Genomic DNA, 56,452 nt, shown 5'->3' on the forward strand with positions numbered 1-56,452 from the left:
CTTCCGTCATGGGATCTTGCTCGTGGGTCATCTATCGCCGGACCGGTTCATCGATTCTCGATGATCGACCCGCCGCTTTGCAAGGCAGATGCCGCTACGTCTCGGCCGGAGCGGTGATCGACGGCCCGGCGGCGGGGAGGAGCCCACTCGGCGCGAAGGGCGACCGCGGGACGCCGCGGCAGGCCGGCGCACGCGGCCGCAAGGCGTGCGCAGCGGCGCAGATTCCGCGCTGGCGGGCGCTCCCTGCGGCCGCTGTTCCCGCCGCGGCCCGTCTGCGCTAGGGAGCTGGCCAGGAGACGTCACGTGACCGCCCCGCGCGACACGCAGCCAGCCGCCGCCACGCTTGCGAGAGCAGGCCTGCCTCCGGCGAACCATCGTATCCGGCTGCCGGAGCTCGAGCTCGGCGTCGGCCGAGGGCGTGCCTTCCCGGCGTTATCGCGTCTACGAGCGCCCGCTCGGAACGAACAGGTGATATGACGACAGCTGCCCCGCACCAGAAGACGCCGTTCACGCCGTACCAGCGGCGGCTGTTCTGGTTCCTGAGCGTGGCCTCGTTCTTCGAGGGCTACGACTTCCTGGCGCTCACGCAGATATTGCCCAACTTCGGCGCGCAGATGGGCCTCTTGCCCCGCCACGAGGGGCTGCTCGTCGGGATCATCAACTCGGGCACGATGATCGCGTATCTGCTCGTGCGCAAGGCCGACCAGTGGGGGCGGCGGCGGGTGCTCTCGGTCACCATCGCGGGGTACACGATCTTCTCCGTGCTGACGGCGTTTGCCCCGAACGTCTATGTCTTTGCCGTCCTGCAGCTCCTCGCGCGCATCTTCCTCCTCGGGGAGTGGGCGGTCAGCACGGTGTATGCGGCCGAGGAGTACCCGAGCGATCGGCGCGGGATGGTGATCGGCGTCATCCAGGCCTTCTCGAGCCTGGGATCCATCGTGTGCGCGGGCGTCGTGCCGCTGCTCCTCGCGACGCCGTACGGGTGGCGCAGCGTGTACCTCGTCGGCGGCATCCCGCTCGTGCTCATCGCGGTCGCGCGGCGCGGCCTGCGCGAGACGGCCCGGTTCGAGCAGGCGGCGGCCGAGCGGGCGGGGGAGGGGACGCCGCCGTTCACGCGCATCCTGCGCTCGCCGTACCGCGGGCGGATGCTGCAGCTCGCCTTGATCTGGGGGCTCACGTACGTGTGCACCCAGAACGCGGTGACGTTCTGGAAGACGTTCGCGCTCCGGGAGCGCGGGCTCAGCGACGGCGAGGTGGGCGGCAGCATCACGTTCGCCGCGCTCGCCTCGATGCCGCTCATCTTCGTCTCGGGCAAGCTGCTCGACGTGGTGGGCCGCCGCAAGGGCGCGGTGATCATCTATGTGCTGGCGGCGGCCGGCGTGCTCGGCGCTTATTCGCTGGGCTCGCGCGGCGCTCTCACGGCCGCGCTGGTCTTCGCCATCTTCGGCGCGAGCGGGGTGCTCCCCGTGCTGAACGCCTACATGACCGAGCTCTTCCCCACGCACCTCCGGAGCGACGCGATCGCCTGGTCGAACAACCTGCTCGGCCGCATCGGCTACATGCTCTCTCCGATCGCCGTCGGCTTCGCCGCGGAGGAGATCGGCTGGGGACCGGCGGTGTCCGCGACGGCGCTCTTCCCGCTCGTCGCGCTCGCGCTCATCCTGTGGCTCCTGCCGGAGACGCGCGGCAAGGAGCTCGAGGAGACGGCGCGGATATAGCCTGGTTTCGTGTGTCGGAGATCCGGCCAAGGGTCGCCGGCACGCCACGAGACGCCAAGAAGAACACAAAAATATTGGCGTCTCGTGGCGCCTTGGCGGTTCCAGCATTCTGGCAGAGCGGGGTAGGTACCACACCACCGGGCGCTGAGGGCAAACGAGCTGCCTGAGACGTGGTTGGTGTCGGAGGCTCACAGGCTGCGGGCCGGCCCGGCTGGTGATCGTGTCATGACCGAGCCCGCCCGCGGGGCTCGAGCGGTCGCCGCGGCGCCCGAGCGGTTCCGCACCAAGCAGCAGTTTTGGAGTTCCTGCGGTCTGGAGCTCGTCATCCGTTAATTTGGTGGGAGCGCTGGGCTGGTCTAGATCCGCCCCGTCCGAACGATCCCGAACGGCCTGTACGGAAGAGCCTCACCAACGCGTCGTCGCACGTCTGCGTGCGAGCGGCCGAGGTGCGTCCGGAATGCAGACCGCCAAGCCATTCAGGTCGCCCGCGTCGCTCCTATCGACGTCGCGCGCGAGAAGTCAGCGAACATGCAACCTTTCACGCTGCCCGACTTCTACATGCCGCATCCGGCGCGCCTCAATCCGCACCTCGAAGGTGCGCGCGCGCATACCAAGGCCTGGTCTTACGAGATGGGTATCCTGGAGGAGAACCCGAAGGAAAAACCCATCTGGACCGAGAGCGACCTCGACGCGCACGACTACGCGCTGCTCTGCGCGTACACCCACCCCGACGCGCCCGCGCCCGAGCTCAATCTGATCACGGATTGGTATGTCTGGGTGTTCTTCTTCGACGACCATTTCCTCGAGATTTACAAGCGCACCAAGGACATGCGCGGCGCCAAGGCGTACCTCGACCGCCTGCCGCTCTTCATGCCCGTCGTGCCCACGGGGACGCCGCCGGAGCCGACGAACGTGGTCGAGCGCGCGCTCGCGGACCTCTGGGCGCGGACCGTCCCGCTCACCTCGGTGCACTGGCGCGAGCGCTTCCTCGAGGCGACGAAGAACCTGATGCTCGAATGCATGTGGGAGCTCGCCAATATCCAGGAGAACCGCGTCGCGAACCCGGTCGAATACATCGAGATGCGCCGCAAGGTCGGCGGCGCGCCCTGGTCCGCGGGCCTCGTCGAGATCGCCGTGGGCGCCGAGGTCCCGGCCGCCGTCGCCGCGACGCGCCCCCTCGAGGTCCTGCGCGACACGTTCTCGGACGGCGTCCACCTGCGCAATGACCTGTTCTCGTACCAGCGGGAGGTCGAGGTCGAAGGGGAGAACGCCAACTGCGTGCTCGTCCTCGAGCGTTTCCTCGGCGTCCCCACGCAAAAGGCGGCCGATCTCACGAACGAGATCCTGACGTCGCGGCTCCAGCAATTCGAGAACACGGCGCTCGTCGAGGTGCCGGCGCTCTGCGTCGAGTACGGGCTGACGCCGGCGCAGGCCCTCGACGTCGCCAGGTACGTGAAGGGGCTGCAGGATTGGCAGTCTGGCGGCCACGAATGGCACATGCGGTCGAGCCGCTACATGAACGAAAACGCCGACAAATCCGCGGACGTCCCCGATTTCCCCGGGACGCCGACGGGGCTCGGCACCTCGGCGTTCCGGATCAGGCTCACGCCCGCCGCCCTCGGTTTGCAGCGGATCAAGACCCTCACCCACCCCCCGTTCCAGCCTGTGGGCAGGATGCCGCTCCCGAAGATCTCCATGCCGTTCAAGCTCCGCTTGAGCCCGCATCTGTCCGCGGCGCGCCGGAGCACCCTCGAGTGGGCCCGGAGGTTCGCGATGCTCGACGTGGTGCCGGGCGTCTTCGGGTCCGGGATCTGGGACGAGCGCAGGTTCATCGGCTTCGATTTCCCCATCTGCGCCGCGGGCATTCACCCGGACGCGTCCCCGCACGAGCTCGACCTGAGCTCGGCCTGGCTGACGTGGGGGACGTACGGAGACGATTATTTCCCGCGCGTGTTCGGCGCGACGCGGGACATGGCGGGCGCGAAGCGGTTCAACGCCCGGCTCTCGATGTTCATGCCCCTCGACTGCGCGGGCGCCCCGGTGCCCGAGAACCCGGTGGAGAGCGGCCTCTTGGATCTCTGGATCCGCACGGCCTCCCCCATGTCGATGAGCTCGCGGCAATCGCTCCGCCGCAGCGTCGAGACCATGACCGGGAGCTGGCTCTGGGAGCTCCTGAACCAGACCCAGAACCGGATCCCGGATCCGGTCGATTACGTCGAGATGCGCCGCAAGACGTTCGGCGCCGATCTCACGATGAGCCTGTCCAAGCTCACGCTGGGCGATGTGGTCCCGGCCCCCATCTTCCGCACGCGGACGATGCGAGGGCTCGACAACACAACGGCCGACGTGGGCGGGTGGATCAACGATCTCTATTCGTACCGCAAGGAGATCGAGTTCGAGGGCGAGCTCAGCAATTTCGTGCTGGTCGCCGAGCGGTTCCTCGAATGCGACGCGCAGCGGGCCAAGGAGGTCGTCAATGACCTGATCACGGCGCGCGTGCTGGAGTTCGAGCACATCGTCGCGACCGAGCTGCCCCGCATCCTCGACGAATTCGAGCTCGACAAGGCGGCCCGCGAGGCCGTGCTCGGGTACGTCGAGAAGCAGCGATTGTACATGGCTGGCGTCCTCCACTGGCACGTCGTGACGAGCCGGTACGTGGACGCGGAGCTCGAGCGCCAGCCGATCGAACGGGCGATCGACGGCGCGCGTGGGTTTGGCGCCTCTGCGGCGCGTATCAGCAGCTTCTTCGGCGCCGGAAGAGCCGGCGCCGGGGCTCCTGCTGCGAAGGCGGATCTTTCAATGGGTACGGCGCGGTCCGTGCCGGTGAAGCAGGGGCGGTCCTAGCCGTCCGGGAGAGAGGGACTCATGTCTATCACAGGGAATCTGGGTTCGATCGATCAGCACCAGACCAGCCTCGCGACGGCGGCCGCGCGGCAGCTCGCGACGACGACCAAGTCGGCGCCGCAGATGCAGGGCATCTCGTCGCGGTGGCTGGTCAAGCTCCTGCCGTGGGTGCACGTCAACGGCGTGTACCGCGTGAACCGCCGCCTGAGCTATGCGGTGGGCGACGGGCGGGTGACGTTCACGAACACCGGCGCGAAGATCCATGTCATCCCGCAGGAGCTCTGCGAGCTGCCGCTCCTCCGCGGTTACGAGGACGTCGAGGTCCTCACCGCGCTGGCGAACCGCTTCGTGCAGCGTGAATACAAGCCCGGCGACGTCATCACCGAGCGCGGCAAGGAGGCCGATCACATCTGCCTCATCGCGCACGGCAAGGTCAACAAGATCGGCGCGGGCAAGTACGGCGATGAGACGGTGCTCGCGGTCCTCGCGGACGGCGACCATTACAGCTACCAGGCGCTCCTGGAGACGCAGGATTACTGGACGTTCACGGCCAAGGCCGTCACGGCGGTCACGGTGCTGACGCTCCAGCAGAACGTCTTCGATGAGCTCGTCGCCCAGCACCCGTCGCTGAAGAAGCACCTCGAGAGCTTCAAGGCGCTCGCCGCGAAGAAGCAGGACAACACGGGCGAGGCGGCGATCGAGATCGCGGCGGGCCACTCCGGCGAGCCCGTCCTCCCCGGCACGTTCGTCGATTACGAGACCTCGCCCCGCGAGTACGAGCTCAGCGTGGCGCAGACCGTGCTCCACATCCACACGCGCGTCGCGGATCTGTTCAACGAGCCGATGAACCAGACGGAGCAGCAGCTGCGCCTGACCATCGAGGCCCTGAAGGAGACCCAGGAGCACGAGCTCATCAACAACCGCGAGTTCGGCCTCCTGCACAACGCCGACCTGAAGCAGCGCATCCACACCCACAGCGGCCCGCCGACGCCGGACGACATGGACGAGCTCCTCGCCACGGTCTGGAGGGAGCCGTCGTTCTTCCTCGCGCCCCCGCGGGCCATCGCGGCGTTCGGGCAGGAGTGCAGCCGCGTCGGCGTCTATCCGCAGAGCATCGAGGTGAACGGCCACCGCGTCCCGGCGTGGCGCGGCGTGCCGATCTTCCCCTGCAACAAGATCCCGGTCTCGGAGACGCGGACGACCTCGATCCTGCTCGTGCGCGCGGGCGAGAAGAACCAGGGCGTCATCGGCCTGCACCACGCCGGCATTCCGGACGAGGTCGAGCCGAGCCTCAACGTGCGCTTCATGGGGATCAACGACAAGGCCATCATGTCGTACCTCGTCAGCCTCTATTACTCGACGGCCGTGCTGGTCCCCGACGCGCTCGGCGTCCTGGAGAGCGTCGAGATCGGACGCGCCCACGAATGAGCCGCGAGCGGTAGGCGCTCCGCGTGTGCCCCGTGCAAACGCGGGGGATACGCGGAGCGCTCTGCTCTCCGAAGCCCGCAGAAGGAAAGGTACATCATGGCAAACGCCGAAAACCCTGGGATCGGGAACGATGGTGAGCGTTCGAGCCTCGGGACGCTGGGGGCGCGAAAGCTCGCGACGACGACCAAGTCGCATCCGCAGATGCAGGGGATCACGTCCCGGTGGCTCCTGCGGGTCTTGCCCTGGATCGAGGTCACGGGCGGCACGTATCGCGTGAACCGCCGCCTGAGTTATGCCGTCGGCGACGGGCGGTTGAGCTTCGGCAACGTCGGGGCGAAGGTGCAGGTGATCCCGCAGGAGCTCCGCGAATTGCCCCTCTTGCAAGGCTTCTCGGACGACGCCGTGCTCGACACCCTGGCGAGCCGGTTCATCCAGCGGGAGTACAAGCCCGGCGCGCTGATCGCCGAGCGAGGAAAGCCAGCGGAGACGATCTTCCTGCTCGCGCACGGAAAGGCCCAGAAGCTCGGCGCAGGCAAGTACGGCGCCGACACGATCCTCGACGTCCTCGCGGATGGGGACCATTTCGGGGATCAGTCCGTCATCGAATCGAACGACGCATGGACCTATTCGGTCAGGGCCGTCACGCCGTGCATCGTGCTCGAGCTCCCGCAGCGCGCCTTCGAGGAGCTGATCTCGCGATCCCCGGCGCTGCACGCGCACGTCGAGTCGCTCAAGGAGCGGCTGAAGAAGCCGCAGGACAAGCTCGGACAGGCGGCGATCGCCCTCACCGCCGGTCACAAGGGCGAGCACACGCTCCCGAGGACGTTCGTCGATTACGAGACCGCGCCGCGTGAATACGAGCTCAGCGTCGCGCAGACGGTCCTCCGGCTCCACACGCGCGTCTCGGATCTCTTCAACGATCCGATGGATCAGCTCCAGGAGCAGCTCCGCCTGACCATTCAGGCCCTGCGTGAGCGGCAGGAGTACGAGCTCATCAACAACCGTGACTTCGGCCTCCTGCACAACGCCGACCTGAAGCAGCGCCTCCATCCCCGGAGCGGCCCCCCGACGCCCGACGACATGGACGAGATCCTCTGCCGGCGACGCAAGTCGCAGTTCTTCCTGGCGCACCCGCGCACGATCGCCGCCTTCCACCGGGAGTGCAGTCGCCGCGGCATCTACCCGACCAGCGTCGAGCTCTCCGGCACGCAGGTCGCGGCGTGGCGCGGCGTCCCGATCCTGCCTTGCGACAAGATCCCGATCAACGAGGACAAGACGAGCTCCATCCTCGTCATGCGCACGGGGCAGGAGCATCAGGGCGTCATCGGCCTCCACCGCACGGGCCTCCCCGAGGAGATCGAGCCCGGCGTCTCGGCCCGCAGGATGGAGACCGACGGAAAGGCCATTACCTCGTACCTCGTGAGCACCTATTACTCCGCCGCAGTGCTGGTGCCCGACGCGCTCGGCGTCCTTGAGAACGTCCAGATCGGGCGGTAGTCTCCACGGCGCCGATGACTCTGCATCTCGACCTGCTCCTCCACAACCTCGTCGCGCTGTGCATCGCGATCGTGGTTCTCCTGCTCCTCTCGGAGCTCGTGGTCAGGCTGATCCATCGGGGCTACGCCTTCGTCTTGCGCTCGCCGACGCTGGAGCACGTCACGGCCGACGAGCGCAAGTCGTTCCGGCGTCGCGTCCGTCGCCGCGCGCTCGTCTGGGTCGCGCTCGTCGGCGCCCTGCTCATGGGCGGCGCGGCGTTCGCCGTGGTTCGCGGGATTCGCGCCCTCGACGTGGTGAAGAGCGCGCTCGTCGGGCTCGCAGGGGACGATCCCGCGATCGCCAGGATGCGGTTGCTCACCGCGCTCGGGATCGCCGTCGGCGCGCTCTTCGTCGACGCCCTCGCCCGGGGGCTCGCCGACGCGCTGGGAAGGGCGGTCGCGCGCTCGGACTGGCTGGAGAAGCGGCGCGAGCCGGTCTCAGAGGTCACGATACGCCTGCGCAAGGCGCTCCGCGTGGTCGTGCTCGGCGCCGCCGCGGTCCTCCTCACCGAGAAGCTCGCGCTCGCGCCGGGGACCCAGCGCGCCGTATTGCTCGCCAGCTACACGCTGGGCGCGTTTTACGTGAGCCGCCTCGCGACGGGGATCGGATACCTCCTCCTCGATGTCCTCTTCGACAACTCCACGAGGCTCGCCCGTCTCGAGAGCCCGCTCAGGTACCTCGGGAACCTGTCGCACCTGCTCGGGATCACGAAGCGCGTCGTCGATTATTGCGTGTACATCACGGCGGCGACGTGGGTCGCCGACGCGCTCACGCCCGACACGTGGCTCTCGCAGGCGGGGCGGGTCGGGCTCCGGATCATCGCGATCATCTATGCGAGCCGGGTCCTCGTCGAGATCTGCGTGCTCCTCATCAACGACCTCTTCCTCGGGAAGGTGGCGGAGGAGAACCCCCAGACGCTCCAGCAACGAAAGACCCTGGTCCCCGTGGCCATGGGCTTCGTGCGGTACGCCATCTACTTCTCGGCTCTGGTGCTGGGTCTGCGCGAGGCTTCCATCGATCCCACGCCGCTGCTCGCCGGCGCCGGCGTCATCGGCGTGGCCATCGGCTTCGGCGCGCAGACGTTCGTGGGGGACATCGTGGCCGGCTTCTTCATCCTCTTCGAGAACCTGCTCCTCGTCGGGGATCTCGTGGAGATCGGCGGCATCCAGGGGCGCGTGGAGGAGATCGGCGTTCGTATCACGAAGATCCGCGACGAGATCGGCGTGCTCCATTCGATCCCGAATGGCGAGGTGCGCAAGGTCGCGAACCATTCGCGATCCTACGTGAACGCGGTGGTCGACGTGCACGTGCCTTACGAGGAGGACGTGCAGCGGGTGCGTGAGCTCCTCGCGAGGGTCGCCGAAAAGGAGGTCGAGCTGCAGACGGGCGCCCCGGGGCAGGTGGACGTCGGCGTGGAGGAGCTCAACGAGGGATCGATCGTCCTGCGTATCAGCGCGCGCGTGCCACCCGGCAAGAACAAGGAAGTGAACGATGCGCTGCGCGGCCGCGTCGTCGAGGAGCTTTGCAAAGCGCAGGTTGGCGCGCCGCGCCCGCGTCGGGCCGTCCTCATCGACAGCCAGCTCTCCGTCAAGAACCCGCCCAGGCGAGAGATCGAGGAATCCGCGCCCGTCATGCCTTTCTCGCCCACGAACGACGACTGACGAGCGGCTCGCCTCGCGGCCGTGCTCAGGCCCCGACAGCGCGAGGTGCGCCGTGTCCTCGATCTCGTCTCTCCGTGCCAGGAGCACGAAACCGGCGGGAAGCGGGGCCAATCAACGGAGGTCCACGGCGTCCCTTGCTCCATCGAGGTGTTCGAATGGTCCTTGCCAGATCCCTTGTCCGCCCGGGAACGTGGCTCGCAGCCGTCTTCCTGGCGTCGTGCGTTGCTGCCTGCTCGGGCGCCGAGCCCACCGCTCCAGGGCAATCGCCGCCCGACGACACGGAGCTCTCGCCCGAGCCTCCGCCGGAGCCCGAGCCGCCGCCAGGCGCGCCGATCGACGTCCAGCGCTACGAGGTGACGGGAGAGTTCGACTGGAGCCGTGGGCGGCTGGTCGCGACGGTCGCGCTGACGCTCCTGCCAGGCGACGACGGCCTGCGCTCGCTGCGCCTCGACAGCGCGGTCGCCGAGGTCAAGGCGGTCCGGCTGGCCGGGGGCACGGACCTGCCTTATACGGTCGACGCCGAGCTCCGGGCGCTCCTCATCGATGTCTCGCGCGTGCCTGACATCGCGGCGGATCAGGCGATCACGCTGGAGATCGACTACGAGGCCGCCGAGAGCGACGCGCTCCACGCGATCCCCGCCCGCCGGGGAGATCCCGCCGCGTCGCGCGCTGTCTACACGCTCTCGGAGCCGCTCAACGCCGCGCTCTGGATGCCGTGCCACAACACGCCCGAGGACCGCGCCGTCTTCTCCATCGACCTCGGGATGGGCGCACAGGAGACGATGATCGCGAACGGCACGCTCGTCTCCGACGAGCAGGGCGCGTCCGGCCGTCGCATGAAGTACGCGACGGACTACACGGTGCCCATCTACCTCATGGCGTTCGCGATCGGCGACTTCGAGGTCGAGGGCACGATGAAGGGGAGCCTCCCCGTCTCCGTCTGGCACAGGCGCGGCGTCCCGGGCGATTACGGCCGTCTGCTCGACGAGGTGGTCCGCTCGATCGGCCTCTTCGAGGAGCTGCTCGTGCCGTATCCCTTCGAGAAGTACGCGCTGGTGCTCGTACCGGAGTACGGCGGCGGCCTCGAGAACCTCGGCATCACCTTCCAGGGGGAGTCCCGGAGCACCGCTCCGACCAGCTCCGACGATCTGAGGCTCACGATCCACGAGCTCGGCCACCAGTGGTTCGGAGATCTCGTGACCGTCAAGACCTGGGACGATCTGTGGATCAAGGAGGGCATGGCGAGGTTGCTCGCAGAGGAGGGCGCGCGCCTCTACCTGGATGAGAGCGGCGAGGGGACGCTGAACGGCGACTCCTTCGCGGCCGTCGTGGACTCCCTCATCGTGGATCCGGACCGCGATCCCGACGACAAGTACACGAGCGGACCTTACGATCGCGCCGCGTGGCTGCTCACCCAGATCCGGAGCCTCATCGGGGAGGAGTCTTTCTGGGGCACGCTGCGCGACGTCCTCAACGACCACCGCTTCGGCGCCATCGGTACGGACGAGTTCCTCGGCGCCTTCGCGCGGCACCTCGGCCCCGACGCGACCGCCCGCGCGCGGCGGGCGCTCCGGGCCAGCGCGCTCCCGCACCTCGATCTCGGGCGGTCGCCCTCCGGCGGCGTGCTCGTGACGCTGCGCGATCCGGACGGCGCGCTCGTCGCGCCGCTCGAGCTGCTCTGGATCGCGGACGACGGAACGACGCGCTCGCAGGTGCTCGAGGTCGATCAGGGCGCGGACGTCGCCCCGCAGAAGGAGGGCGAGCTGCTGATCTTCGATCCGCTCGACCGCCACATCCCCTGGTTCTACCTTGTCGACTCCAGCCTGGACCCGGAGGACGACGCGGCGCGCTTCTCCTCGTTTCGCCTTCCCACGAGCCCCTCGCAGGTCGCGAACCTCCTCGAGGCCGGCGGCGTCCACCAGACGGCTGCCCTCCATGTCGGCTTGCCGGAGCCCCTGGCCCCGGGCGCGTTCGCGGCCTTCCTCGACGGTCTCGACGCCGAGGACGCCAAGGGCATGGCGGTCGCGGCGGCGTGCGCCAGGGCCGCGGATCCGGCGCTGGATCCAGCGCTGCGCGCGGCGTGGTCGAGCGCGCTCGCGCCGCTGCTCGCGGGGCCGCCCTTCGCGCGCTGGGCCGAGTTCACGCCGGGGCTGGAGTACGGGGCGTGCGGCGAGGTCGTCGACGCGCTGGCGCTCTACGCGGACGAGTGGTCGGCGCTCGCGGCGGGGCCGCCGGCCGGCGACCTCTCCGACGCGCACCTGATGTTCCTGTACGACTTCGAGCTGCCGCTCGAGACGGCGGTATCGGCGTGGGGGAACGTCGCCAGGCAGTCCAGCTCGCTGCGCGCGCGCTCGCTCGCCATGAGGAGGATCCGCCTCGACATCGATCGCGCCCGGCCGGAGCACGTCCCCGCTCTCCGCGCCTTCTTCGCCGAGATCGCCGTGTCCACGGAGGTGTTCGAGCTCCTCTACCAGGCGCTCGACGGGCTGAGTCGCACGAAGGCGCCCACCGCGTCGGAGAACGCGGAGGCCCTGGCCGCCCTGCGCCAGCTGCTGCGCACGGCGTCGACGACGCCGCTCGACGGTCTTGCGGTGTGCGTCGCCCGCGAGCTGACCCAGGGCGACGCCGCGGCGTGGAGCGAGTTCGTCGGGGGCCTCGACGGCGTGGAGCTCTCCGCCGAGGCCGCCTCGATGCTCGCGGACCCGTCCAGCTGCTGAGGACGAGGTCTGCGCTCGAAGCCGCGGCTCGTCCTCGTACTTCCTCGTACTTCCGCTGCGGAAGCCGCGACTCGTCCTCGTGCTTCCGCTGCGGAAGCCGCGACTCGTCCTCGTACTTCCATTACGCTGGTCAGAGCCACGGAGGGGTGACGGTAGCGACAATGGATCCGCCGGACGGAGCCGCCGCGCGAGGGGCCTTCGCCGCCGCGATCCGCTCCCGCGATTCCCGCGATGTCGCCGTGGTCGGGGGCGCCGAGAGCCCGGCGGACCTCACATGCCGTGAAGCTCGCACGCACAGCTGAGAGGAGATGAGGACAAGGATGCCCACCATTGCGATCGTCGGCGCCGGCGTGGCCGGCCTGCATCTCGCGCTGCACCTCCAGAAAGAGGGCCTCGACGTGAGCCTCTACGAGGAGCGCACGCCGGACGAGATCCGGACGGGGCGCCTGCCCAGCACCGTCGGGCTCTCCCTGCTGACCCGGGAGCGCCAGCGGGCGCTCGGCGTCGCGCACTGGGAGGGGCCCGAACATGCCACCAGCACCATCCGGATCCGCGTGGCGGCCGAGCCGCCGATCGACTTCGTCGGCCGCCTCGCCGATCAAGCGCTCTTCATCGACATGCGCGTCTACCTGCCCCGGCTGCTCGAGGACTTCGTCGCGCGGGGCGGCCGCGTGGTGAGGGCCTCGCTCGACGCGGCCGGCGTCCGCGGCCTCGGCGCGGCGCACGACCTCGTGGTCGTCGCCACGGGGCGTGCGGGCCTCACGGACCTCTTCCCGAGGGTCCCCGAGCGAAGCCCGCACGCCGCGCCGATGCGGCGGCTCTTCGCGGGCATCGTCCGCGGGCTCCGCATGCCGCCCGGGCCGATGGAGTTCATGTTCCAGCTCTCCCCGGGGCACGGCGAGATCTTCGAGAACCAGTACATCACGCTCGGCGGGATCGTTCCCTCGCTGCTCATCGAGGCGATCCCCGGCGGCGCGCTCGAGCCGATCACGCGGATGCGCTACGAGGATGATCCGGCGCGGTTCGACGCGGCGCTGCTCGACGCGGTGCTCGCGCACGCGCCGCTCACGGCCGAGCGCGTCGATCGGGCGAGCTTCGGCGTGGCCGGCCCGCGCGACTACCTGACGGGCGCCGTGACGCCGGTGGTGCGCCGCGCGTACGCGCCCCTCGGCGGTGAGAGGTTCGCGCTCGCGCTGGGCGATCTCCACATCACCCACGATCCGATCACGGGCCAGGGCGCGAACATGGCCACGCTCGCGGCGTCGCTCGCCGCCGAGCAGATCGCCGGGCAGGCGGCCGCCGGCGCCGCGTTCGACGAGGCGTTCTGCGCGGACCTGGAGGATCGCCTCTGGAACGGGCTCCGGGCGGCCACGGAGTGGACGAACGCCTTCCTCCTGCCGCCGCCGGACCACGCGCTGGCGCTCCTCGTCGCGGCCGCGCGCAGCCAGAAGGTGGCCGACGCGTTCACCACGAACTTCTCGTACCCGGATCGCCAGTGGGCGATCCTCTCATCGCCCGAGGCGACCGCCAGCTTCATCGCGAGCCACGCCTGACGATCAGCTGAAGCGCGCCCGGATCGGCGCCGGGCTCTCGCAGATCGGGCACGCGTCCGCGCGCTCGGCGATCTTGCCGCAGTCCTTGCAATCGACGCGGTAGCCGTGGAAGCCGGGGTCGTGCAGCTCGACGCTCGTCTGTGCCCTGTCCGCGCGCTTTCCCTCGTATTTGACGCGCATTGGCACGAACGCGATATAACGCACCTCGATGTGCTCGCACCGCGAGCACCGCTCCGGCACCGCGTACGCGTTGGTCGTCGTGAGCCCGCGCGCGAGGCCGCCTTCGGCGTGGCACCGCGGGCAGCGGTCGTCCGTGAACACGAGGTGCTGGCACGCGCCGCACGTGATCTCGTACAGCCCGTCGACGAACATCTCGCCCTTGTAGACCCACTTGACCGGCCCGACGGGCTCGCCCTCCATGAGCGGCACGAGCCCGTCGACATACGAGCGCAGGTTGAGCTTCTGTCCCCCGCACGCGGGACACCCCGCCTCGACCATCTCGGCAAACGCACGTTCGGAGAGCCTGCTCATGGTCGTCGCCTTCTAGCACGCCTCGCCGGCGGGAGGACCGAAATGGCGGGGCCGCGCCGGGCGGCGCCCTCATGGGCCCTGGCGCGTCGCGCTGGAGGGGCCAGCCTCCACACCTGGAGGCCGCGGCCTCCAGGGCATGACCTCCGCGCGGGGCCCGGACCATTCCAGCAGGCACCCGGGATCACGCGAAGCCGGCGCTCGCTCCATGCTCGAGCGCTGCGAACTCAGGGATATTCAGCCCAGCGCGCGGCTTCCAGGGGCGCCGCGCCGGGCCGCCCAGCCGCGCCTCCAGCGCATGGCCTGACGATTGCAATTACGTTGATCCGTTGTTCCGTCGGTCGCACGGTCGGTCAGGCGATTCCCACCATGATGTCGAGGGATGGGAAGAGCGCCTGCCCGGCATCGATATCGCGCTCGCGTGAGACAAGCGCGCAGGCCTGCCGGCGCGGAGGCGCCGCGGCCGCGCGCGCCGTCGAGGGGGCGAGAGCGCCCCGACACGAACCGAACCCGAGGTGAACCATGTCGTCGGTCTCCATCAAAACAACGATGATCTTCATTCTCATCGGCGCGGCCGCGGGCTGCGCCGTGCCTGCCGAGAAGGACGCGCCGGAGGAAACGGCGGTCGAGTCGCAGGCCATCGAGTGCAGCAAGGAGTGCATCCTGGCGATGGTGAACAGGCAGCTCTCGCTGATGGGCGAGTTCGGGAACGAGGAGGAGTTCACGCGGGCGCTCCGGGAGCTCGTGGCCATCGGCCCGGCGGCCGTCCCCGTGGTCGCCGAGGTCTACAAGGCGTGGTCGGTGTCGTTCCCGCCGGACAAGGCCGAATCCGCGAGGCCTGGCGAGATGCGCTGGAGGGCGGCCCACCTCCTTGGCCTGCTCGGCTCGCGCGACGGCATCAAGCCGCTGAACGAGATCGCCACGACGAAGCTCCCCGACCCCGAGGCCGACGAGCAGCTCTTCGCGGATGAATACCGCGTTCGCCTGCGCGCGATCGCCGGGCTCGAGGCGCTCGGCGCCGCGGAGGAGCTGAAGGCCATCTACTCCGCGGGTGATCTCCTGCGCACGCCGGCGGCGGCGAGCCTGTACGCGCTCGGGATCGACGTCGGTGGGATCCAGCTGATCGACGCGCGCAAGGCGCTCGCGGAGGACGTCGCCGACGTCAAGGATTACAACCCGAACAACGGTCGACCGGCGCAGCCGGAGAAGCCCGGATCGCGGGTATTCAAGGTGGCTCCTCGGACCGACACGCCTGTCATCACTCGTTGAGGGATCGATCATGAAAAGCACGATCAGCGCCATTCTTGCGTCTTGTTTGCTCCTCGGCGTCGCCTCCGAGGCCCGCGCCGACACCTGCGACACCGTGCGGGGGACCGATCCCGGGGTGATGACGAGCTTCTGGTGCACGCAGCCGTGGATCGACTTCTACTGGGATGCGTACGACTTCGACAAGGGGGACTGGGACGACGGCTTCGGCTGGGAGGCCGCGTGCGACCGGAGGCGGCCGCTGGCGCGCACGTTCCAGGCGATCCAGCTGCTCAACTATGCGTCGCCGAACGAGGCGCTCAAGACGAACGACTTCAACGGCAACATCCTGCGCTGGGGCGGCAACTACACGATCCGTGAGTTCGACGAGCTCGACGCGCGGTGCGGGGACGGGTCGAAGCGGGCGTACACGACCTGGGGCGGGTTCGACGACTATACGGAGCTCTACATCCCGTTCTTCTACAACGAGAACGTCGTGGAGCGCGCCGGGACGCTGATCCACGAGGCGCGGCACGCGGACTGGTGCGGCCACAGCGGCAACGACGGCAGCAACAAGTGCCCTGCGAAGAGCGCGTCGTGCGACGAGAAGTACCTGGATGGGTGCTCCGGGATCGGGTCGCCCAGCGGGCGGGGCGCGGCCGGCTACCAGGTCCTGTGGCTGTGGTGGTACGCTTTCGAGGCCGACGCCCAGCACAGCTCGTCGACGATGAAGGCCTTCGCGAGGGACGAGGCGAACCGGATCCTGAACACGATGTTCGACGTCAACCCCTGCTTCAACATCACGAGCAATGGCAGCAAGATCATCACGTGTTAGGAGGCTCTTGCTCGGCGGCCTCCTGTGGGGCGCGCTGTGCCTCGCGGGGTGCGCCGGGCACCCCGGCTCGGACATCCCGCCGGCGCCCTGGGCGCAGCTCGAGGTGAACCGCGGCGCAGGCGAGGAGACCGTCGTCTGGATCGAGCTGAGCGGCACGTTCGAGGGGCACCAGGGGACGACGGCGCTCCGCGGAAAACTCACCGCCGAGCAGATCTCGGGTCTTCGAGAGCTGTTCCGGGACGAGCGGCTCGTAATCTACCGGAGCGACGCGCTGCCCGCCGACGGCAGCGTCGACCTCGCGGGCACCGCCGAGCGGCCGATCTTCCGCGTCGTTGTGCGCGAGGAGAGCGACGCGATCCGGGCGGGCTCGGAGAAGCTTTCGGCGTATTTCGCCGAGGGGGCGCGGCGCGCCGAGACGACCGAGATGCTGCGGGAGGTCAAGGCGATCCTCGCCGCAGCGGCGCCGGTCCCCTAGCGCAGCCTCCGGGGCTGCGTCACTCCTCCCGGATCAGCGCCTCGATCGCCTCGAACACGCGCGGCACGACAGGCAGGCTCGGATCGGTGTACGCATCGGCCTGCGACGCGTTCGACAGCGTCGCCTCCTTCAGCGTGTGGCTCATTCCCTCGACGATGACGAGCGTCGCGTCCGGCCGCGCGCCGGCGAGCCGCTCCGCGTCCTCGACCTTGGTCTGGAGATCGGTCGTCCCTTGCAGGAGGAGGATCGGCGCCGTCACGGCCGCGAGCTCCACCGCGGGGTCGTGCTTCATCCAGGAGATGACGAACGGCTGCACGCTCGGCCGAAACAGGCTCATGAACACCTGACTTTGCGGGATGTCCGTGACGAGCTCCCCGGCCTCGAGCTGGTCGAGGATCGCGTTTGCCCTCTCGCGATCCTCGTCCGGGAGGCGCTCGAGCTGATCGCGCAGGACATCGCCGATGGGCCGGCCCGCGCCGGCGATCGAGACGAACCCGTCGATCTCGGTCTCCCGGGCGACCAGCATACCGAGCAGCGAGCCCTCGCTGTGCCCCACCACCGTGATCGTCGCGAAGCGCCCGTCCGCCCGGAGCTTCTTCACCCACAGGCCGGCGTCGTCGGCGCCCATCTCGAAGAGCATCTCCTGCTCCGTCCGGGGGGCCGCGGAGACGCTCGCGCCGATGCCGGCCTTGTCGTAGCGGATCGACGCGATCCCCCTGTCCCGGAGCCCTTCCGCGAGGAGCCTGTACGTGTCCGGCTCGATGCCCGCGGCGACCTGATTGCCGTCCCGGTCGGTCGGCCCCGACCCGGGGATGATCACGACCGCAGGGAACGGCCCGCACCCGGCCGGCACCACGAGCGTGCCAACCAGCGTGCCTCGCGCGTTCTCGATCGTGGTCCTGGCGCTGACCGCCGCCGGACACTCCGGCGCGTTCGGCGTTGTCGGCGTCTCCGTGCCAGGCACGTCCGTGTCGTCAGGGAGCGCGCCGCTCCCGCCGGCGGACGACGCGCGCTCTCCGGCGCCGCAGCCCGCGCAGAGGGGCGACGACGCGAGCGCGGCGGCACACGAGACGGCGAGCGCGGCGCGGCGCGCCGGGACCACGAGAACCGATCGCAATGACATGACGAGCCCTCCGAGGATGAGAGTGAGGTGCAGCGCCGCCCGGGGCGCACCGGTGCGCCCTCGCGGTCGCGCGAGCACCGCAGGGCGCGCCGCGCGAGCGGGGCGGCGCGCCGGGGAGATCGATGACTCAGCCGAGGTGCGCGAGCGCGACCTTCGAGAGGATCTCCGACAGGAGCACGAGGCCGATGAGCCCCGCGATCAGAGGCGCGCCCCGCAGGCCAGAGGCGTTCCTGAAGCCCCCGACGAGGAGCGTCAAGGACCACACGAGACACACCGTCCCGAGGACGGCGATGACAACCAGCTCGGGGGTGAACGCGGGCGCGCCCGCCGGCAGCCGCGGGGCGAGTAGGCCGAGCGCGACGGCGGCGAGCGCGAGCGGCGCGCGCGACAGCCCGATCACACCGAGAAAGTCGATGATCCGCACGCGGCGCCGCAGGAGCCGCGCATACGTCCAGAAGAGCAGGGCGGGCAAAGGCCACGCGACGACCTGCTCGAGGAGCGCCGTCCGGTACGGGATGACGGCGGGCGCCGCGTGCAGGTCGAGGAAGCCGTCGAAGCGAACGCCGAGCCTCGTGACGGCGACGCTCAGCGCGGCGACGGCGAGCCCCGCCGCGGCGGCGAGCCCGCCGCCGAAGCGCTCGAATGGATTCAGCGCGAGCCGCCATCCGCGCACGGGAGGCCGCGGCGACATCGTGGCGAGCAGCCGCTCGCCTTCCGCGGGCTTGATGACGTTGTCGCGCACGAGCGCGCGCACTCTCTCGTCGGGCGTGGTCATCATCATAATCCCACCTTGCGCAGAGCCTCCTCGGCCTCCTTCGCGGAGAGCCTCCCCTTCTCGAGCGCATCCAGGATCTCGTGCCGGCGCCGCGCGATGCCCTGCTCCAGCGCGTCGAGCCGGCCAATGATCTCGTCGAGGCGATTTCGCACCGTCGGATAGCTGATCTGAAGGACCTGAGCCATCGCCTTCAGGCTGCCTGAAGAGCGCACGAACGCGGTCACGAAGGCGAGATCGTCCGGCGACAGCTGGAGCAGCGCGGGGATCTCGAACTGACCGTCCAGGTTGGTTCCGCAGCTCTGGCAGCCGAGCCGCGTCGCGCGCAGCTCTCCATCACAGCTAGGGCATCGGACGACAAATCTTGCCACGGGATGAGTGGATTATCCTCACCGAGGTCAATATTGTCAATGTCGAGGTGATGAAAATTGATCCGAAAATCAATTTTGTTTAAGAGCCGCCCCGTCATGCGTTCGGCGCGGCATCGGCCCGCCCGGGGCGCTGCGGCTCGCGCCGCTCGCGACGGCTCAGCGCCGCCCGCGACGCCGCGCGGACGCGAGCGCCGCGATGAGGCCGAGGCCGGCGAGGGCCATGGGCGCGGGGGCCGCGGGCGAGCCGGCGGCGCGGCAGCTGCAGCCGCCATCGTCGCCCTCGGCCATCTCCACCTCGTCCGTACCGCCGGTCCCCGCGCCGGTGGAGCCGGCGCCGGAAGCGGCGGAGGAGGAGCTCGAAGCGCTGGGGCCGGGCGCCACGTCGCCGCCCGCGCCGTCGCTGCCGCCTGTGGCGCCGCCGCCGGCGGCCCCGGTGCTCCCGCTCCCGCCGGAGCCGTCCGCGCCGCCTTCACCGCCCGCGCCGCCTGCGCCGCCGGAGCCGCCCGCGCCACCGGCGCCGCCTTCCCCGGAGGAGGGCAGCGCGGGGCGGACGTCCTCGAGGGTGTCCCCCTCCACGGCGTCATCGAGGACGATGACGGGGCTGTCCGTGAACTCGGACGGGTTGCGCAGCAGGCCGATCTGCGTGAAGTGCGCGTTGTTGTCGGCGAGCGTCTGCGCCTTCCCGCCGGTGACGACCTGCTTGCCGTCGAACCACACGTCGACGGAGCCCTGGTTCGGGTTCGTCGACCACCGGATGTGCAGCGCGATGCGGTGCCACACGCCGGGCGTCACCGCGCCGTCCGCCTCCCAGTGCACCTTGTTGTCGGGCTTGCGGGTGGCGAAGCTGATGTGCTGTCCGACGACCTCGAACGACATCATCTGGCTATAGCTATTTTCGGACTCCCAGTATCCGATCTGCGTCGGCGGGTCGGCCGCGAGCGCCTCGGGGAGATAGAAGCTCCAGGCGAAGTAGGTCTGGGCGCCCTCGGCCGTGCGCCCGGCGGCCGGCTTGTGGTTCAGCTCGACGCGCTTGATGCCGTTCGACCACCTCGCGTCGTTGGTGAGCTGGACCCTCCCGGCCCTCGTGCCCTGAAGGACAGGCGACGTCACCACGGAGATGTGCTCGCCGTTCAGGGTCGTGTTCCACTGGTTCAGATTGCCCGTCTCGAAGTCTCCGGTCCAGACCGGCGCCGCGGAGGCGCCCGCGGTGAGCGTCGTCGCCAGCGCGGCTGCGGCCAGGGTGGAGAGCGAGCGGCGAGGTCGCCGCGCGAGGAGCGCTCGGGAGGGGGCGAGCAGGGATCGATGTGCGGTAAGGAGAGCGGTAGAAGTCATGGCGGGATTCGACGCGTTTTCCGGCCGGCAGTCAACCGGGAAGCCGCGCGCCGCCGCCGACGCGGCGCGGCTCCTCGGGCTCTCCAGCGCGTTGCGGGCGCGTCGCGCGCGCGGCCGTCATCGCTTCAGGCGGAGAGCTCGATCCAGAGCGCCCGAGTCTCGCGCGACCGGAGGTGGATGAGGCGCTCTCCGGTGTTGAGGGCGTTGCCGGGGCAGGTCCAGGGCTCGAGGCAGACGAAGTCCTTGCCCTGCAAGGTCCACACGACCCAGTGGGTGAACTCGGGCGAGCCGCGGACGGCGATGCGCGCACCCGGGTCGCCCTCGATCGAGAGCGCGCTCTCGGTGGAGCCGTGGTCGAGCAGGTGGAGGTCGACCTCGGGCCGGGTCAGGTCGAAGCCGGAGAACGGCGCTTCCCGCTTCGTTGTGTTGTCGAACGCGCGCGTCGCCCGCGTCTCGATCGAGGCGCGGGCCTTGTCCGCCTGGGAGACGGCGAAGTAGGGGTGAAACCCGGCGCCGAACGGCATCGGCGGCGCGCCGTCGCCGGTCTCGTTGGTGATGCGCAGCTCGATGCGGAGCGCCCTGCCGCGCAGCGTGTAGGTGAGCTCGGCGCGGAAATCCCAGGGGTACTGCGGGCGCGTCGCCTCGCTCGACCGGAGGACGAGGCGCGCGTACGCGCCGCCCGACTCGAGGGTGCCATGGTCGTCGAGCGACCACGGCAGGGTGCGGGCGAAACCGTGCTGGCGCATCTGGCCCGCCGCGCCGGCGGCGGACCAGGCGTCGCCGGCGAGCTTGCCGGGCGAGGGGAAGAGCACCGGGTTGCCGCCGCGCACGTTGGCGGTGCGATCGTCGAGCGTGCCGCGATCCAGGTAGAGCAGCGCGCGGCCGCCGACGGTCAGCTCGGTCAGGATGCCGCCGCGGGCCGGGGCCAGCACCGCGCGGCTCGCGGCGTCGCTGTCGGCGAGCTCGATGGTGGGAATCGCGCCTTCGACTTCCTTCACGCTGAACATGACTCCTCCGGTCTCTTCAGTTGCTTTGCAGCCACGCGAGCAGCCCGACGACCAGCGCGAGCGCCGCGATGGGCAGCGCGATCCACCCGAGGACGGTCGCCCAGCCGCGGCGGAGGGAGCGGCCGCCGCGATCCTCGCACGCGAGGCAGATCGCCCAGACGCGCGCGCCGCCCTCCGTGAGCACGCAGCAGTCGCCGCACACGGGCGCGCCGCAGCGCGCGCACGGCCCCGCCGCCTCGGCGCCGCAGCGCGTGCAGCGCGCGACGGCCCCGCCGCCGTCGTGGAAGATCAGGCCGCCGGACATGGGGCTGCGCTCTCCGGCGGCGGACACGAGCGCGTTGATGACCGCGGGCGCGCGGACCGCGGGCGCGCGGACCGCGGGCGCGCGGACCGCGATCGCGCGGACCGCGGGCGCGCGCGAACGGGGGGCTCCTCGTGAACGGGCACGGACGTCTCCTCCGCCGCGATTCTGCAAGCTTTGCGGGCTCGAGACAACGCTGGAAGCAGCAGGGCGCGCTGGGCCCTCGGCAGGACGGCGCGCCGCCCAGCGCTGCGCCGCGGGCGCCGGCGGCGCAGCGCAGCGAGCGTGCCCTCTGTCAGCAGTGCAGCGACCGCGGCTTCCGCTATCCTTGGGCCATGATCGTCGGCGAGGAGCTGGAGCAGCTCCGGTTGCTCCTCTGGAACAGGGAGGATCACGCAATCACGGAGGAGGAGGCCCTCGCGCTGTACGAGGCGAACCGGCAATGGGTCGATCGCGCCTCGATGAGCGAGCGCGAGCGGCGCTTCTTCGACTATCTCGTTGCGCGGTACGGTCGAGGGGTGTTCAATGGCTGAGCGCGACGAGCACCGACGGATCCTCGACCTGCTCACGTCGCTGGATGCAGCCTTGCTCAGGCAGTCTGAGTGCTGGTTTGCGGGCGGGACAGCGATATCGCTCCGCTGCGACGAATTTCGCATCTCGCGTGACGTCGATTTCCTCTGTGCCTCCCGCGAGGGGTACAGGCAGCTGCGGCAGCGCGTCTACGAGGCTGGCGTTCGCGGGCTCTTCGTCGCCGACATGGCGGTCCGACGCGAGCTGCGCGCCGATCGCTACGGTATTCGCGTCGTGCTCGACGTGGGCGGCGCACCAATCAAGCTCGAGATCGTCAGCGAAGGCAGGATCGAACTCGCCGGGGTCGAGGACCCGGAGCTGCCGGTCGCGCGCCTGGCCGACGAGGATCTCGTTGCCGAGAAGCTCCTCGCCAACGAGGACCGTTTCCTCGACGACGCCGCACTCGCACGCGACGTCATCGATCTCATCTTGCTCGAGCATGTGCTCGGCGGGCTGCCGCAGGCCGCCTGGGACAAGGCGCGCGGGGCCTACGGGCCTTCGGTTGAGGACGCGTGGAGCCGCGCGCTGCGGAGGTTGTGCGACCAGCCTGGGTGGCGTGCGCGAGCGCTCGAGGCGCTGTGCGTGACGCCCGAGGCGAGGGCCGTGGTCGAGGCGAGGGTCGAACGGGAACGATGACGCGCGCGAGCGCTCAGGCGGCTCGCTCGCTCGTCGCTCGCGGCCGCCCCCTCAGCGCAGGCCGGGGAGGGGCAGGCCCGGGAGCGAATTGCCGATCGCCGTGACGAGCTGATCGTGCGTGATCGTCCCCGCGAGGCGGAACGGCACATCCACGTTGAGCGTCTCTCCGCCGATCGCGACGGTGCCGCTCACCTGGTACGGGATACCGCGGCTCTGCGTCGCCAGCGCGGCGATGCTCGTGAGGTCCTGCCACTTCACCGAGATCGGCGCCTCGATCCGGGTCCACTTCTTCGCGGGCAGATCGAGCGGCGTGAGCGCGGTGACCGTGCCGACGTCGTACTTGCCGTCGAGCAGCACGCTCGCCTTCATCGAGCGCGTCGAGAGATCGATGCTGTTCGGGTTGTACGCCTGGATCTGGACCCGCAGATCGATGCCCTGGACGGTGACGGCGGTCACCGTCGCGAGCTCGGGCTTGAGCGTCGGCGGCTCGGGGCGCGAGCACGCGACAAGGGTGACGGCGGCGGCGAGGAGAGGCGATCGCACGGCGGGAGATGTTGCGCGGATCTCCATGGAGCTCAACGGAAATCGGGCGCGCCACCGGGCCTCGTCCGCGTCCCGCCGATCGCTCGACAGCCCCCGCGCGCGCCAGCGCTTCCGCCCCCGCAAGAACCCTTTCGATCTGCTATGCCCGGCGCATGGGCATCCTCCCGCTCGCCGAACGTCTCGCCAAGAAGGCGCTGAACAGGTCCGGGGTGCAGAGCCGCTGGGTCGACACGTCGGTCTGCCGGCTGCACCTCTACGATGCTCCGGGCACGGGCCCGCTCCCGACGGTGGTCCTGCTCCACGGCATCGGCTCCTCGGCGCTCCCGTACGCGCCGGTGCTGCAGCGACTCCGGGGACACGCCCGCCGCGTCATCGCCGCGGAGTCGCCGGGGCACGGGTGGAGCGCGGCGCCGGCGTCGGCGTTCACGCCGGAGTGCCTCGCCACCGCCATGCACGAGCTGCTCGATCGCGAGCTCGACGAGCCGGCGATCGTCGTCGGCAACTCCCTCGGCGGCGCGGTCGCGGTGAGCTACGCGCTGAGCTCGCCGGGCCGCGTGCGCGCGCTGGTGCTCGCGTCGCCGGCCGGCGCCGGCATGGAGCAGGCCGAGCTCGCCGAGCTGCTCGCTGTGTTCAACCTGCGGTCGCGGGCCGACGCCCACGCGTTCTTCGCGCGCCTCTACCACCGCGTCCCGTGGTTCACCCCGCTCATCGCCGGCGACGTCGTGCGGACGTTCTCGCGCGAGACCATCCTCTCGTTCAGGCGCTCGGCCCGGTGCGAGCACGCGTTCACGCCCGAGCAGCTGGGCGCGCTCTCGATGCCGATCTTGCTGATCTGGGGCCGCTCGGACCGCCTGATGCCGAGCGCCAACCTCGAGTACTACCGGCGGCACCTCCCCCCGCACGCGGAGATCGAGGAGCCCGAGGGCATCGGGCACTGCCCGCAGGTCGACGACCCGCGCCGCTTCGCCGAGCGGATCGCCGCGTTCGCGTGGGCGGCGCGCTCGACGGCGTCGCCGGGCGCGGCGCCGTCGCCCTCGAGCGCGGCGCCGTCGTCCTCGAGCGCGGCGCCGGCGGCGTAGGGGGCGGCGCCGGCGCCGCGCTCGAGGGCGACGGCGTCAGGCGTCCTCGGCGAGCGCGCCGTGCCGCTCGAGCAGGGCGCGGGTCAGCGATCTGCTCGTGCGGGGAGACGCGGAGCCCCCCGGTCAGCCAGAGCTGGTCGATGCCCCCCGAGATGTCGCGGTCGTCGCTGCCATCGCCGCCGCGGTCGCCGCCGTCGCCGTCCGCTCGCCCTCCGCGAAATCGACGTCGATCCCGACGATCTTCATGAGCCGCAGCGCGTTCGCGCTCGTCACCACGCCGGGCTTCAGCTTGTAGTCGAAGGTCATCCTGTCCTCGACCACGAGCTCCTCGAAGTGCATGTTGCGTACCCGTCCCGCGGTCTCCTGCTCGAGCACGGAGAGCCCCATGTCGTGGGACGACACCGCGCCGATGGCCCCCCGCGCGACGAGGTGTCGCACGACCGCCCTCGCCCCGATCTGGCGCTCCCGCGCGTTCGTGCCGTGGAGGATCTCGTCGAGCAGGAACAGCACCCGCTCGCCGCCGTTCGCGCCGTCGACGACGCGCTTCAGGCGGGTCAGCTCGGCGTAGAAGTGCGAGACGCCGTGCTCGAGCGAGTCCTTGATCCGCATGCTCGTCCGCACGCGGACCGGCGAGAGCGACAGCGACGACGCGCAGACCGGCGCGCCCGCGAGGGCGAGGGCGGCGTTCACCCCGACGGCGCGCAGCAGCGTGCTCTTGCCCGACATGTTGGACCCCGTCACGAGCAGCGCGGCGCCCGCGCCCTCCAGCGAGACGTCGTTCGTCACCCGCCGGTCGCGCGGGAGGAGCGGGTGGCCGAGCCCCGCCGCCGTGAAGCGCGGCTCGCCGTCCTTCACGTCGGGGTACGCGTAGTCGGGGTTCTCGTGCGCGAACGTCGCGAGGCTCGCGAGCGCCTCCATGTGCCCGAGCGTCCGCATCCACGCCTTCACGTGCCGGCCGGCGCGCAGCTTCCACCGCTCCAGCGCGAGCGCGCACCACACGTCCCAGAGCAGGAAGAGGTTGGCGACGATGTGGACGAGCCCGCTGTGGCGCAGGTCCGAGTAGCCGACCCGGCTCTCGAGCGCCGTCATCTCCCGCGAGGCGAGCGCGCCCGAGGGCCCCGCGAGCTCGGCCTTGAGCTCGCGGAGCAGCGCCGACGAGAACGCCTGCTCCTCGACGCGGGCGAGGATCGGCCGGTACCGGGCGAACGGCGCCTCGCGCGACGAGGCCGCGGCGACGATCGGCTCGACCGCGGGCCGCAGCAGGACCAGCACGAGGATCTGGGCGGCCAGCGGCAGGAGGTAGGCGTGGCGGAGCAGCCCGAGCTGCTCCGCCGGGATGAACCGCGGCGCCGCGAGCAGCGCCAGCGTCAGCGGCACGAGCACCTTCGCCGCGGTCAGGAGCGCGCTCACCGGCAGGCCGCCGGCGCGGGCCTCCGGGCCGAGCAGCGCCGGGGGCGCCTCGGCCCACGCGATGAGCGGGCCGGCCTCGCGCCCGCGCGCCCCCGCCTGCATGCCCACCACCGCGAGATCCTCCCGGAACGCCCCGAGGCCGGCGAGCTCGCGCACCGCCTCCTGCCGCGCCGCCACGGCGGTCGCCGGGGCGGGCTCCGCGAGGAAGGCCGCGAGCGTGGCCTCGCCCTCGCCCGTCTGCGCCACGTTGAGCAGCTGGAACAGCGACGCCTGCCCGAACACGTCGAGATCGCCCGCGTAATCGTGGTCCGGCGCGGCGAACCGGTCGCCGCGCTCCGGGAAATCGGCGAAATCGCCGGCGACCCGCCGCTTGCCGCGCACGTAGAGGCCGATGCGCTGCTCGAGCTCCGTCATCCGGGTGACGAGGCGCGCGTGCGCGACGAGCAGCCCGAGGAACACCGCGGTCACCGCCCCGGCGGCGTACGTGACCCACCGCGGCACGTCGCCGAAGAGCGCGTACCCCCCGGCCACGGCCGCCGCCAGGAACGAGACGCCGCGCAGCAGCGAGAACGTCTTCGAGCGGCGATCGAGCGCGCCGGCCTCGGCGCGCAGGACCGAGAGGCGATCATCGTAGGCGGACAGGACGTGCTGCGCGACGGCGTTGGGGGGCGGCTCCACGGGGCCCTCTCCATAGGCCACCGCCGGCCGTGCATCCAGCCGGAGGGGGGTCCTCACACGAAGGCCACGAAAGCTTTGAAGCGTCCTGGCTGGCTGCTCGTACAATGCCGCCCATGGACCAGAACCTGCTGGAGCGCCTCAAGGCGTACACCGTCGTCGTCGCGGACACCGGCGACATCAACTCGATCGAGAAATTCCGCCCCCAGGACGCGACGACGAACCCGTCGCTCATCACGGCGGCGGCCCAGATGCCCGAGTACGCCGACATCGTGAGCGGCGCGCTCGCCTGGGGCCAGAAGGAGGCGGGCCGGGGCAAGGAGCCGGGCGACGTCGTGGGCCTCGCGTTCGACCGGCTCGCCGTCGACTTCGGCCTGCGCATCCTGAAGATCATCCCCGGCCGCGTCTCGACCGAGGTCGACGCGCGCCTCTCCTTCGACACCCAGGCGACCATCGAGAAGGGCCGGAGCATCGTGCGCCTCTACGAGGAGGCCGGCGTCTCGCGCAAGCGCGTCCTCATCAAGATCGCCTCGACGTGGGAGGGCATCCGCGCGGCGGAGGTCCTCGAGAAGGAGGGCATCCACTGCAACCTCACGCTGCTCTTCGGGCTGCACCAGGCGATCGCGTGCGCCGAGGCAGGCGTGACGCTCATCTCGCCGTTCGTCGGGCGCATCCTCGACTGGTACCTGAAGGACACCGGCCGCACGAGCTACGCGCCGGCCGAGGACCCCGGCGTCGTCTCGGTCACGAAGATCTACAACTACTACAAGAAGCACGGCTACAAGACCGAGGTGATGGGCGCGAGCTTCCGCAACATCGACGAGATCAAGGAGCTCGCCGGCTGCGACCTCCTGACGATCTCGCCGAAGCTGCTCTCGGAGCTCGCCTCCGCGCGCGGCGACCTGCCGAGGAAGCTCGACCCCGACGCGGCGCGCGCCCTGCAGATCGCGAAGATCCCCATGGATGAGGCGGCGTTCCGCGCGATGCACGCCGCCGACCGGATGGCGAGCGACAAGCTGAGCGAGGGCATCGACGGCTTCGCGAAGGCGCTCGCCTCGCTCGAGGTCCTGCTCCGCGAGCGCCTCCAGCAGGGGGCCGCCTCCTAGCGCGCTGACGATGCGCGACGCGCGGGCGCGGCACGCGCGGCGGAGCTCCGGGGAGCTGGCCCGGGCGCCGCGCGCCGCGCGTGCGTGGGCCTGCGTGGGCCTGCGTGGGCCTGCGTTGAGGAACGGAGGCGCGGGAAGAAGGCGGAGGGCCGGCTTGCATGTGAGCCTCCCCGTCCTCTAGGATTCGTCAAACTGGACGAATCTCGGCGGCATTCGATCGCCCGCGCCGCGCGTGGTCGACTGCGGTTCTCCGGGAGGCTCCTCATGGAGCCGCCCTTTTCGCGATGGCATCGAGGAGGCGACGTTGAAGCTCACGTCACAGGAGTACTGGGAGAACCACTGGAAGGGCTACGTCGGCACCGACGATCTGGGGGGCGGCTGCGAGATCTACGACGACGTCGCTCCGTTCCTGCCGCGCGGGGAAGGGCTGTCGTTCTTCGAGATCGGCTGCGCACCAGGCCGCATCCTCGTCGACTTCTGTGGGCGCCTGGGGTTCACGGCGTACGGCCTGGATTACGCCTGCGACCCGGAGGTCGTCGAGCAGGAGATCCGGAAGCGCGGCATCAAGGTCGGCAAGATCGAGAAGGGGGATTTCTTCAACTGGAAGCCCCAGCAGAAGTTCGATATCGTTGCTTCCTTCGGGTTCATCGAGCACTTCGATGACGCCGGGGCGGTGATGGATCGGCACTTCGAGCTGGTGAAGCCGGGAGGCACCGTGGTCGTGGGCATGCCGAACTTCGCCGGCGGGCAGAAGGCGCTCCACTGGCTGCTCGATCGCAAGAACCTGAAAGGCCACAACACCCGCATCATGAACCTGCCGTTCCTGGAGGCCGCCGCCCGCCGCAACGGCGCCGAGATCGTCCAGGCCCGCTACACGGGCGGCCATTTCGATTTCTGGCTGGACGACGAGGCGCCGCTCCTGGCGCGGCGCGTCGTCTGGAAGGTCGTCCCGCCCCTCAAGGCGATCGCGCGCCGGGTGGTCCCCGGCGAGACGAACCCCTGGTTCTCGCCCTTCCTGTTTGCCATCTACCGTGCGCCCCTGCTGCCCGCAGGGACAGCCGACGCTTGAACCCTTCCCCGATGAGCGAGCCGAGCCAGAACGCCGCCACCCCGCCGGCTGTCCGAGACGCAGACGCCGATCACCGCTTCCGCGAGAGCGCGCGGCGCCACGGCTGGGATCCCGACGATCCCTGGGTCGGGGGGTATGCCACGTGGGAGTGGCGCCGCAGCCGCCACGCCTACGACGACCTCTTCACGTCGGTCCGCGGCAAGAAGGTGCTCGAGTTCGGCTGCCACTTCGGCGGGACGGCGGTCGTGCTCGCGACCCTGGGCGCCGAGGTGACCGCGCTCGATGTCGACCCCATGTACGTCGAGCTGGCGCAGCTGAACGCCGAGCGCCACGGGCTGTCGGACCGGATCCGCGTTCATCACGTCCCCGACACGACCGCGATGCCGTTCGCCGACCGGGAGTTCGAGCTCGTCTCCTGCAACAGCGTGCTCGAGTACGTCCCGCCCGAGCGCCTGCCGGCCGTCCAGCGCGAGATCGATCGGGTGCTCGCGCCGTGGGGGTTCATCGTCATCCTGGGCACGAGCAACCGCCTCTGGCCGGTCGAGTGCCACAGCCGCCGTATCCTGATGAACTACGTGCCTCGGCTGCTGCGCCCGCTGTTCCCGGGCAGGTCGATCTACAGCGTATTCCCCTGGGAGCTCCGGCGCGGGTTCGGCGACTATGTCGACATCTCGCAGCAGGATCGGGGCCGGCTGATCGTCGACCTGAAGGCCAAGATGGGGCTGTCCAGGCCGCGGCTCATGGCCTTCTCGGCGACGAACCGGCTGCTCGGCCCGCTCGGGATGCACGTGGGCTGCGTGTCCCCGACGATCACGATGGTTCTTCAGAAGCGCGGTGAGGGAGGAGCTGGCGATGGCTGACGGGAGGACGCGGGTATACATCACCGTGGACGTCGAGTGCGCGGAGGAGCGCATCCTGGGCGATACCAAGTCTCCCGCGATGGGCTACGACCTCCGGATCTGGGGCCGCTTCGTCAACCAGCGCGAGCCCCTCGGCATCGAGCTCATCATGCGCGAGCTCGAGGCGTACGGCCAGCGCGGGACGTTCTTCGTCGAGGCGATCGGCTCGTACAGCTTCGGGATGGACGGGCTGACGAGCGTGTGCCAGGCGCTCCACAGCCGCGGCCACGACGTGCAGCTGCACGTGCACCCCGTGCAGCGGCGAGCGGACTGGCACACCCGGGGCGAGCCCCGCGTCTCCGACGACATCGCCGACTACCCGGTCGAGGAGCAGACGCGGCTCCTCCTCGAGGGGCGCGACCTGCTCGTGCGCGCGGGCGTCCCGGCGAGCGAGCTGCTCGGCTACCGCGCCGGCAATTTCGGCGCGAGCAACGACACCTGGCGGGCGATGAAGCGGGCGGGGCTCGTGCTGAGCAGCAACTACAACCCCTGCTACTTCAGCAAGAACTGCAAGATGCAGTATCCGGGCGCGCGGCTCGGCCTCTTCGAGACGCCCGAGCCGGGGGTGTACGAGCTGCCGGTCACGAACTTCATCGAGCCCACGAAGCGCTTCAGGCACCTTCAGATCACGGCGGTGACCCTCGACGAGATCAAGCACTGTCTCCTCCGCTACCGCGCCCTCGGTGTGAAGGAGGTCACGCTGGTGACGCACTCGTTCGAGTTCTATTTCCTCGACTCGGCGGAGGCGCGCCGCGGCTTCCCGAACCGGCTCAACGTCGAGCGGCTCCGCGGGCTCTGCCGCTTCCTCGACGAGAACTCGAAGGACTTCGAGGTCGACACCGTGGGCGCCCTCGCGCGCCGGCTCTCGGACGCGGCGTCTTCCACGCACGGCGCGCGCGACGTCGACGAGGGCGCGCCGCCCTCGCTGCAGTTCCCCCACTCCAACGCGATCCACCACGCCCGCCGCGTCGTCGAGCAGGCGTACAAGCGCGTGGCGCAGCGGCTCACGTTCGGCTAGCCCCGTCGGCCAGGGGCGGCCGGGCTCCTGCGCCGCCGTACGGCGCGAGGCGCGAGGCCGATTTCCGCTCACCCGGCGCCCGCGCCCCGGCTGCCCTCCACGCTCGCGAGCATCGTCGACGATGGCGCGCCGCCGCGGTGCTAAGTAGCGCGTATGCGGCTCATCGGACAGATCCACGTTTCGCTCAAGGGCAGCATCATCCAGCGCAACCCCACCGTCTGGGAGAAGCTGAAGCGCAGCTTCGGCGCCACGGTGGATCTCGACACCGATCGCGTGCGCGTCGAGCTCGAGGCCACCGCCGTGGTCGATCAGGTGCGGAGGGCGCTCGTCCAGCTCGGGGTCACGAACGCCCTCTCGCTCGTGATCGACGACACCGTCATCTTCCAGGACACCGACGGGAAGCCGGACGATCTTCCCGACCTCGTGCTCGCGCTGTCCGAGCATTCCGCCGTGTTCGGGCGCGGGTTCAGCGAGCTCAGGTTCGCCGCCGAGCACGAGGAGGCGGGGCTGCACCTGGTCATCGAGACGCGGGCGCGCACCGAGCACGCCGACGACGAGCCGGCGGGGCTCGTCTCCATCGGCGGGCGCCTGCGGGATCTCGAGCCGCGAGCCGGCGAGTCCGCGGAGGACTACCGCCGCCGCGTCGAGCCCCTGGCGAAGGATCCGGCGCTGTTCGAGGCGGCGCGGCTGCAGTTCGAGTCCTTCGTCGGGCGGGTCGAGGGCGCCCTCAAGGCCACGATGCCGGAGGCGCGCGTGGAGCATCACCACGCCGACGCGCGCGTCGTGCACGCGCCGGCTGGCGACGGCGCGGGCGCCGAGCAGCCTCCCGTGGGCCCCACGCACCCGGGCTATGACCCGTTCGTCGTCTATTACCCACCCAGCCCGCTGGGGATGATGCTGGACGTGATGCTCATCACCTCGTTCATGCACATGCTCACGCCTCCACACGTCCTCTTCGTGAACCCGGCGGGCACGATGCTCGGCACAGCGCAGGAGGCCGCCGAGAATCCTGACCTCTTGAACGGCGCGGATCGCGGCGGCGACGATGACCTCTCGGCGAGCGACGAGGGGGACGCGGCGGATGACGGCGATCCGTGGGGTGATGACGGCGGCGGGGTCGATGACGGCGGCGGGTTCGACGGCGATTTCGGCGACTGAGCCGCTCGCGCCGGGCCGCGGCGAGGCGCCGCGTCAGGGCCTCGCGCGTCCGTCGCGCGTCCGTCGCGCGCAGGTTCCGGCGCGCGGCTCGCGAGCGCGCCGGCGACGCGCTGACCTCGCGGCCGAGCGGGCTCGTCCGGCCATGGACGACGACTGGCGATCATGGTACGCCGCGCTACGGCCGTGACCGGCGCTGGCATGCGTATCTATCGCGCTGGCGTGCTGATGGTCGCGCGCGCCGAACCCTGGACTGGAGAGCGCGATGAACAAGAGCGAGGCGGCGCTTCGGAAGCAGCCGCAGGTGGCGGGCGGGGGAGATCCTGAGATCGCCAGAGAGGTCCGTACCATCATTGCAGAGCGATGTGGGATGAGCGTCGATGCCGTGACTCCCGACCTGTCGCTCGAGAGCGGCCTCGGCGTGGATTCACTGGCGCTCATCGAGGTCAACGTCGCGCTCGAGGAGCGATTCCAGATCGTGGCGCCCGATTTCGCGGCGCCCGATCAGGCGCAGATCAGCACGGTCGGCGACGTCATCGCCTTCGTCGAGGCGCAGATCGCGGCGCGAGGCGGCCGGGGAGGGGCGCCTTGACCGCCCCGCGCACGCGCGCCGAGCGTGAGGCCGCCGTCCGGACGCCCGAGGAGCAGCGGGAGCACGAGCGGCGGGAGGTCGCAGCTCATTACCAGAACGACCCGGAGATATTCTCCATGGTCCTCGACAGCCGCCTGGCCTACGCGACGGGCATCTTCCTCGATCCTGCCGAGAGCCTCGAGGCGGCGCAAGAGCGGAAGTACGACTGGGTCCGCCGCGAGCTCGACATCCACCCCGGAGAGCGCGTCCTCGACGTGGGGTGCGGCTGGGGCTCGAACCTCATCTATCTCGCCGAGCGCACCGGCGGGAGCTTCCATGGCGTCACGCTGAGCGACAAGCAGCGGCAGGAGGCGCTCCGCCGCGCCGACCGGGCGGGCGTCGCCTCGCGCGTCCGCATCGACCTCGCTCATATCGAGGACATCGATCTCGCGCCCGAGTCGCTCGACGCCGTGCTGTTCGTCGGCAGCATCGTGCACATGCACAACCGCGAGCGGATCCACCAGAAGATCGCCGCCGCGCTGCGCCCGGGCGGCAGGCTGCTCATCTCCGACTGTTATTTCCCGGCGCGCGCCCGCGGGGACCGGGAGAGCTCTGCGACCCAGTACATCTTCGTCGAGGCGCTCGGCTATTGCCGCCTGATCTCGCTGGCCGAGGAGCTCGGGATGATCGAGCAAGCCGGCCTCGATGTCCGGCGCGTCGAGGATCTCACGAGCTCGTACGTGCACACGGTCGCCCGGTGGATCGACAACGTGCGCGCGAACCGCGCCCGGATCGACGCCCGCGCGCCCGGCTTCTCGCGGCTGCTCCAGACGTACATGACCGTGGGCCGGCTCTCCTTCGCGCGCCGCACCGCGCTCGAGTACATGATCGTGGCGACGAAGGGCGGCGGCCGCGAGCGCCTCGGCGTCGCGCCCTCGCCCGAGCCGGGGCGCGCGCCGTGAGCCGCGGGCTCTCTGCGCGGACGGTCGCGGGCCTGCTCAGGGCGCGGGCCGAGGCGACGCCGGATCGATTCGGGTTCTATCACAAGCAGCAGGGCGAGTTCGTCGGGTGGTCGTGGGCGGAGTACTGGCGCCGCGCGTGCGCGGCGGCGTCGGGCCTGCTCGCGGCGGGGGTGCGCCCGGGCGATCGCGTGCTCCTGCTCGTGACGGACGTCGAGGTGGCGGTGCCGTGCCTCTTCGGCGTCTGGGTGCTCGGCGCGGTGCCGATCCAGGTCGGGGTGCCCTACCGGCTCACGGACGTGGCGGCATTCCTCGGCGAGCTCCGGAGGACGGCCGCCCGCGTCGGCGCGCGCGCGCTCGTTGTCTCGTCCGCGCTGCTCGGCTTCGCGCAGGGCGAGGAGGGGGCGGACGATCTCGTCCAGCTCGCCGCCGAGCCGCTGCTCGACGCGCCCCTCGCGGGCTCGCTGCCCGATCCGGAGCGCGCGCCCGGGCCCGCGCTCATCCAGCTCACGAGCGGCAGCACCGGGCACCCGCGCGGCGTCGTGATCCCGCACGAGCGGCTGATGCTGCACCTCGACGCGATGAGCCAGCGGCTCCCGGTGCGCGGCGAGGGCGCGGGGGGCGTCTCGTGGCTGCCGCTCCACCACGACATGGGCCTCGTCGGCGGGCTGCTCTTCCCGCTCTTCAACGATTTCCCCGTTCACATGCTCTCGCCGCTCGAGTTCCGGACGCGGCCTTTCTCGTGGCTCGCGGAGATGTCGAGCATCCGGGGTGTCATCTCGCTCGGGCCGCCGAGCGCTTATGCCATCTGCATCGGCCTCGCCCGTCGCGCCGTCGAGGCGGGCCTCGATCTCGGCGCGTGGCGGTGCGCGATGATCGGCGCCGAGCCGATCTCCCCCGCCTTGCTCCGCCGCTTCGCCGAGGCGTTCAAGCCTTGTGGCTTCCGCGTCGAGGCGTTCTTCCCCGTCTACGGGCTGGCCGAGGCGACGGTCGCCGTGACCTTCCCCGACCTCTACGCCGAGCCGCGCGCCCTCACGGTGGATCGCGGCCTTTTGGAGCGCGAGGGCCGCGTCGAGGAGGCCGCGCCTGGCCCCCTCTCGCTGGAGCTCGCCGGCGTCGGCAGGCCGATCCCGCACACGGAGATCCGGATCGTGGACGCCCAGCGCAGCCCCGTCCCGGAGCGCACGGTGGGGGAGATCGAGGTGCGCTCGGAGACGGTGATGGAGGGCTATTTCAACGAGCCCGAGGCGACCGCCGAGGCGCTCGTGGGCGGGTGGCTGCGCACGGGCGATCTCGGGTTCATCGATCGCGGGACGCTGTTCGTCACCGGCCGGAAGAAGGAGGTGATCATCAAGGGCGGTCACACGATGATCCCCGCCGTGATCGAGGAGATCGCCGCCCGGGTCGACGGGATCCGGGCCGGGTGCGTGGTCGCGGTCGGGCTGTTCGTCGAGGAGCGCCAGACCGAGTCGGTCTATGTGGTGGCCGAGACACGCGCCGAGGCGTCCGAGCACGCCGGCCTCGCGGAGCGCGTGCGGGAGGCGCTGCGGGCGAACGGCGTCACGGTCGACCAGGTCGTCCTGGTTCCGCCGGGCGAGCTGCCCAAGACGACGAGCGGCAAGCTGCGACGCCGGGAGGTCGCCGAGCGGCTGCGCGCGGGGGGGCTTCGCTGAAGAGCGCCGGCCCTCCGCTCCACCCTCCGTCGCCAACGTAAGCGTAAACGTGCACGCGCACGCGCACGCGCACGACCACGCGCACGACCACGACCACGTGCGCGTGTTCGTGTTCGTGTTCGTTCACGGCCTATCGTTGACGTCCACGACCACGACCACGTCCACGTAAACGTCTACGTCCACGTAAACGTTCGGATATAGGAGGACGCGGCGGTGATTGGCCGATTTCGCGGGCGCTGCCGGGCGGTGCGCGATAGATCCCGGAATCGCTCTCCGGAGCACAACCGAACGGGACCGTCCATGTTGAGCAGCCCGCGAGACCACAAGTCCACCTGTCCCTCCCCGCTTTCGCCCGAGGCGCGCGCGTGGGAGCTGGAGCAGCTCCGGGCGCTCGGCCTCGAAGACGACGACTGGTGCTCGGACGATCAATGCCCCTTCTGTGCCGGGCGGCCCCTGTCCGTGGAGAGCAAACGAGCGCACGGGTGAGCGGCGCCCTCGGTCGGGGCCGGGTCACCGGCGCGAGCGGCCGGTGACCCGCACGGGGATCACTCTGCGATCTTCGCCTTCACCCACTTGCCCGACTCGGTGAGGTCGTTGTCGTTCCAGTTGCCCATCTGGTTTGCGTTGGGCCTGAGCGCGGAGCACGCCTCGGCCTTGTCGCCCAGCGACCAGTTGGCCCAGCTGATGTTGTGCGAGTCCAGGAAGTCGAGCCAGGTCTGCGACTCGCCAAGGTTGAGCTGGCCGTTGCCGTCGGCGGAGCAGGTCCCCCACTCGGTCACGAACAGCGCCAGCTTCTTGTTGATGGCTTTCTGGGCCTTGTCGCGCAGCGACGCCTTGTGCGTGTTGGCGTAGAAGTGGAGGGTGTACGCCACGTTCTGATCGCTGAGGGGATTGTCCGCGGCGATGTCGACGTCCTGCGACCAGTTCGGCGAGCCGACGATGACCAGGTTGTTCGCGCCCTGGCCGCGGATCTCGGAGATCACCGCCTCGGCGTAGGACTTCACCGCGGGCCAGGTGTTCGTGTTGAGGGGCTCGTTGAAGACCTCGAAGATGACGTTGGGCGTGTTCTTGTAGGCCTGCGCCACCTCGCGGAAGTAGCTCTTCGCCAGGTCCAGGTGCTGGTGCGCGTTGTGATCGTGCCAGTCGAGGATGACGTAGATGCCCTTCGCGATCGCCGCGTCGGCGATGGTCTTCGCCTTGGCCTTCTGGGCGCCCGCGTCCTGGAGGTACCCGTCTTCGCCCTCGATGCCCATGGCGGCGCGGACGACGGTCGACTCCCAGTTGTCCGCGAGCGAGTTGACGACATTGCCGTTGTAGTAGTTGCTCCACTGGCTCCAGAACAGGCTCATACCCTTGAGCTGGACCGGGGACCCGTGCTCGCCGACGATGTTGCCGTTCATGACCCGGAGCCGGCCATGACGCTCGACCGGCGTGCCGTCCGTGGGCACCCCCCCGGTGCTCGCGCTCGTCGTGGACGAGGCCGATGTCGTCGCCGAGGTCGTCGAGGCGCTCGAGGTCGTCGAGGCGCTCGAGGTCGTCGCGCTCGCGGAGGTCGTCGAGGCGCTCGAGGTCGTCGCGCCCGCGGAGGTCGTCGAGGCGCTCGAGGTCGTCGCGCTCGCGGAGGTCGCCCCGCCGCCGCCGCCCGCGCCGCCCACCCCGTCGTCCGTCCCCGCGTCACCGCAGCCGATCAGCACGGTGGCTTGCAACGCAACCACTGCAAGGCCGAATGACCACTTCGACCTGCCAAGCACACCGCGAAGCAAAACTCTTTTCATCATGTCCTCCAAGAGAAGTATCCGGATGGCGCGGCATTAGAAGGGCAGTTCAGCGCCATGGCAAGCCCTCCGCGTGCCTCTGACCAAGGGATGAAATCCACGCCTTTTGTATGGCAAAATACAGTATCGGTGCGCGCAGGTGACAACTGCGGCCGGTGGTCTCCAGCGAGACCGTGAGGCGAAGCCTTCACGGGCGCCGATCCGAGGGAGCCGTGGTGTGCAGGCAACAGAAATTTCGCAAAAAATATGCCAGTTGGCGGAGCCCGTGATGCGGAAGCTGCTGCGCTGCGTCTCTGGTCTGCGCGGGGGGCTGCGCCGCGCGGGTCCACGCAGGCTACGGTGTTCCCCTTGGTGGTCGGGTGACCACCCTGGGCAACCGCCTATCCATGCGCAGGGCGTCAATATTGCTCAGGAAATTGCGAGCGACCGCCCCCCGGGATGTCAAGCCTCGAGCGCCGCGCCCGGCTCGTCTCGCCGCGCCGTCGAGGCGCTCGTCACGTCGGCACCGGCACTGGCGGCGGCTCGTCGTCCGGCGCGATGCAGGCGGACAGGTCGAACAGCATGAAGAGCAGCGCCTTCTCCTGGGGGGTCAGCTCATGCATCGCCCCGTCGCGGCCTTCACAGCCGCTCGGGAACGGCGCCCCGGCGACGTCGCTCGCCGCCACGTGGATGTCCGTGTACACGAACCTGCCGCACTGCGCTTCTTCCGGCGCGCCGATGGGCGTGTTGAACGTGAAGTATTTGACCCCCGCGGGCGCGTCGAAATCGGTGTTGGCCTCGTTGTAGAGCCACCGCGTCGCGATCTCCTCGTTCACCGAGTCGACCCAGTGCTGCGGATCGTCGATCTCGATCTGCCCGGGCACGGTCGACGCGCCCACGTTGGCGAGCCAGTCCCGGAGCGCCAGGCCCTTCGGGAACGTGGTGTCGACGAGCACGGGGAGCCCGTCGTCGGGATCGCTCTCCTCGTCCCATTCGGCCGTCTCCGGGAACCGCTCCGGCCCGAGCCGGAGCCAGGTGTTGTGCCAGTGCGACGCGAACACGCGGCCTCCCGCGGAGGCGTAGTCGAACATCGCTCGCAGCGCGGTCTCCGGCTTGTCGTCCCCGAACTCGGAGCCTTCGCACGACAGGATCACCATGTCGTATCGACGCAGCGTATCGAGCGAGCCCCAGAACTCGCGCGCGAGGGAGAAGGGGGCGCCGTCGTTCAGGCCGTCTCGGTACCTGCTCGTCGCGCTGTCGCCCTCGATGGCGCGCCCGGCGAACAGGTTCACCCGCCCGTCGCCCGCCTCCGGCGTGAACTCCGACGCGTCGATTCCCATCTTGTACAGCAGGCACTCCAGCACGTCCGAGCCGCCGGTCGTCAGCGCGATCTTCGGGAGGTGGCCCTCCGCCTTGCTGCGCGGCAGGCGGACCGTCCTGTCCACGGTCGGGTTGTCGACGCACCCCTCGACCTTCGGCAGCGTGATCTGGCGCCGCCATTTGCCGAGCTGGACGACCAGCGGGATATCCACCCCGACGGGCACGTTCTCCAGCACGAAGCGCCCGTTCGTGTCCGTCAGCGCGGTCGCGATCGGATCGCCGGAGAGCGTCACATCGCACCGATCGCAGCTCGCCCCGTCGGTGATGGGCTCAAGCTCCCTGTTCGGGACGTACACCGTGACGTTGTACAGCGGGAGTTTGCCCGCGGGCTCGTACACGGTGCCGCTCACGGTGGTCGTGCCGCCGCCTGGACAGGCGATCTGCTGGCACTCGAGCCCTTCGCACCCGCCGCTCGTGACCCCTGACCCGCCGCTCCCCGCCAGGAAGGGGATTCCCCCGGAGCCGCCACCCCCCGCGCTCTGGTCGGCGCCGCCTCCGGACGTGGCGCCGATCGTCCCGCCGGAATCGCCGCAGGAGCATCCGCCAGCGACAGCCGGGGCCATGGCCGCCGCGGCCAGGAGCCATCGGGCGCTGCCATGCACTATCCCCATTCGATCCTCCAGGCGCAGAGAGGCGAGCGTGCCCTGTTCCGCCCATTCCAAGAGTAATCGATACGCGAGGATACGGGAAGGGACAACCATGCAAGGATGCGAGCGAGAACACGCTGCTGCGTGCGTCGACGGAAGCCCTCTTCCCCGTCTGCGCCGCCGGGGGCGGCGCGGGGCAGTCGGGTGTCACTCGCTCGGTTTCGCTCGGCTTCGCTCTGCCTCGCTAGGTTTCCGTGCGATCGAGCGGACCGTGAGGAGACAGGCGACAGCGGCACCAACCTTCGTTCCGCGTACCACCGCGCCCCGCGGCCGCGCGCGAGACCGCGAGACGGCGCCCGTGTGGCCGTGTTCCGTCATGGCGAGATGCCCCTCGGCAGAGTAGGATGCGGCGCTTTGCAATCGGTCCTACCTGCCCCCGCTCTCCCTCGCCCGCGTTTGCTGGAGATCACCTGGCCCATCTTCAGCGAGAACCTGCTGCACATGCTCGTCGGCGTGTTCGGCGTATGGCTGGTCAGCCGCCTCTCGGACGAGGCCGCCGCCGCGTACGGGCTGTCCAACCAGATCATGTTGACCTTCATGATCACCTTTCGCTTCGTCAGCGTCGGCGCGAGCGTGGTCGTGACCCAGTATCTCGGCGCGCGGGACCGCGCCGGGGCGGAGCAGGTCGCGCGGGCGTCGCTCGCGGCCAATCTCTGGCTCGGCGTCTTCAGCTTCGCCGTCATCGCGATCGGCGCGAGGCCGCTGCTCGAGCTGATGCGCCTGCCGCCATCCCTGTTCCCGATCGCGGAGCCTTACCTGATCGCCGTCGGCGTGATGCTGGCGTTCGACGCGGTGAATTTCTCGATGGGCTCGGTGCTGCGCGCGCACACCTACACCCGCGACACGCTGCGCCTCATCGTCGTCATGTACGTCGTGCAGCTCGCGCTCAGCCTGCCGCTCATGTTCGGTGTCGCCGGGGCTCCGGGGCTCGGCATGATGGGGCTCGCGCTCGCCGCGGTGGTCGGGCGCGCGCTCTCGTTCTGGATGCACCGGCAGCTCTGGATCTCGCGCCTCGGCATCCGCCCGACCTTCGAGGATTTCTGGCGCATTCGCCCCGATCGCCTGCGCGAGATGCTGCACATCGGCCTTCCGGGGGCGGGCGAGAACGTGGTCTATCGCATCAGCTTCATGATCATCCTCGCGATGGTCGCCAACATGGGCCAGACGGCGCTCACCACCCATACGTACACGATGCAGATCATGCACTTTCTGCTCCTGTTCGGCATGGCGATCGGCTTCGGGACCGAGATCGTGGTCGGACACCACATCGGCGCCGGCGATCTGCAGGGCGCCGATCGGCTGGTGCGCGGCGGCCTGGCGATCGGGTTCTGCGTGTGCGTGAGCCTGGTGCTCGCCACCGCGCTGCTCGGCCCCCACCTGCTCGGCCTCTTCTCGCGCGATCCCGAGGTGATCGCCACCGGCTCCCGGCTGCTGTGGCTGACCCTCCTCGTCGAGCCGGGCCGCACGCTCAACCTGGTCGTCATCAACGGGCTCCGCGCCACCGGCGACGCCCGCTTCCCGGTCGGGTTCGGCGTCTTCTCGATGTTCGCCGTGGCCGTCGGGCTGTCCTGGCTGCTCGGCGTCCACCTCGGCTGGGGGCTCGCCGGCGTCTGGGTCGCCTACGCCGCCGACGAGTGGGTCCGCGGGCTGGTCATGGCCGCGCGCTGGCACTTCCACGGCTGGGTGCCCCACGCGCGGCGCACCTTCCGCCGGGTGCGGCTGAGCAGCCGCCCCGCGTGAGCGCTCGCGCTCACGCTTGCCGAACAACCGCCCCGAGCAAGGGTGAAGCGCCGCCCGGCGGAAGGCGGCCGGGAGGCCGGGCGCCCGTCATCCCGCCGGCGCGCTCACCTTCTCGGTGACGGCCATGCACAGCGCGGCCACGCCGCGCCTCGGGACGGTGACGAGCTTGTCGCGGAAGCTGGCGCGCTGATCGGTGTAGAGCTTCGACACCTTGTGCGAGAGGATCGTCGAGCTCCAGACCGCGACCACGTCGGCCCAGCGGAGATCGGCGTCGGCCTTCGCCGCATTGCGGTGACCCTCTCCGTCCACGATGCGGATCTCGACCTCACCCGCGAGCAGCTGCCGCAGGTCCTCGGATGTGCCTGGCCCGCCGCCGACCACGAGCAGCCTCCGCAGGCCGCGCGCGTGGAACGCGCCGATCATCGCCAGCGCTGCCCGCTTGTTCGCCGAGCTGCCGCAGAGGTCGCAGACGGCGTCGGCGCCGACCTCGACCACGCGGAGCCCGGCCTTCGCCGGGAGCTTCACGCACTCGGCGCAGCGGCGCTCGACCCGCTCCTCCGCCGGCGCTGGCGGCGGGCGGCGACCGAGCGCCTGCTGCGCCTGGCCAGCGAGCTCTGCCGGAAGGAAGTCCGCGGGGTGGCGGAGCTCCGTCGCTGGCGCATGCTCCGCGAGCCAGAGGAGCAGATCGGTTTCTGAAATATTCAGAGATTTTGCGAGGTTGCGCACACGGACGGATCGCGCCATTGCGACGCGACTGTGACATGTGCAGCACCGCTGCGCCCTTTTCTATCGCAGGGTGGTGGCCTCGGGCTGGCGCCGTGCGGCCCGGCGCCGGCGGTGCCCGGTTCGCGCGCGGCTCAGTCGAGGGCGGCGGCGCGGCGCAGCCCGTGGCGCTGGAGGAGGCGGTGGAGATACATCCGGTCGAGCCCTGCTTTGCGCGCGGCGCGGCTCACGTTGCCGTTCGACCACTCCAGCAGGGCGGCGAGGTAGCGCCGCTCGAACTGGTCGATGATCGCGTCCTTCGCCTCCTTGAAGGGCATCTCGATGTTCGCGGCGGGCTCCTCGGGAGCGGCGCCCGGCGGCGCGGCGCCCTGCGGCGCGGAGCTGCGCTCGGGCGGCGCCGCCGCCCCCATGGCGGCGCCCTCGCCCAGCACGACGCGGCGCTCGACGTAGTTCCTCAGCTCTCGCACGTTGCCGGGCCAGTCGTACCGCTTCATGTCCTCGATGACCTCGGGGGGGAAGAGGTGCACCTTGTCGACGGCGCCGAGCTCGTTCAGGAAGCAGTGGACGAGGAGGCCGATGTCCTCCTTGCGCTCCCGCAGCGGCGGGACGCGCACGGTGAGCACCGAGAGGCGGTAATAGAGGTCCTCGCGGAACCTGCCGCTGTTCACCTCGCGCTCCAGGCGCCGGTTCGTGGCGGCGATCACCCGGATATCGACCTTGCGCACCCGGCTCTCGCCGAGCCTGCGCACCTCGCGCGAGGCGAGGGCGCGGAGGAGCTTCGGCTGCATCTCCAGCGGCAGCTCGCCGATCTCGTCGAGGAAGACGGTGCCGCCGTCGGCCTCCTCGAAGGCGCCGGCGCGGTCGCGCGTGGCGCCCGTGAACGAGCCGCGCACGTGGCCGAACAGCTCGCTCTCGATGAGGCTCGGCGAGATGGCGCCGCAGTCGACGATGACGAGCGGCTTGTCGGCGCGGGCGCCGCGCTGGACGAGCTCGGTGGCGATGACCTCCTTGCCCGTGCCGTTCTCGCCCTCGATCAGCACGTCGGGCGCGCTCTTCGCCACGCGATCGAGGACGGGGAAGAGGCGCCGCATGGGGACCGACACGCCCTGGAGCGCCCCGAAGCTGACCGCGCGCGCGAGCTCGGTCTCGGCGACGGCGTCGGCGTCGCGGATGCGCACGACCGACTCGCCGAGCTCGATGCGGCACTCCGGCAGGATGGCGTCGGCGTCCCGCACGCGGACGCCGGCGATGGTCGTCCCGTTGAGCGAGCCGACGTCCGTCAGCCGGAACGTGGACTTCACGCGCTCGAGGATGCAGTGGAAGCGGGAGACGGCGCGGTCGGCGAGCACCAGGTCGTTGCTCTGGTGGGAGCCGATGCGGATGAAATCGCCGTCGAGCACCATGACCCGGCTCGCGGGCTTGCCCGCCTCGCGCTCGACGCACAGCTCGAGCCGGGGCACCGCGAGCACCTCGCCCTTCGCCATGCGGGGCTCCGTGGAGGCCGCGAGGCTCGGCGGGCCGGGGTCGTCGGGCGTGGCGGGGGGGCGCGGCATGCGCGCCATCTTACGCGCGAGCCTGTGCTCGTCCAGAGGCGGCCCTGCCGGCGGCTCAGGGCGGGAGGTCGCCGCCCGCCGGCTTGAGCCACACGACGGTGGCCCCCCACCCGCCGCGGGAGGCGGGGGCGTCGCGGAAGCCATCGACGGCCGGGTGGCGCGAGAGGACGGCCCGGACGACGCGGCGCTGCACGCCCTTGCCGCGGCCGTGGATGACGCGCACCTCGCGGAACCCGCGCAGCTGCGCCTCGTGGAGGTACTCCTCGACCACGGAGGCGACGTCGCGCGGGGCGAACGTGTGCAGGTCGATCGCGTCCTCGATCGGCATGACCACGACGTCGTCGTCGCCGGGCGGCTCGGGCGCTCCTTCGGGGGGCCCGGCCCCGGGCGCGTCGAGCCCGGCGAGATTGGGGGGCGCGGGCGCGCGGGGCGAGAGCGCGCGGTCGAGCCATTCGCGGAGCCGGCGGAGCATCCGCGCGGTGTAGCCGAGCCGGCGGCGCCCGCCACCGCGGCCGGAGCGCCGCGCTTGCGGGCGCGGGGGGCGCTTGCGCCGCTACCGCGGCGGGATCACGGGTCGTCCCCACGAGCGGGCGGTCCGCTCGCAGGCAAGCTCAGTCGGAACGTCGCGCCGTTTCCAGGAGGGGAGCTCACGGCCAACGTGGCCCCGTGGGCGGCGGCGATCCTGCTCGCCAGGTACAGCCCGAGGCCCATCCCGGACGCATAGCCGTCCGTGACGAAGCGGTCGAAGATGCGGGGAAGGATCTCCGGCGGCACGCCGGATCCGCGGTCGACGACGTCGACGTGGGCGTGCTCCGTCCCCTTGATCAGCTCGCTGGTGAGCGTGATGAGGACCCCCTTTCCCGGGGGCGAGTGCTTGATCGCGTTGCTGACGAGGTTCTCCAGGGCCTGGCGGAGGCGATCCCTGTCCGCCACGACGACGAGCTCCCGCGGGCCCTCGACGCGGATCTCGACGCTGGGAGTCCCGAGCGCGACGGCGATGTCCCGCGCCAGCGAGACCAGGTCCATGGGCGCCGGCGCGATCTCGAAGAGGCCCTGCTCGATGCGCCCCACGTCCAGCAGATCCGAGATGAGCTGGCCGAGCCGGGCGACCGACTCGGTCGCCCGGTCGGCGTCGCGCACGTCGTCGACCCGGCCGTCGAGCTCCGCGCGCCGGCGGAGCAGACCAAGGCGGCCCATGAGCGGGGTCAGGTGATTTCGGAGATCGTGCGCCAGCACGGTGATGAGCTCCTCCGCGGCCTGGCGCCTGCCTTGCGCGAGCGCGGCGGAGGTGACCTGCTCGACGAGCTCCGCCCGGTGCGTCAGGGCGCCGATCCAGTGCGCGACCGCGCCGAGGAAGCGGAGATCCTCGTCGGAGAAGAACTCCGGCGCGGCGGAGTGAGCAGAGACGACGCCGCGCCGCTCGCCGTCGACGGCGAGCCGGACCGCGATGTGCGACCGCACGCCGAGCTCGTTGACCAGGCCGGGCAGCTCGCCGGGCTCCTGCTCCGAATGCCCGGTGATGTGGGGATCGCCGGTCGTGAAGACGCGGGCGATCGACCCGCCGTTCGCGACCGGGTGGATGTCGAGCCCGAGCGATCGCTGGAGCCGGCCCATGGGCGTCTTGCTCGTCCCCAGGGCATGCAGCGTGTTCCTGCTGGGGTCGAAGAGGAAGATGTCGATCTTGTCGGCGCAGAGCGCGCCGGCGAGGAGGTCACTCGCCTGGTTGAGCGACTGCCTCAGATCGGCCGCCGGCAGCTCGAGCAAGCGCTGGAGTGTCGATATCAGCCTACCTTCCTTCGAGGAGGCTTCCTTTCCGGACATGCTGCTTTCTCGCTCCGTGATCCGCTCGACGCCATTCGCTCGGCGGCGGAAGCGCGCGCCGGCGGTAAACGGTGGATTGGGTCGTTATGACGACGCTGTCGCCCGATCGGTAGATGTGCGCGGCGCTGGCCGCCGCTCCGGCGCAAATCCGCGCGAGCGACCGGCGACACGGGCGAGCTCGGGCGGACGCGCGCGGCATGTCGGACGGAACGACGCGCGCGGTGCGATGCGCGCACGCCGGCGGCCCTTCGAGGCAAGGTCGTCTTCCTCCTCGATCGGGCGGGGCTCGTGCGGCATGTGCACCTCGGGGGCAAGCTGGAGCCCGCCACCCCCGAGTTCGCGGCGGTCGAGGGGCGCGTCCGTGCATTGCTCGACGAGCCTGTGCGCTGACAGGCCACGTCCAGCATCGTTTGGATCCACTTGTCGGCGCGTGTGTAAAACAAGACGGATCCGCACGGAGGCCCGCCGCGCCGCAGGAGCGGCGACAGGCCCCGTGGCCGGTCAGCTCTTGCAGCAGAGCGTGCCTGCCGTGGTGTTGCCCGCGCGGCCGCCGAAGTAGCGGTTCTTGCTGCTGTCGCCGTGGCCGCAGTTGACCCGGTTGCATCTGTTCCCCTCGGGATCGACGCCGTCGGGGGAGCACACGCGCATGGGGGTATTGGCGCCGCAGCTCATGCCGGTCGGCGCCGCGGAGCAGCTCCCCGAGCCCACGCCGGTGTACTTGAGGTCGTCGTCGGCCCAGTGGTGGTGCTTCGGCGCCTCGGCGTTCGTGGGGCCGTAGCCGTTCTTCTCGACGAACTCCGCGGCGCTGCACACGTGATAGCCGGTCTTGCACAGGTCCGCGCGGTCGGGGTAGGTCACGCTGCCGGCGCAGCCGAACATCTCGTCGTCCCAGAAGCGCTGCACCCCCGTGACGAGGTCCGGGTCGTCCTTGCACCCGCCCGTGGTCCGCGCGTAGGCGGGCTGGCTCGGTTGTAGCTCGAGAAGTCCAGCGCGTGGACGCTCGTGAAGGCAGGCGAGGTGTCGCGCAGGTGGGCGATGGCGTAGCGGGCCCAGTCGAGGATGTTGAAGGCGAACCCGCCCGAGCCGGGCGCGACGGCCCAGGGCGCGACGATGTGCTTGCCCTTGACGACCGCGGCGATCATGCCCGGCGTGAGCGCGCCCGGGGCCGGGTAGCCCGTGTAGTCATCGAGCTTCCAGGCGAGGTCGTCGTGCGCCGCGTTCACGAGAGGCGGCGGGGTCGCGGCGATGAAATCGAGGCGGTCCGAGGACGCCTGGACTTGCTCCTCCAAGGCCGTTTGCTCGATCTCCGGCGTGGGGTTGCGCACCCCGCGAGGGAGGGCGCGACGCCAAAGCACGCTGCGATCCATCGATTGAGCTTCATGGGTTCTTCCTTCGTTCTGGGCAGGGCGGAGGATGCGCTTCAATGGCGCTCCTGCCGGAGCGAGCGCGACAGCGCGGCCGCTCGGGGCGTTGCAACCGAGAGGCCACTCCGCTCAAGGCCGGGATGGAGGTGCTTTGAGGGACGCTGTCACGCGGCCATGGCGGCCGGCTGTCACGCGGTCATGACACCGCAACGCCGCCGCAGCACCGCGTGGAGGTCTCTGGCGGCGAGAGGCGCGCGCGGCGCAGCGCGGCGTCACGCCTGCCGCGTCGGCTCATCCACGCCACGTCCACGGCGCGGCGGGCGACGCAGCTCGCCGTGGCGTGGAGGAGGTCCCTTTGAATCGGTTGTTGGCGTCGCTCTTCCAGGCATCGGCGCCGAGGCGGGTGAGGGGTGCCGAGCAGCTCAGCGCTCGCTCGCGTGCGCGATGGTCTCGATCATGCGCGGGATGGCGACGGAGATGAGGATCCCCAGGTTCGCCCGCTTGTTGTCCACCAGCATGCCCTGGAGCAGCTTCCCGTGGTTGACCACCACCACGGTGTGGTTGCCCGCCATGTCGAGCAGGTAATACCGCCCCAGCGGAGGGAAGTTCGAGTCGCGCAGCGAGCTGTCCAGCTCCTCGGTGATGCGCGTGAAGAGGGCCACCGCCACCGGCTGCTGGTTGAAGCCGGCGAGCGACAGGCCCGCCGTACGTTCCCAGATGTCGGTGGCCAGCAGCCCGTCGCGGAGGATGCTGCGGAGATCATGGACTGCGGCCTCGAGGACTTTGGTGTCGATCATCGTGCTTCCGTCGCTCCTGGGCGCGCGCGCCCGCATTGAAAACCCGGATGTACTACAGCCCGCGCAAGGTCGTCGCGAGCGCCTCCTTCAGCTGCTCGAACGACCGCGTGGAGAGAGCCTCGTCGCCCACGGTGCCGAGGCAGAAGCCGCCGCGCGCCGTGCGCGCCTCGACCCAGGACATCATCTGCGCGCCCAGCCAGAGCGCGCCCGCCGTGGCGTCGACGCCGGGGATGGAGCGGACGCCGACCAGCGCCGAGAGCAGCGGCCCCACGAGGGACACGTGCGCCTCGGAGATGCCGTGCGCCGCCAGCGTGAGGCCGTTGTCGTCGGCCACGAAGGCGCCCACGCACGGGTGGTGATCGAGCGTCCAGGCGACGAGCGCGTCGAGCCGATCGGCCGGGTTGTCGGAGGTCTGAACGAGGCGCGGCACCTCCTTCACGACCTCCTTCACCTCCTTGGGCGCGGCCTTCGCCGGCGCGGGCGCGGCCTTCGCCGGCGCGCCGGCGCGCGCTGCCCCCATGGCGGTCACGAGCGTCGCGGGCTCCCGCGACCGCGTCGCGGTCACCCGCGCGAGGAGCGAGGTCACCCGCTGCGCGTCAGTCCACGAGACGGATCGGACCGTCATCCTCGCCTCCTGCGTCGGAGCCCAGGCGCTCCTCGATCTCGGCCACCAGCTTGTCGAACACCGCGGAGACCGCCGGTGGGCGGCGGCTGAGCAGGCCGAGCGGCACGCCCGCGCGGCTCGCCTGGAGGAACGTGCTGTCGCGCGGGACCGCGGTGTCGAAGACCTGATCGCGGTAGAGGGACCACAGCTCCTCCAGCGAGGCCAAGAGCACCGGATCGCGGAACGAGCTCATGGTGCCGACCACGCCGAGCAGGGAACAGGCGGAGCCGATGTCGCGGAGCCGCGCCAGGAGCTCGAGCAGCCGGGGCATGGCCCGCAGGGCGAGCGGCTCGCACTGCGCGACGGCGATGACGCTGTCCACCTCTTCCAGCGCGATGCGCGACATCCCGCCGAGCCCGGCCGGCGTGTCGAAGAGGACGAGGTCGAAGTCGCGCTGGCTGTGCTCCAGGATGCGCCCCACGATGTTGGCCTCGCGCGCGTTGATGGCGAAGCGATCTTCATCGAGCGCGTCGACGGGGCCCATGGGCAAGAGGCAGAGCTCCGGGAGCCGGGTCTTCACCAGGCCCTCGAGCGGGGGGCCGCCTCGCGCGAGGTTCGCGGCGAGGCCGGGCCGGTCGCTGACGCCGTCGAGCGACATGCCGATGGCGCCCTGCAGATCCGTGTCGACGAGCAAGGTCCGCGCGCCTCGGCGCGCGAAGGCGAAGGCGCAGTTGAGCGCCACGGTGGTCTTTCCGACTCCGCCCTTGAGGCTGGCGAATGCGATGGATCGGGTCATCTTGGGTATCCGAGCTTGCGTAGCTGTTCCAGGTTAGCGCGCACGAGGCTGGACGCGGGGTCGAGCGTCGAGAGGTCGATGAGGACGCAGGCCGCCTCGCTGTAGCTGCGTTCCATCAAGAGGCGCCGCGCGTCGGCGTTGAGCTGCTTGATGCGGGCCGCGCGCTGCTCCGGCGAGATGAGCGCGATCTCGATCCGCCTCGACGAGATCGGCGGCGGCGCCTCCACGCTGCCTTCGTCGATCCGGCGCAGCGAGTCGAGCACCAGCTCCGCCAGGTCCTTGAAGATGGTGCGCTCCTTCGTCGAGCCGACGGCCGGGGTGACGCGCACCCGCATCTCGGGGCGGATGAGCCGCGCGAACGCCTCCTCGCCCACGCCGAGACCGTCGAACGCCGTCCACACCTGGCCGCGCCGCACCTCGATCAGACCCACGTCGGCGCTCGCGTTGCTGACAACGAGCACGTGCGACTCGCCGGACATGCAGATCATCTGCAAGAAGTCGACGGGCACGAAGTTCATCCCGATCGGCGCCGACTGGGCGCCCGCGGCGTGCGCCATGAGGATGAGCGTCTCCTCGGCGATGGGCCACGTCACCCGCGTGGCGCTCGCCGCGCCCGGGACCTCCACGCCGTCGTTGACGGCGAGCACCAGCCGCGCCGTGCGGCGGAGGAGCTGCGCGACGGCGTCCTCCGGCCCACCCGGGAGCGACGGCGCATAGATGATCAGCTCCGCGCTCTGCACGCCGTCGAGGGCTTGATCGAGCTCCTCCCAGGTCGCGGCGCCGAGGGCGCTCACCGGCGCCTGCCCGGCGATGACGCGGATGCACCGCATGCGCTCGCGCAGATCGGGAACAGCGACCACGACGATGGCCATCAGCCTCCAGTGTCGCGCCGCACTCGGCGCAGCATGACCGACGACGCCGTATCGCCCGGGCGCATGCGCGCGCACGCCTCGAACGCCTCGACCGCAGCGTCGTAGCGGCGCTGCACGAACGCGGCGGTGCCGCGGGCGAACGCCTCGCGGTAGAGCCGATCCTCCTCGGTCTCGTACACCCGCGGCGTGAACGGCGCGCTCGCGGGGGGAACTGGCGCGCTCGCGGGGGGAGCCTCCGGCGATCGCCGCTCCAGGCCGCGCTCCGGCATGGTCGGCGGCCCCGGATCGGCGCCGGCCTCGGACGGCAGCGTGTCCAGCGGCGGCCGGAAGGAGACCGACGGCCGGTCGCTGAACGGCGACGCCACCTCCCTCCCCGTGTAGAGGCCGACCAGCACCTGCAGCGTGCGGAGCCGCCCGAGCGGGCACATTTGAATGATGTCGTCGAACGTCGAGGCGCCGTCGATGTACCGCGCCACCAGGAGCGCGTCGGGCGAGCGACCCGCCGACACCGGGATGGGCCCCGCCACCTGATCGAGGCCGCCGAGCCGCTTGGCGTAGGCGCCGGCGAGGAACTCTTTGATCCGCTCGATGCTCGCCTGCAGCTCGCGATCGCCGGGCGACTCCGCGCGCGCGCGGTACAGCACCGCCAGCGCCTCCTCGTAGCGCTTCTCACGGACCAGCCGCACGATCTCCGCCCGCATGGGCGCGCTCTTCGGGACCGCGCGGCTCTCGGGTTCCACCATCAGAGCTGAGTCGAGTTGGTCTTTCACGGCACAGCCGGCAAGTTACATGCCTCGACCGCCGGCATTCAAGCTGTTTGGCTGCACTCTTGCGGCGGCCGTCCTCGATCGGCGCCGCGGATACCGGCTCGCCATCGTTCAGGTACGCGTGTGTGGGACCAGCCAGCACCCCGCCAGAAGACTGGGAGCCGCGACATGCGCCTCCTATGAAGGCCGGAGAGACATGGGGCGAGGCAATGACCGCGGCCCGCTTCCCCATTCGGTCCTTTGAGTCGCCACCTGCTCTCGGGCGTCCCGCAGGATCGATCGCCAGCCAATCGCGAACGTCGCAAGCCGTATCGCACCCCAGCGCCGGTTCGCCCACCGGCCGCCGTTTCAAATTTGAATGGTGATCCCAAAATTGTGGGTGCAACTTACGTTGGGCTTGCGCTACAGTGAATGCACCGGCTGGACGCACCCCGCAGCGTTGCAGAAACGTCTGAGGTGGTTGGTGGAAAATTCCAGTAATCAAGCTCGGAATGAAGCGCGAGGGGAGAGCGCAGGATTTCAACCGAGGTGAGGTCCAGCAGCAGCGTCCATGCTCGGTGCGCCGTGATCTTGTCTTGAGGCCTCTCGAGGCGCTCGCGGCGCTTGGTTCAGGCAAACAGAGGGATTGTTCAACCAACTGACACTCCACAGCCGAAAAGGAGATCGCTCATGCGGCAGGTCTTGCGGCACATCTTCGAGAAGAAGCAGGCATACGCTCGTCTACCCCTGTTCGAGCACATGCGTAACGAACTGCTCGATCCGAGCGAGCGGCTCGCGTTCTATCCATGCATGGCGTACTTCATCCTGAGCTTCGGTGATCTGAACAAATTCGTACTACGGGAGGAGCACGCCGCGGACAAATACCAAGAGATGGTCAACGCCCACACGCGCGAGGACGACCATCACTGGCCTTGGTACCTGGAGGATCTGTCCAAGCTCGGCTACGACGTCGAGGGCCGGGCCACGGACCTGCTGCACTTCCTCTGGGGTGAAGAGACGATACAGAATCGGATCCTCACCGCGCGGCTCACCGCGCTCATCAAGGGCACGACGGGCCTCGAGCGGCTCGTCATCATCGAGGCGATCGAGGAGACAGGCAACGTGCTCTTCGGGGCGATGCTCCCCCTGGCGGAGGCCCTGGAGAAGCGCCTCGACACGCAGCTGCGCTACTGCGGCTCGTTCCATTTCGAGCGCGAGTCGGGCCACGCGGTGAACGCCGACCACGCCGAGCTGGCGCGCATCCCGCTCGACGCCGAGACGCGCGCGCGGTACATCGCGCTCGCGGACGAGGTGTTCGCGATATTCGAGCCGTGGACACACGAGCTCTTGCGCTATGCCCTCGCGCACCCCGTGAGCGCCCCCGTGGCCGATCCCGAGACGGACGGCGTGAGCCAGGTGATGACCCGGTCGTCGGTGCTCGCCGCGTGAAGCAGCGCGGTTGAGGCCTCTCCCGTCGCACCGCCCCCTCACCGGGACCCGCCCCCGGGCGCTCGTCATGCGACGAGCTCTCCGCACAAGATGCTGACGCACATCTTGCCCCGACAGCGGTCGCCTACCGCGCGAGCGGCGGTATCCCCGACGCGGTGCGGATCCGCGGAGGTCACCTCCCGGCGGCGGGTGGCCTCGCGGCGCGCTCGCCGCGCCTTCCGCCTGACGCGCGGCGCTGCGCCCCGCTTGCCGCGACGGCTCATCCACACCACATCCCCACGACCCGCATGGCCTCAGAACGCAAGACCCACCGCGCCCTCACCGTCGCCGGGCTGATCCTGGCCCTCGCCATGGCCGCCCTCGAATCGACCGTCGTCGCCACCGCCATGCCCACCGTGATCGGCGACCTCGGGGGGATTCACCAGTACGCCTGGGTCACCACCGCCTACCTGCTCACCTCGTCCGTGCTGGTGCCCATCTGCGGCAAGCTGTCGGACATCTACGGCCGCAAGCCGATCATGCTCTTCGGCATCGCCGTCTTCCTGCTCGGCTCGATCGCCAGCGGCGCGGCGCAGACGATGCCGCAGCTCATCGCCTTCCGCGCCCTCCAGGGGGCCGGCGCCGGGGCGATGCAGCCGATGGCGATGACCATCTCGGGCGACATCTTCGATCTCGAGGAGCGCGCGCGGATCCAGGGCGTCTTCGGGGCAGCCTGGGGGCTGTTCGGCATCATCGGCCCGATGGTGGGCGGGCTCATCGTGCACTACTTCTCCTGGCGCTGGGTCTTCTACGTCAACGTCCCGTTCGGCGTTGCGTCCGTCGCGCTCGTGGCGTCCTCGTTCCACGAGCGCATCGACAGGCGGCCTCATGAGCTCGATTTCCTCGGCGCGGCGCTCCTGTCCGCCGGCGTGGTCGCGCTGCTGCTCGCCACGGGGAGGCTGGGCGGGGAGACGACGCTGCTCGCGGCGGTCGCGTCGGCGGCGCTGTTCGCCGCGTTCTTCGCGGTCGAGCGCCGGGCCTCTGAGCCGATGATCCCGCTGCCGCTCTTCCGGCGCCCGGTGATGCTCATCTCCAACGTGGCCGGCGCGATCCTCGGCGGCGCGATGGTGGGCACGATCACGTTCGTGCCGCTCTTCGTGCAGGGCGTGCTCCGCGGCACCCCCACCGACGCCGGCAGCGCCATCGCGCCGATGCTCATCGGCTGGCCGGTCGCGAGCGCGATCGGCGGGCGGCTCATCCCGCGGGTCGGGTTCCGCCCGCTCATCTGGATCGGCCTCGGCGTCACGGCGGCGGCGGGGCTCGCGCTCGCGCTCGGCGGGGCGCACGACACGCCGCTGATGCTCCGCGCGACGACGCTGTTCTTCGGCGTGGGCATGGGGCTGTCCAACGTCGCGCTGCTCATCGCCGTGCAGAGCAGCGTCGCGTGGGATCAGCGGGGGATCGCCACCGCGAGCACGATGTTCTCCCGGCTGCTCGGCGGCGTCGTGGCGGTGGGCATCATGGGCGGCGTCCTGACGGCCCAGCTCGCGAAGGACCCGTCGATCCCCGCCGACGCCGCGAGCCGGCTCCTGACGGCGGAGGGGGCGCGCGACCTCGATCCGTCGATCCTCCAGCACCTCGGGGAGGCGCTCACGTCCGGCCTCACGACGGTGTTCTGGATCATCGCGGCGATGGGCATCACCGGCTTCATCGCGGCGCTGTGGTTCCCCCGCGTGCCGCTCCAGGCCGCCGGGGGAGACGCGGCCGTCGCGCCGCCGAGCGAGGCCGGCGTCGGGTGAGGCGACCCGCCCGCGTCGCCGGGGACGGGGCTCGATCCAGCGTGTTCGACGAGGGCCGCCAGATCCTGCTCCGATCGAGCCGCGAGGGCGGAGGAGACCTGTTCTGGGCGCGACGGCCGTCGACCGACGCGGCCTTCGAAGAGGCGGAGTCGCTCGATGAGCCGCTGAACCTTCCCGCAGAGCGCGACACCGATCCACACCTCTCGCCCGACGGGGCCGTCCTGTTCTTCGCGTCGACGCGGAGCGGGGTGGCCGACATCTACGAAGCGCGGCGCGTCGCACGATGAGTCGTGGCATCGCCGTCTCGGTGTAAAATTTCTTCGCAGACGGTTCTTGACGCCCCACGAGGAGCTCGAGCAACCCATGGTTGATCGTGGGCGCTCCGGCCCACGTGGGAGCGCGGGACGGCTCGTCCCGGAGGACATCGAGCCGATCCCATGGCCAGCACCTCGACGGATGATCCGCCCATGGATCCTCAGGAGTTCAAGATGCGTCTCACGCTTTGCCGGTCGCGGCGACGACGGGTGTCCGCGCCCACGTGGAGCCTCCTGATCGGCGTCGCCGCAATGCTCGCGGGCTGCAGCACGGAGACCTCGGTGCAGGGCTCCGGCTCAGGCGGCCAGGACAGCGGCGCCACCGGCGCCGGCGCCACGACCACCGCTTCCGCCACAACGGCGAGCAGCGGCGCGGGAGGCCATCCGAGCGCGACGGCCGGGGTGGGCGGCGACGGCAGCGGCGGCGCGGGCGGCAGCGGCGGCGCCGGAGACGGCGGCGGCGCCGGAGACGGCGGCGGCGCTGGCGGGGGCGGCGGCGCTGGCGGGAGCGGCGGCGCGGGAGGGGCCGCGGACAGGTGCGCCGATTCCCTCTACGACCCGGCGAGCCCGCCAGAGGCGCTGACCCTGTCCGGGAACCTGGGGACCCACGACCCGGCCATCATCCAGGCCGGCGACCGCTACTACCTGTTCCAGACGGGGGACAGGCTGCCGATGAAGATCTCGTCGAACCTCACCGCGTGGCAGGCCGCCGGTCGGGTGTTCGACGCGAAGCCTGCCTGGCTGGAGGAGAAGGTCCCGGGCGTGAGCGACCTGTGGGCGCCCGATATCTCGCGCTTCGGGGACACCTACCATCTCTACTACTCCGCCTCCACGTTCGGCAGCAACCGGTCGTGCATCGGGCACGCGACGAAGGCATCGCTCGACTCGGCAGGTCCCTGGACGGACCGCGGCGCCGCCATCTGCTCCAACGACGGCGGGGCGCGGGACGACTGGAACGCGATCGATCCCAACGTCGCGATGGATGACGAGGGGACGCCGTGGCTCGTGTTCGGGAGCTTCTGGGGCGGTATCAAGATGGTGAAGCTCGCCCCGTCGGGGGAGCGGGCCGACGGGGAGCTCCACGCCCTCGCCGCCCGCCCCGACGCCCGCGGGGCGCTCGAGGCGCCCTTCATCGTCCGGCGCTGCGGCTTCTATTACCTGTTCGTCTCGTTCGACGCCTGCTGCCGTGGGACGGACAGCACGTACAAGATCGCCGTCGGTCGTTCGAAGAGCATCACAGGCCCGTACGTCGACAAGGAGGGGACACCCATGATGTCCGGCGGCGGCAGCATCGTCGTGGAAGGAGGCTCCCGCTGGCGAGGGCCCGGGCACAACGCCGTGCTGTTCTCCGGCGATCGCTCTTACAACGTCTATCACGCGTACGACGCGCAATCGAACGGCGCCCCCACGCTGCGGATCTCCGATCTGGCGTGGGACACCGACGGCTTTCCGCGCTCCGGAGGGCCCTAATCGCGCCACCGCCGCCGGGCTCCGCGCTGCGCGCCCTGCTGATCGGGACTCATGGACTCCACCCTCGTCGCCAGAATGCGAAAGCCCGTGACTGACCTCCACGCGCCGCTGGAGGGAGCGCCTCCGCGGGCGGACGAGCTGCTCGGGCTCGCGCGCGCCGCCGCGGGGCGCGATCCGGCGGCGATCCGCACGCTCATCACCGAGCTCGGCGGCGCCATGTTGCGGAGCGTGCGGAAGGTGCTCGGCCCGCATCACCCCGACGTCGAGGACGTGACCCAGGAGGCCGTGCTCGCGCTGCTCCAGGCGCTGCCGTCCTTTCGCGCGGAGTGCACCGTGCTCCACTTCGCCAACCGGATCGCCGTGATGACCGCGTTCGGCGCGCGCCGGCGCCTCAGCGTGCGCGCGCGTTTCGACGAGCCGGGCGCGCCGATCGACGTGGCCCCGGACGAGAGCGGCGCGTCGCCGTTCGCCGAGGCGGTCTCGAGCCGGCGGCGTACGATGGTGCTCGAGGTGCTCGACAGGATGCCCGAGGCGACCGCGGAGGCGCTGGCCCTCCATTTCGTGCTTGGCTACACGGTCGACGAGATCGCGGCGCTCGCCCGCGTCTCTCCGAACACGGTCTGGAGTCGGCTCCGGCTCGGCAAGGAGGCGCTGCGGCGCGCGCTCGCCAACAACGCGAAGCTGGCCGAGCTCTTCCGGGGGAGGGAGACGTGGCCGCCGGCTGTCGGAGCGAGCTCCTCACGCGGGTGCGCCGCGGCGTCGCGACGGAGCCGGACCGGCTCGCCCTCGACGCCCACCTCGGCGCCTGCGCGTCGTGCCGGATGAGCTGGGTGCTCGCGCTGGACTTCGCCGCGGCCACGGAGCTCTTCGTCGCGCTCGATCCCGCGCGCGTCCGCTGCGATCTCGCGCTCGAGCGAGGGACCGAGACCGCCCTTGCGCGGTACCGCTTCCGGCCTGGCGTGCTGCTCGGCGTCGAGCTCTGACGGCGTCGCGTCGGACTGCGTCGAGCCGTCGGATGCGCATTCTTGTGAAAATTTGCGCTATGACGCGACGGCCCGGGCGCCCGCGAGAAAATCGAACGACGCGTGATTGATCGCAGCCGCCTCGGCGCACGTGGGGAGGACAGAGCGGTGCTTTGTCATCACTTCGCGCTCTCTTCACCCACGTTGGCCACGTACGTCCCTCCGGGCACGCACCCGACGCGTGCTCGTCGTGCATTGTTTTCCTGCAGGAGCTCGTCATGCGAATTCGGCCTCTCTTCATGACCGTCGTGCTTCATTCTTTCGTCGCCGGAATCGGCCTCGCGTCTGGGGGTTGCAGCTCGGGAGACCCCGACGATCACCCCGCCACGCAGACCACAGGCAGCGGCGGTGGCGGCGGTAGCAGCACCAGCGCCAGCGCAAGCACAAGCGCCAGCAGCGGTGCGGGCGGTGCGAGCGGCGCTTCCGGCCCCAGTGCCACGGGGGTGGGCGGCGCGGGAGAGGGTGGCGGTGGCGGCGGCGCGGCCGGAGGGACGACGAGCGCTTCAGGCGGCTCGGAAGGCGGCGGCGGGAGCGCCGAGCTGCCGGACGTCACCGTGTACATCGCCGGCGACTCGACCGTTCAGACCTACGTGAACAGCGCCCTTCACCAGGCGGGCTGGGGCCAGATGCTGGGGGAGTTCTTCGACGAGCGGGTGCGCGTCGACAACCGGGCCATCGGCGGCCGGACCGCGCGCCGGTACATCGACGAGGGCCGCCTCGACGACGTCCTCGAGGACATCCAGAGCGGAGACTACTTCCTTGTGCAGTTCGGCACGAACGACAGCAACAAGACCGCGACGTACGAGCACGACG

At 70.5% G+C, this 56,452-nt stretch carries 54 protein-coding genes (2 of these 54 cut by a window edge); 30 read left to right on the plus strand and 24 right to left on the minus strand.

From position 1 onward, the window contains the following. Positions 1-10, minus strand: the start of a protein-coding gene (nrfH, locus tag WMF34_RS07600; RefSeq protein WP_437992870.1) for a cytochrome c nitrite reductase small subunit. It extends 509 nt beyond the left edge of the window; only the first 10 of its 519 coding nucleotides appear in the window; it begins with the start codon at positions 8-10; its stop codon lies beyond the left edge, outside the window. A gap of 463 nt (positions 11-473) precedes the next feature. Here nrfH and WMF34_RS07605 point away from each other — a divergent pair, with 463 nt between their 5' ends. From WMF34_RS07605 to WMF34_RS07635, 7 genes are all read left to right on the plus strand, one after another. After that, entirely contained in the window at positions 474-1,718 is a 1,245-nt protein-coding gene (locus WMF34_RS07605; RefSeq protein WP_012234074.1) for an MFS transporter, read from the plus strand. 528 nt (positions 1,719-2,246) lie between these two features. Continuing rightward, positions 2,247-4,562, plus strand: a complete 2,316-nt coding sequence (locus tag WMF34_RS07610) for a family 2 encapsulin nanocompartment cargo protein terpene cyclase (RefSeq protein ID WP_012234075.1) — start codon at positions 2,247-2,249, stop codon at positions 4,560-4,562. Between the two features lie 21 nt (positions 4,563-4,583). Then, complete coding sequence (locus WMF34_RS07615) at positions 4,584-5,990, plus strand: family 2B encapsulin nanocompartment shell protein (protein WP_012234076.1); 1,407 nt, start codon at positions 4,584-4,586, stop codon at positions 5,988-5,990. Positions 5,991-6,086: 96 nt separating this feature from the next. Continuing rightward, positions 6,087-7,487 carry a family 2B encapsulin nanocompartment shell protein gene (locus WMF34_RS07620; protein ID WP_437992871.1) on the plus strand — a complete coding sequence of 467 codons (1,401 nt, stop codon included), beginning with the start codon at positions 6,087-6,089 and terminating at the stop codon, positions 7,485-7,487. Between the two features lie 14 nt (positions 7,488-7,501). Further along, positions 7,502-9,187 (plus strand): mechanosensitive ion channel family protein, encoded by a 1,686-nt coding sequence (locus WMF34_RS07625; protein WP_012234078.1) that lies wholly within the window; start codon positions 7,502-7,504, stop codon positions 9,185-9,187. A gap of 155 nt (positions 9,188-9,342) precedes the next feature. Next, complete coding sequence (locus WMF34_RS07630) at positions 9,343-11,904, plus strand: M1 family metallopeptidase (RefSeq protein WP_437992872.1); 2,562 nt, start codon at positions 9,343-9,345, stop codon at positions 11,902-11,904. 320 nt (positions 11,905-12,224) lie between these two features. Then, positions 12,225-13,457, plus strand: a complete 1,233-nt coding sequence (locus WMF34_RS07635; protein WP_012234080.1) for a styrene monooxygenase/indole monooxygenase family protein — start codon at positions 12,225-12,227, stop codon at positions 13,455-13,457. A 3-nt stretch (positions 13,458-13,460) separates the two neighbouring features. On the opposite strand, the gene WMF34_RS07640 is transcribed toward WMF34_RS07635, so the two are convergent. Further along, positions 13,461-13,988 carry a hypothetical protein gene (locus tag WMF34_RS07640; RefSeq protein WP_012234081.1) on the minus strand — a complete coding sequence of 176 codons (528 nt, stop codon included), beginning with the start codon at positions 13,986-13,988 and terminating at the stop codon, positions 13,461-13,463. A gap of 350 nt (positions 13,989-14,338) precedes the next feature. Beyond that, positions 14,339-14,545 (minus strand): hypothetical protein, encoded by a 207-nt coding sequence (locus WMF34_RS07645; protein ID WP_437992873.1) that lies wholly within the window; start codon positions 14,543-14,545, stop codon positions 14,339-14,341. Here WMF34_RS07645 and WMF34_RS07650 point away from each other — a divergent pair. The 3 genes from WMF34_RS07650 to WMF34_RS07660 are packed head-to-tail and all read left to right on the plus strand — an operon-like array spanning position 14,535 to position 16,540. Then, a complete protein-coding gene (locus tag WMF34_RS07650) occupies positions 14,535-15,254 on the plus strand; it encodes a hypothetical protein (RefSeq protein ID WP_044964263.1) in 720 nt (239 codons plus the stop codon). The two genes, WMF34_RS07645 and WMF34_RS07650, sit on opposite strands and share 11 nt — an antisense overlap. Before the next feature lie 10 nt (positions 15,255-15,264). After that, positions 15,265-16,065: a hypothetical protein gene (locus tag WMF34_RS07655; RefSeq protein ID WP_012234083.1), complete on the plus strand. Its 801-nt coding sequence runs from the start codon at positions 15,265-15,267 to the stop codon at positions 16,063-16,065. A 7-nt stretch (positions 16,066-16,072) separates the two neighbouring features. Continuing rightward, the gene (locus WMF34_RS07660) at positions 16,073-16,540 is read left to right on the plus strand and encodes a hypothetical protein (protein ID WP_437992874.1); all 468 of its coding nucleotides are present in this window, start codon (positions 16,073-16,075) and stop codon (positions 16,538-16,540) included. 19 nt (positions 16,541-16,559) lie between these two features. Here the strand turns inward: WMF34_RS07660 and WMF34_RS07665 are convergent, their stop codons facing one another. From WMF34_RS07665 to WMF34_RS07690, 6 genes are all read right to left on the minus strand, one after another. Further along, positions 16,560-17,663 carry an alpha/beta hydrolase gene (locus tag WMF34_RS07665; RefSeq protein ID WP_012234085.1) on the minus strand — a complete coding sequence of 368 codons (1,104 nt, stop codon included), beginning with the start codon at positions 17,661-17,663 and terminating at the stop codon, positions 16,560-16,562. Positions 17,664-17,790: 127 nt separating this feature from the next. Next, a complete protein-coding gene (locus WMF34_RS07670; RefSeq protein ID WP_012234086.1) occupies positions 17,791-18,444 on the minus strand; it encodes a YIP1 family protein in 654 nt (217 codons plus the stop codon). Further along, the gene (locus WMF34_RS07675) at positions 18,441-18,806 is read right to left on the minus strand and encodes a DUF2089 domain-containing protein (protein ID WP_012234087.1); all 366 of its coding nucleotides are present in this window, start codon (positions 18,804-18,806) and stop codon (positions 18,441-18,443) included. Before WMF34_RS07675 ends, WMF34_RS07670 begins: the two co-directional genes overlap by 4 nt. Before the next feature lie 156 nt (positions 18,807-18,962). Then, complete coding sequence (locus tag WMF34_RS07680; protein ID WP_012234088.1) at positions 18,963-20,138, minus strand: polysaccharide lyase; 1,176 nt, start codon at positions 20,136-20,138, stop codon at positions 18,963-18,965. 125 nt (positions 20,139-20,263) lie between these two features. Further along, a complete protein-coding gene (locus WMF34_RS07685) occupies positions 20,264-21,145 on the minus strand; it encodes a galactose mutarotase (protein ID WP_437992875.1) in 882 nt (293 codons plus the stop codon). Positions 21,146-21,161: 16 nt separating this feature from the next. Beyond that, positions 21,162-21,449, minus strand: coding sequence for a hypothetical protein (locus tag WMF34_RS07690; protein ID WP_044968017.1), 288 nt, complete (start codon positions 21,447-21,449; stop codon positions 21,162-21,164). Positions 21,450-21,781: 332 nt separating this feature from the next. Between WMF34_RS07690 and WMF34_RS07695 the strand changes: the two genes are divergently transcribed. Together WMF34_RS07695 and WMF34_RS07700 are read left to right on the plus strand one after the other, a co-directional pair. Further along, positions 21,782-21,979, plus strand: coding sequence for a hypothetical protein (locus tag WMF34_RS07695; protein WP_044964272.1), 198 nt, complete (start codon positions 21,782-21,784; stop codon positions 21,977-21,979). Further along, the gene (locus WMF34_RS07700; protein WP_157906512.1) at positions 21,945-22,652 is read left to right on the plus strand and encodes a nucleotidyl transferase AbiEii/AbiGii toxin family protein; all 708 of its coding nucleotides are present in this window, start codon (positions 21,945-21,947) and stop codon (positions 22,650-22,652) included. The genes WMF34_RS07695 and WMF34_RS07700 overlap by 35 nt, the downstream gene beginning before the upstream one ends. Before the next feature lie 51 nt (positions 22,653-22,703). Here WMF34_RS07700 and WMF34_RS07705 read toward each other — a convergent pair whose 3' ends face one another. Continuing rightward, entirely contained in the window at positions 22,704-23,195 is a 492-nt protein-coding gene (locus tag WMF34_RS07705; protein ID WP_157906513.1) for an LEA type 2 family protein, read from the minus strand. Between the two features lie 152 nt (positions 23,196-23,347). Here WMF34_RS07705 and WMF34_RS07710 point away from each other — a divergent pair, with 152 nt between their 5' ends. Next, a complete protein-coding gene (locus WMF34_RS07710; RefSeq protein ID WP_437992876.1) occupies positions 23,348-24,274 on the plus strand; it encodes an alpha/beta fold hydrolase in 927 nt (308 codons plus the stop codon). Between the two features lie 123 nt (positions 24,275-24,397). Here WMF34_RS07710 and WMF34_RS07715 read toward each other — a convergent pair whose 3' ends face one another. Continuing rightward, positions 24,398-26,362 (minus strand): MutS family DNA mismatch repair protein, encoded by a 1,965-nt coding sequence (locus WMF34_RS07715; RefSeq protein WP_437992877.1) that lies wholly within the window; start codon positions 26,360-26,362, stop codon positions 24,398-24,400. Positions 26,363-26,475: 113 nt separating this feature from the next. On the opposite strand from WMF34_RS07715, the gene WMF34_RS07720 reads away from it, so the two are divergent. The 8 genes from WMF34_RS07720 (at position 26,476) to WMF34_RS07755 (ending at position 34,809) form a co-directional block, all read left to right on the plus strand. Further along, entirely contained in the window at positions 26,476-27,465 is a 990-nt protein-coding gene (locus WMF34_RS07720) for a transaldolase (protein WP_437992878.1), read from the plus strand. A 304-nt stretch (positions 27,466-27,769) separates the two neighbouring features. Continuing rightward, entirely contained in the window at positions 27,770-28,534 is a 765-nt protein-coding gene (locus WMF34_RS07725; RefSeq protein ID WP_437744946.1) for a class I SAM-dependent methyltransferase, read from the plus strand. An 11-nt stretch (positions 28,535-28,545) separates the two neighbouring features. Then, a complete protein-coding gene (locus WMF34_RS07730; protein WP_044964277.1) occupies positions 28,546-29,394 on the plus strand; it encodes a class I SAM-dependent methyltransferase in 849 nt (282 codons plus the stop codon). Beyond that, entirely contained in the window at positions 29,387-30,451 is a 1,065-nt protein-coding gene (locus WMF34_RS07735) for a polysaccharide deacetylase family protein (protein ID WP_012234098.1), read from the plus strand. The genes WMF34_RS07730 and WMF34_RS07735 overlap by 8 nt, the downstream gene beginning before the upstream one ends. Positions 30,452-30,604: 153 nt before the next feature. Further along, on the plus strand, positions 30,605-31,609 hold the full coding sequence (locus tag WMF34_RS07740) for a hypothetical protein (protein WP_012234099.1): 1,005 nt from the start codon (positions 30,605-30,607) through the stop codon (positions 31,607-31,609). 262 nt (positions 31,610-31,871) lie between these two features. Then, the gene (locus tag WMF34_RS07745) at positions 31,872-32,198 is read left to right on the plus strand and encodes an acyl carrier protein (protein WP_049876196.1); all 327 of its coding nucleotides are present in this window, start codon (positions 31,872-31,874) and stop codon (positions 32,196-32,198) included. Continuing rightward, positions 32,195-33,139 carry an SAM-dependent methyltransferase gene (locus tag WMF34_RS07750; RefSeq protein ID WP_012234101.1) on the plus strand — a complete coding sequence of 315 codons (945 nt, stop codon included), beginning with the start codon at positions 32,195-32,197 and terminating at the stop codon, positions 33,137-33,139. The genes WMF34_RS07745 and WMF34_RS07750 overlap by 4 nt, the downstream gene beginning before the upstream one ends. Next, positions 33,136-34,809, plus strand: coding sequence for an AMP-binding protein (locus WMF34_RS07755; RefSeq protein ID WP_012234102.1), 1,674 nt, complete (start codon positions 33,136-33,138; stop codon positions 34,807-34,809). Before WMF34_RS07750 ends, WMF34_RS07755 begins: the two co-directional genes overlap by 4 nt. Positions 34,810-35,354: 545 nt before the next feature. Here WMF34_RS07755 and WMF34_RS07760 read toward each other — a convergent pair. Beyond that, on the minus strand, positions 35,355-36,257 hold the full coding sequence (locus tag WMF34_RS07760) for a glycoside hydrolase family 5 protein (protein WP_231864735.1): 903 nt from the start codon (positions 36,255-36,257) through the stop codon (positions 35,355-35,357). Between WMF34_RS07760 and WMF34_RS07765 the strand changes: the two genes are divergently transcribed. Then, positions 36,250-36,624, plus strand: a complete 375-nt coding sequence (locus WMF34_RS07765; RefSeq protein WP_231864736.1) for a hypothetical protein — start codon at positions 36,250-36,252, stop codon at positions 36,622-36,624. The genes WMF34_RS07760 and WMF34_RS07765 overlap by 8 nt on opposite strands. A 454-nt stretch (positions 36,625-37,078) precedes the next feature. Here WMF34_RS07765 and WMF34_RS07770 read toward each other — a convergent pair whose 3' ends face one another. Then, positions 37,079-38,554 carry a carboxypeptidase regulatory-like domain-containing protein gene (locus WMF34_RS07770; RefSeq protein ID WP_437992879.1) on the minus strand — a complete coding sequence of 492 codons (1,476 nt, stop codon included), beginning with the start codon at positions 38,552-38,554 and terminating at the stop codon, positions 37,079-37,081. Positions 38,555-38,734: 180 nt separating this feature from the next. On the opposite strand from WMF34_RS07770, the gene WMF34_RS07775 reads away from it, so the two are divergent. Next, positions 38,735-40,330: an MATE family efflux transporter gene (locus WMF34_RS07775; protein ID WP_437992880.1), complete on the plus strand. Its 1,596-nt coding sequence runs from the start codon at positions 38,735-38,737 to the stop codon at positions 40,328-40,330. An 87-nt stretch (positions 40,331-40,417) separates the two neighbouring features. Here the strand turns inward: WMF34_RS07775 and WMF34_RS07780 are convergent, their stop codons facing one another. The 11 genes from WMF34_RS07780 to WMF34_RS07830 form a co-directional block, all read right to left on the minus strand. Continuing rightward, positions 40,418-41,056, minus strand: a complete 639-nt coding sequence (locus WMF34_RS07780; protein ID WP_231864738.1) for a hypothetical protein — start codon at positions 41,054-41,056, stop codon at positions 40,418-40,420. A 131-nt stretch (positions 41,057-41,187) separates the two neighbouring features. Further along, positions 41,188-42,606, minus strand: a complete 1,419-nt coding sequence (locus WMF34_RS07785; RefSeq protein ID WP_437992881.1) for a sigma 54-interacting transcriptional regulator — start codon at positions 42,604-42,606, stop codon at positions 41,188-41,190. 55 nt (positions 42,607-42,661) lie between these two features. Continuing rightward, positions 42,662-43,078 carry a Smr/MutS family protein gene (locus WMF34_RS07790; protein WP_437992882.1) on the minus strand — a complete coding sequence of 139 codons (417 nt, stop codon included), beginning with the start codon at positions 43,076-43,078 and terminating at the stop codon, positions 42,662-42,664. Positions 43,079-43,173: 95 nt separating this feature from the next. Continuing rightward, positions 43,174-44,427: a GAF domain-containing sensor histidine kinase gene (locus WMF34_RS07795; RefSeq protein ID WP_437992883.1), complete on the minus strand. Its 1,254-nt coding sequence runs from the start codon at positions 44,425-44,427 to the stop codon at positions 43,174-43,176. Between the two features lie 501 nt (positions 44,428-44,928). Then, positions 44,929-45,306: a hypothetical protein gene (locus WMF34_RS07800; protein WP_437992884.1), complete on the minus strand. Its 378-nt coding sequence runs from the start codon at positions 45,304-45,306 to the stop codon at positions 44,929-44,931. Further along, on the minus strand, positions 45,282-45,782 hold the full coding sequence (locus WMF34_RS07805) for a hypothetical protein (protein WP_437992885.1): 501 nt from the start codon (positions 45,780-45,782) through the stop codon (positions 45,282-45,284). Before WMF34_RS07805 ends, WMF34_RS07800 begins: the two co-directional genes overlap by 25 nt. 431 nt (positions 45,783-46,213) lie before the next feature. After that, positions 46,214-46,588 carry a hypothetical protein gene (locus WMF34_RS07810; RefSeq protein WP_437992886.1) on the minus strand — a complete coding sequence of 125 codons (375 nt, stop codon included), beginning with the start codon at positions 46,586-46,588 and terminating at the stop codon, positions 46,214-46,216. Between the two features lie 52 nt (positions 46,589-46,640). Then, on the minus strand, positions 46,641-47,213 hold the full coding sequence (locus WMF34_RS07815; protein ID WP_437992887.1) for a hypothetical protein: 573 nt from the start codon (positions 47,211-47,213) through the stop codon (positions 46,641-46,643). Beyond that, positions 47,185-47,988 carry a ParA family protein gene (locus WMF34_RS07820; RefSeq protein WP_012234114.1) on the minus strand — a complete coding sequence of 268 codons (804 nt, stop codon included), beginning with the start codon at positions 47,986-47,988 and terminating at the stop codon, positions 47,185-47,187. The genes WMF34_RS07815 and WMF34_RS07820 overlap by 29 nt, the downstream gene beginning before the upstream one ends. After that, positions 47,985-48,860 (minus strand): DUF4388 domain-containing protein, encoded by an 876-nt coding sequence (locus WMF34_RS07825; RefSeq protein WP_157906516.1) that lies wholly within the window; start codon positions 48,858-48,860, stop codon positions 47,985-47,987. The genes WMF34_RS07820 and WMF34_RS07825 overlap by 4 nt, the downstream gene beginning before the upstream one ends. Then, positions 48,860-49,561: a TRP-like protein gene (locus WMF34_RS07830; RefSeq protein WP_437992888.1), complete on the minus strand. Its 702-nt coding sequence runs from the start codon at positions 49,559-49,561 to the stop codon at positions 48,860-48,862. Before WMF34_RS07830 ends, WMF34_RS07825 begins: the two co-directional genes overlap by 1 nt. 735 nt (positions 49,562-50,296) lie before the next feature. Here WMF34_RS07830 and WMF34_RS07835 point away from each other — a divergent pair. The 7 genes from WMF34_RS07835 to WMF34_RS07865 form a co-directional block, all read left to right on the plus strand. After that, positions 50,297-51,055, plus strand: coding sequence for a hypothetical protein (locus WMF34_RS07835; RefSeq protein WP_012234117.1), 759 nt, complete (start codon positions 50,297-50,299; stop codon positions 51,053-51,055). A 155-nt stretch (positions 51,056-51,210) separates the two neighbouring features. Then, positions 51,211-52,833: an MDR family MFS transporter gene (locus WMF34_RS07840; RefSeq protein ID WP_269454234.1), complete on the plus strand. Its 1,623-nt coding sequence runs from the start codon at positions 51,211-51,213 to the stop codon at positions 52,831-52,833. Continuing rightward, on the plus strand, positions 52,830-53,120 hold the full coding sequence (locus WMF34_RS07845; protein WP_012234119.1) for a PD40 domain-containing protein: 291 nt from the start codon (positions 52,830-52,832) through the stop codon (positions 53,118-53,120). The genes WMF34_RS07840 and WMF34_RS07845 overlap by 4 nt, the downstream gene beginning before the upstream one ends. A 180-nt stretch (positions 53,121-53,300) precedes the next feature. Then, entirely contained in the window at positions 53,301-54,617 is a 1,317-nt protein-coding gene (locus tag WMF34_RS07850) for an arabinan endo-1,5-alpha-L-arabinosidase (RefSeq protein WP_437992889.1), read from the plus strand. An 87-nt stretch (positions 54,618-54,704) separates the two neighbouring features. Next, the gene (locus WMF34_RS07855) at positions 54,705-55,442 is read left to right on the plus strand and encodes an RNA polymerase sigma factor (RefSeq protein WP_437992890.1); all 738 of its coding nucleotides are present in this window, start codon (positions 54,705-54,707) and stop codon (positions 55,440-55,442) included. Beyond that, a complete protein-coding gene (locus WMF34_RS07860; RefSeq protein ID WP_437992891.1) occupies positions 55,439-55,600 on the plus strand; it encodes a hypothetical protein in 162 nt (53 codons plus the stop codon). The genes WMF34_RS07855 and WMF34_RS07860 overlap by 4 nt, the downstream gene beginning before the upstream one ends. Positions 55,601-55,857: 257 nt before the next feature. Then, on the plus strand, positions 55,858-56,452 hold the 5' portion of the coding sequence (locus WMF34_RS07865; protein WP_437992892.1) for a rhamnogalacturonan acetylesterase. 413 nt of this gene lie beyond the right edge of the window; the window shows 595 of its 1,008 coding nt (coding positions 1-595); its start codon is at positions 55,858-55,860; the stop codon falls past the right edge of the window.

The sequence above is a fragment of the Sorangium sp. So ce145 genome (assembly GCF_051525985.1).
In the GTDB taxonomy this organism is placed as follows: domain Bacteria; phylum Myxococcota_A; class Polyangia; order Polyangiales; family Polyangiaceae; genus Sorangium; species Sorangium cellulosum_B.

Excerpts from the sequence above, each read along its gene's own strand:
- WMF34_RS07605 (WP_012234074.1), top strand. The coding sequence starts at position 474 with ATGACGACAGCTGCCCCGCACCAGAAGACGCCGTTCACGCCGTACCAG.
- WMF34_RS07610 (WP_012234075.1), top strand. The coding sequence starts at position 2,247 with ATGCAACCTTTCACGCTGCCCGACTTCTACATGCCGCATCCGGCGCGC.
- WMF34_RS07615 (WP_012234076.1), top strand. The coding sequence starts at position 4,584 with ATGTCTATCACAGGGAATCTGGGTTCGATCGATCAGCACCAGACCAGC.
- WMF34_RS07620 (WP_437992871.1), top strand. The coding sequence starts at position 6,087 with ATGGCAAACGCCGAAAACCCTGGGATCGGGAACGATGGTGAGCGTTCG.
- WMF34_RS07625 (WP_012234078.1), top strand. The coding sequence starts at position 7,502 with ATGACTCTGCATCTCGACCTGCTCCTCCACAACCTCGTCGCGCTGTGC.
- WMF34_RS07630 (WP_437992872.1), top strand. The coding sequence starts at position 9,343 with ATGGTCCTTGCCAGATCCCTTGTCCGCCCGGGAACGTGGCTCGCAGCC.
- WMF34_RS07635 (WP_012234080.1), top strand. The coding sequence starts at position 12,225 with ATGCCCACCATTGCGATCGTCGGCGCCGGCGTGGCCGGCCTGCATCTC.
- WMF34_RS07640 (WP_012234081.1), bottom strand. The coding sequence starts at position 13,988 with ATGAGCAGGCTCTCCGAACGTGCGTTTGCCGAGATGGTCGAGGCGGGG.
- WMF34_RS07650 (WP_044964263.1), top strand. The coding sequence starts at position 14,535 with ATGATCTTCATTCTCATCGGCGCGGCCGCGGGCTGCGCCGTGCCTGCC.
- WMF34_RS07645 (WP_437992873.1), bottom strand. The coding sequence starts at position 14,545 with ATGAAGATCATCGTTGTTTTGATGGAGACCGACGACATGGTTCACCTC.
- WMF34_RS07655 (WP_012234083.1), top strand. The coding sequence starts at position 15,265 with ATGAAAAGCACGATCAGCGCCATTCTTGCGTCTTGTTTGCTCCTCGGC.
- WMF34_RS07665 (WP_012234085.1), bottom strand. The coding sequence starts at position 17,663 with ATGTCATTGCGATCGGTTCTCGTGGTCCCGGCGCGCCGCGCCGCGCTC.
- WMF34_RS07670 (WP_012234086.1), bottom strand. The coding sequence starts at position 18,444 with ATGATGATGACCACGCCCGACGAGAGAGTGCGCGCGCTCGTGCGCGAC.
- WMF34_RS07680 (WP_012234088.1), bottom strand. The coding sequence starts at position 20,138 with ATGACTTCTACCGCTCTCCTTACCGCACATCGATCCCTGCTCGCCCCC.
- WMF34_RS07685 (WP_437992875.1), bottom strand. The coding sequence starts at position 21,145 with ATGTTCAGCGTGAAGGAAGTCGAAGGCGCGATTCCCACCATCGAGCTC.
- WMF34_RS07690 (WP_044968017.1), bottom strand. The coding sequence starts at position 21,449 with ATGTCCGGCGGCCTGATCTTCCACGACGGCGGCGGGGCCGTCGCGCGC.
- WMF34_RS07695 (WP_044964272.1), top strand. The coding sequence starts at position 21,782 with ATGATCGTCGGCGAGGAGCTGGAGCAGCTCCGGTTGCTCCTCTGGAAC.
- WMF34_RS07710 (WP_437992876.1), top strand. The coding sequence starts at position 23,348 with ATGGGCATCCTCCCGCTCGCCGAACGTCTCGCCAAGAAGGCGCTGAAC.
- WMF34_RS07720 (WP_437992878.1), top strand. The coding sequence starts at position 26,476 with ATGGACCAGAACCTGCTGGAGCGCCTCAAGGCGTACACCGTCGTCGTC.
- WMF34_RS07730 (WP_044964277.1), top strand. The coding sequence starts at position 28,546 with ATGAGCGAGCCGAGCCAGAACGCCGCCACCCCGCCGGCTGTCCGAGAC.
- WMF34_RS07735 (WP_012234098.1), top strand. The coding sequence starts at position 29,387 with ATGGCTGACGGGAGGACGCGGGTATACATCACCGTGGACGTCGAGTGC.
- WMF34_RS07740 (WP_012234099.1), top strand. The coding sequence starts at position 30,605 with ATGCGGCTCATCGGACAGATCCACGTTTCGCTCAAGGGCAGCATCATC.
- WMF34_RS07745 (WP_049876196.1), top strand. The coding sequence starts at position 31,872 with ATGAACAAGAGCGAGGCGGCGCTTCGGAAGCAGCCGCAGGTGGCGGGC.
- WMF34_RS07770 (WP_437992879.1), bottom strand. The coding sequence starts at position 38,554 with ATGGGGATAGTGCATGGCAGCGCCCGATGGCTCCTGGCCGCGGCGGCC.
- WMF34_RS07785 (WP_437992881.1), bottom strand. The coding sequence starts at position 42,606 with ATGCCGCGCCCCCCCGCCACGCCCGACGACCCCGGCCCGCCGAGCCTC.
- WMF34_RS07790 (WP_437992882.1), bottom strand. The coding sequence starts at position 43,078 with ATGCTCCGCCGGCTCCGCGAATGGCTCGACCGCGCGCTCTCGCCCCGC.
- WMF34_RS07795 (WP_437992883.1), bottom strand. The coding sequence starts at position 44,427 with ATGTCCGGAAAGGAAGCCTCCTCGAAGGAAGGTAGGCTGATATCGACA.
- WMF34_RS07800 (WP_437992884.1), bottom strand. The coding sequence starts at position 45,306 with ATGTTCGGCTGCGCCGGCAGCGTGACCTACCCCGACCGCGCGGACCTG.
- WMF34_RS07810 (WP_437992886.1), bottom strand. The coding sequence starts at position 46,588 with ATGATCGACACCAAAGTCCTCGAGGCCGCAGTCCATGATCTCCGCAGC.
- WMF34_RS07815 (WP_437992887.1), bottom strand. The coding sequence starts at position 47,213 with ATGACGGTCCGATCCGTCTCGTGGACTGACGCGCAGCGGGTGACCTCG.
- WMF34_RS07820 (WP_012234114.1), bottom strand. The coding sequence starts at position 47,988 with ATGACCCGATCCATCGCATTCGCCAGCCTCAAGGGCGGAGTCGGAAAG.
- WMF34_RS07825 (WP_157906516.1), bottom strand. The coding sequence starts at position 48,860 with ATGGCCATCGTCGTGGTCGCTGTTCCCGATCTGCGCGAGCGCATGCGG.
- WMF34_RS07830 (WP_437992888.1), bottom strand. The coding sequence starts at position 49,561 with ATGCGGGCGGAGATCGTGCGGCTGGTCCGTGAGAAGCGCTACGAGGAG.
- WMF34_RS07835 (WP_012234117.1), top strand. The coding sequence starts at position 50,297 with ATGCGGCAGGTCTTGCGGCACATCTTCGAGAAGAAGCAGGCATACGCT.
- WMF34_RS07850 (WP_437992889.1), top strand. The coding sequence starts at position 53,301 with ATGGATCCTCAGGAGTTCAAGATGCGTCTCACGCTTTGCCGGTCGCGG.
- WMF34_RS07860 (WP_437992891.1), top strand. The coding sequence starts at position 55,439 with ATGAGCTGGGTGCTCGCGCTGGACTTCGCCGCGGCCACGGAGCTCTTC.